Raw genomic sequence first — 57,671 nt, 5'->3', positions numbered from 1 at the left:
TCCCTGGTCTACGTGTCGAGCATCCATGCCTGGCAGACCTCGGCGAGGGTCGGGCCCTACGCCGCCGCCAAGGCCGCGCTGAATTCCCTGGCGCGCACGGCGTCGATCGAGGGCCAGGCCAAGGGATTGCGCGTCAATGGCATTGCACCGGGCGCCATCGATACGCCGATGTTGCGCGAAAGTCCGAACATCAAGGCCGGTCTGGAGGTTCTGGCGCCGGCCGATGTTGGTCTGCCCGAAGATGTCGCGGCGGCGGCTGCCTTCCTGCTCAGCGACGAGGCCCGCTTCATCACCGGCGAAACCTTGCGCGTAGACGGCGGACGGCTCGCCAAGCTTTAGGCGGGATGGCTGGCGATCTGACCACACAGCCATTGCAGCCCGGCCAGGTGCTGCAAATCGTGGCTGCACAGGTAATGCACCAGGCCGCGCAGAGTCGTGGTGCCATAGTCCTCGAAGACCGCCGGCCGCGCCCATTGCGCCTGCGATACCGTACCCAGAACCTCCAGCGTTTCCTCACGCGCGGTGCGGATAGCCCTGAGCACATTCGGCGCGTGGGCCTCGGCATAGGCGCGTTCGATGCGCAGGCGATCACCATCGACACCGGCCAGGTAAGGCGTATCTTCCTTCAGCGTTCGCACCAGCCGTACGTGATAGCCGTCGATTTCGATATCGCGGATATGGCAGAGCTGTTCCAGCGCTGGGAAATGCTCGCTGGGACAGGTCGCCCATGACGGCGGCGTCCACAGCTGATAGCCGTCTGGAACCGCCGCGTAGTGGGCTTCGAGCCGGTCCGGAAACGCGGCCAGGGCTTCGAGTGTGGCCGCGTCCATCAGAGCGTCACGCGATTGAAATCAATCGCGCGCCTTGCTCTGTTTTTTTGCTTGGTCGCGATGTCTTGCGAAAAACCGCTGCACACTTTTTCGCACATTGCTCTTAGTCCCTCAAGAGTTCGTTGATGCCGGTCTTCGAACGCGTGCGGGCATCGACGCGCTTGACGATGACGGCGCAGTAGAGCGACGGGCCGCCCTTCGGATCGGGCAGGGAGCCCGGCACGACGACGCTGTAGGCCGGCACCCGGCCCATGAAGATTTCGCCCGTGGCGCGGTCGACAATCTTGGTCGACTGACCGAGATAGACGCCCATCGAGAGCACCGAACCCTGTTCGACAATGACGCCTTCGGCGACTTCGGAACGCGCGCCGATAAAGCAGTCGTCTTCGATGATGGTCGGGGTCGCCTGCAGCGGCTCCAGGACGCCGCCGATGCCGACGCCGCCGGACAGGTGGACGTTCTTGCCGATCTGGGCGCAACTGCCGACGGTGGTCCAGGTATCGACCATGGTGCCTTCATCGACATAGGCGCCGATATTGACGAAGGACGGCATCAGCACGACGTTCTTGGCGATATAGGCGCCGGCGCGCACGACGGCGCCGGGCACCGAACGGAAGCCGGATTCCTGGTAGTCCTTTTCGCTCCACTTGGCGAACTTGTTGGGCACCTTGTCCCAGTAAGGGCCGATCGGCGCCTGTTCGAACAGGCCGCGGCCGGTGTGCATCAGGTGGTTGCCGTTCAGGCGGAAGCTGAGCAGCACGGCCTTCTTCAGCCATTCATTGGTGTGCCACTTGCCGTCCAGCTTGTCGGCAACGCGGAAGCGGCCGCAATCGAGCAGGTCGAGCGCGCCTTGCACCGCCTCCCGATAGGGGCCGTGATACTGCGGATTGAGTGTGTCGCGCGCCTCCCAGGCAGCTTCAATATCATCCTTGTAGGCGGCGAGGTCGGACATGCGGACGGTTCCTGATTGCATTCTTGATTGTCGCGCATCGACATAGTTTGGTTACGCCGAATGTCAAACAGAAGTGCCCTCACGCCTTCATTTTTTGCCGTGCCAGTCCGAGCGGGTCAGGACATAGCTGGTCTCACTCAAGCGATTTTTCGTCATGAAAGCGCTGATGCTTTCATAGGTCGCGGTTTCGATCTCGCCCTTTTGATCGTCGAGGTTCAGGCGCGGATCGACCATGGGGCCAAAGACGCGCGTGAACAGCCCGGTCCTGACCGGTGTCGCCTGGAAATGCGCCTTCAGGTTGGCCTTGACCTGGGCGTAGGATGTCGTCTGCCAGGCGGAAGCCGCGATGACGTCGAGGACGAATTCGGTGCAGTTCTGACGCGACGGATCGAACGGGCTCGACACCAGCGAATAGTCCGCCACGTGCATGGTCTCATAGGTCGGTGAGGCGATGGTCGCCATCAGCCGGCGCTGCATTTCGGGCGTCGGGATGATGATGGCGACATCGTCTTCGGCGGCGCCCGAGATGAAGTCGATCGGGAAGTCTTGCTTGAGATACGAGCGTGTGATCGGCAGGGACTTGCCGTCACCCTGATACAGGTTGTGGACGGCGTAGCCCTTATAGGCCTTGCCGTCGGCGCCTTTGACTTCGCTGTAGACCCAGAAGGCGCCGTGGGTATAGCGGATGCCTTCGGGCAGTTTGGCGCGTGGCCGGCCGGAGCGGAAGACGATGGCCAGGCGCGCCTGACGCGACGCCAGGTCGCGTTCGATCTGCTTTGCGAAGGCAGCGTTGAGCGCGGCGGGGCGCCAGTCCTTGGTCTTGCCGCCCGAATCCGCCACCGGCTGCGCTTCGGAGTCGCGCGGCGCGTCCCAATTGTTCGCAACCTGCGCGAGGGCGGGCTGGGATGCCAGCACCGCCGCCGCAAGCAGAAAGGCGCGCATTATCGCCTGTCCGTGGTGTCGTAGGGCACCTTGGGCGCAGGCTGTGCCGTGACGGTTTCAGGCGAGATTTCCAGTGGGCCGTTGGCTTCGTCCCAGACGGCCTGGCCAGAGTCGCGAATGGCGGCCCCGCCACTTTCGGCGACCGTGCCGACCGCGACGAAGGGCAGGGCAACGACGCCGACCACGACCTTGACGCCGGCCTCGGCCAGTTGCGCGGTCGCGACGACGGAGTCGCCCGAGGCCTTGGACACATTGCCGAGGCTGTCCTGGGCAAAGGCGGGCGTAGCAGCCATGGCAGCTACGATCGTAAAACAAACCAGACGCTTCATAACCATCTCCTTTGAACGATGTTCAATGAACTTCGTTCAAGATGACGCGGGCGTCAAGTTAAATTTTAACGATTACCGGAGAGAGGTGAGGAAGTCTTTGAGGGAGGGGCTGCGGAAGTCGACGAACATGTCAGTGTTATCGAGCGCCTTGGGGCCGACGAGGACGGTCTTCATGCCCAGGCCGTGGGCGGGTTTGAGGTTGCGCGGGCTGTCTTCGAAAAAGACCGTGTCGGCGCCATTGACGACGTGGGCCTTCATCATCAGCTCGAAGGTGGCGAGCGATGGCTTTGGGATGAAATTAGCGTGTTCGAGGTGGAAGATGCCGTCGAACAGGTCGCCCATTTCCATCTTGGTCAGCAGCCGGCCGGCGTGGAAGCTGTCGCCATTGGTGAAGACGATCTTGCGGCCGGGCAGGGCGGCAATCAGGTCGTTCAGTGCGTAGTCAGGATTAAGGCTGTCGAGCGAGACGTCGTGCACTTCGTCGAGGAAGCGGCGCGGTTCCACGCCGTGATGCGCCATCAGGCCGGCGAGGGTCGTGCCGTGTTCGTTGAGATAACGTTTCTGAAGCGCGTAGGCTTCGTCGTGGCTAAGGCCGGTTTCCCGCGCCACGAAGGCCGACATGCGGCGTTCGACCAGGGCCATGACCTCGCATTCGTGCGGGTAGAGGGTGTTGTCGAGATCGAAAAGCCAGGTGGTGATGTGGGCGAGGGACGGGGGCATGATTTTACCCCCTCTCCCCGTTTACGGGGAGAGGGGCATCGACCAGAGCAACGGTGAAAGTCATAAGTTATTCCAGTACGTAAGAACCACAAATGAGTCTTTGATAGGCGACGGCTTGCCCCTCACCATAACCCTCTCCCCGTAAACGGGGAGAGGGGATTTTAGTCCGCCTTGATCAAGGTTCCCGCACCATGCTCCGTGAAGAGTTCGACCAGCATGGCGTGCGGGCGGCGGCCGTCGAGGATGACCACGGCTTCGACCCCCGATTCGACCGCGGCGATGGCGGTTTCGAGCTTCGGGATCATGCCGCCGACGGCGACGCCGGTTTCGATCAGGTTGCGCGCTTCCGACAGAGTCAACTGGCGGATCAGTTCCTTGTTCTCATCGAGCACGCCGACCACGTCAGTCAGCAACAGCATGCGCTTGGCGTTGAGCTTGCCCGCGACGGCGCCGGCAACGGTGTCGGCATTGATGTTGAAGGTCTGGCCTTCGTCGGAGACACCGATCGGGGCGATGACCGGCACATAGTCATGTTCAGCATCGTTGATGAGCGTGCGGATCAGCTTGTCGTCGATGCGCTTGGGTTCGCCGACAAAGCCCAGGTCGACGATCTGTTCGATCATGCTGTCCGGGTCCTTCTTGAGGCGCGTGGCCTTTTCGACGGTCAGGAGGCCGGCGTCCTTGCCCGACAGGCCGACGCCGCGGACGTCGGCTTCGGCGCCGGCGCGGGTGATCCAGTTGGCGATTTCCTTGTTGACCGCGCCCGACAGCACCATTTCGGCGATTTCCATCGTGGCGTTGTCGGTGACGCGCAGGCCGTCGACGAAGGTCGATTTGACGCCGGCGCGGCCGAGCATGGCCGAGATCTGCGGGCCGCCGCCGTGGACGACGACCGGCTGGATGCCCAGCAGTTTCAGGAGCACGATGTCCGAAGCGAAGAGCCTGGCGGTGGCTTCTTCGCCCATGGCGTGGCCGCCGTATTTGATCACGACGATTTCACGGTCGTAGATCTGGATATAGGGCAGGGCCTCGGCGAGCGTCTTGGCGGTCGCCCAGCCTTTTTCTTCTTCATCGGTGTAGGGGGATGTGCTCATGGGCGCGCCATTAGCGGAGAAGTTCGGCCCTGTCTATCGGGGTGTGGGGCCAAAAACGTTTCTTGGGCCCCCAAACCCCGGATTGTCAGAGCGAAATCCCGCAAACCGTCATGATCTCGGCCCGCAACTCGGCAATCCCAAGGCCCGTCTCCGAGGACGTCGCCAGCACCACCGGGTGCGCGGCGGGACGCTTGCGGATGCCTTCGGACACAGCGGCCTGGACCTTGGCCAATTCCGCCGGTTTGATCTTGTCGGCCTTGGTCAACACGATCTGGTAGCTGACGGCGGCGACGTCCAGAGCGTCCATCGGCTCCTTGTCGACGTCTTTCAATCCATGGCGGGCGTCGATCAGCAGGTAGGCGCGGTGCAGGTTCGGCCGGCCGCGCAGATAGGCCTTGCCGAGGTTCTGGAACTTCTTGACCGTGTCCTTCGACGCCTTGGCCCAACCATAGCCAGGTAGGTCGACCAGGTGCAGGGCGTCATCGACCCGAAAGAAGTTGACCTCACGCGTCCGCCCGGGTTCGTTCGACGCCCGCGCCAGGGCCTTCATGCCGACCAGGGCGTTGATCAGGCTCGACTTGCCGACATTGGACCGGCCAGCGAAGGTGACCTCGGGCAGGGCGCTGTCGGGCAATTGCTCGACCTTGGCGGCGCCCATGATGAAGGTGGCCGGGCGCGCGAACAGCACGCGCGCCCGCTCCAGCGTCTCGGGATCGTACGCGTCTTTTGGGGCGTCCTCGCTCACGCGGCCTTCTTTTCGGACTTGCCGGTGATCTTGGCGATGAAGTCGTCAAGCGGGTTGTCGACCTTCAGGCGCTTGTAAATCGAGTACTGCTGGAGGATCGTGAGGATGTTGCTCCAGAAGTAGTAGATCATCAGCCCGATAGCCAGTTGCGAGAAGAAGAAGATCATGATCAGCGGCATGAAGGACATGATGCGCTTTTGCATCGGGTCGATGCCGGCCATCGGCGTCATTTCCTGGCTGGCCCACATGCTGATGCCGTAAAGGATGGCGACGGGGCCGATGTGCAGCGGACCGGCAAGGATGCCGCCGATCAGCGGCACGGTTGCCGGGTCGAAGGGCAGAAGGCCGAACAGGTTGATGATGCTCAGAGGATCGGGTGCCGACAGGTCCTTGATCCAGCCGAAGAAGGGTGCGTGACGCATGTCGATCGACATCTGCAGGACTTTGAACAGACAGATGAAAACCGGAATCTGCAGCAACATGGGAAGGCAACCGCCCAGGCCGGCCATCGGATTGACCTTCTCCTCCTGGTACAGCTTCATCGTTGCTTCCTGCTGCTTCTGCATGTCATCAGGGAACTTCTTCTTGATGGCATCCAGCTTCGGCTGGAGGCGCTGCTGGACGTGACGCAGCTTGGTCATCTGTTCGTATGAGCGATGCGCCAGCGGGTAGAAGGCGACCTTGACGATGACGGTCAGGGCCAGGATGGCCAGGCCCATATTGCCGACGGCCTTATAAAGCCAGGTCAAAAGCAGGTAGAAGGGGTAGGTGATGAACTGCAGCGAACCCCAGTCGACCGCCCAGTAGAAGCGCGGGATGCCGAGCGTTTTCTCGTAGGCCTTCAACTGGTCGTCGTGCTTGGCGCCGGCGAAGATATGCGACGTGCTGTTCCACATCTGGCCGGCCGGCACGGTAATCGAATTGCTGGCGGCATAGCCGGCGGTAAAGGTCTGGGTCGTGTTAACCGTGTCGGAACGCGTGCGGTAGTTGACGCCCATCTTCTGGTCCGGAATGACGGCCGCCATCCAGTACTCTTCGGTGATGGCGTACCAGCCACCGGTCGTTGAGCCTTCACGGAAGTCCTTGCCCTTGACCAGTTCGTGGAACTTCGACTGGTTGGTGAGGTACTTGCCCTTCGAGCAATCCTCCTGCGTCTTGCAGAAGGTCGCCATCGTGCCCTGGTGGACGTAGTCGCCTGCCGAGGAACGCTTGGGCGCCGTGTTGCGGACGACCATGGCGTAAGGCGCAAAGGTCGCAGCCGCCGCGGTCCGGTTGATGACGCGGTCGGCCTGGGTGATCATATAGTTTTCGTCGATGCTGAGCGTGCGTTCGAAGCGCAGGCCGTTGCCGGCATCATGGACCAGCACGACTGGCTTGCCCACGCTCAAGACAGAGCCCGAACCCACCGTCCAGACCGTGTCCGGCGTGGGCGCGCCCGGCACGTTCTGCATGTTGAAGCCCGAACGGACATATTGCGCATCCTTGGTGCCGGCGGGTTTCAGCAGCGTGACCGTGTCCTTGCTGCCAAGCTTCTGCAGGTATTTCACCAGGTGCAGATCGTCGATCACGGCGCCCTTCAACGCGATCGAGCCTCGGACCGAAGGCGTGTCGATCGGCACGCGCGGCGAACTGGCCAGGGCCTGCGCCGTGGTCAGCGTGGCCGGACCGGAAGCCGGAAGGCCTGCGGCAATATTGGCGGCCGAGGAACTGGAAGCGGCGGCGGCGGCGACTTGCGCTGCGGCCTGCTGCTTTTTCTGCTGGGGACCGAGGACAAAGAACTGATAGCCGAACAGCAGAACCATGCTGGCGATCAGGAAGTAGATCATATTGCGGTTGTCGTCGGTGTTGTTCATCGAACGGTCTTTTCCACTTTTATAGCTCAGGCGCCGCATGGCTCCTCGCATTTAGCTCGGGCGGCCAGTCGGCCTTGCCAAATCCTCGTCGGATTTGGAATGAGGTTTCGGGCGCGCCAGCCTTATCAGGGCCGCTTTGACATCGTCAAGCAAACCCTGCCAGTCGCGATCCACCGTGCCGGCGCGGGCGATGAATACATAGTCATGGCCGGGCAGGGCGTGAAGGGGCAGCAAGGCTTCGGCGGCTTCGCGCAGGCGGCGCTTGGCGCGATTGCGCGTCACGGCATTGCCGATCTTCTTGGTAGCCGTAAAGCCCACCCGTACCTCTTCACTGTCCTGACGCCGGCGCGCCTGGACGACGACCGCGCCACGCGCCTGGTAGGGCGCCTTGGCGGCGGCCAGGAAGTCGGCGCGGACCTTGAGACGGGGAATCATGGGTGCATCACATACAGAAAAAGAGCCCTCAAGCGACTTAAGGGCTCTTTTCAATTCTTCGGTCGCGAGAGCCGCTGTTACGCGGTCAGGCGCTTGCGGCCCTTGGCGCGGCGGCGGGCGACGACCTTCTGGCCGTTCTTGGTCGCCATGCGGGCGCGGTAGCCATGGCGGCGCTTGCGCACAAGGCGGCTCGGCTGGTAGGTACGTTTCGTTCCCATCTGGGGCTCCGATAGTTCAGGCAGCGCTTCACAGCGCGCGAAATCACAAAAGAGGCGCGTGATTAGCCAAGCCGTATCGCCTTGTCAATCTTATTTGCACTGTTATCGCTGTATTTCTGCTATATATAAATAGCTCTCGGTCCCTTCCAACGGAGTCGCGGTGTTCGATCCAGGCAAGCCCGGTGAACGGTCTTCCAGCCCCTTTCCTGCCCGTCCGGGCGGTCGCGCACCCTTGCGTAGCCGCAAGGCAAGTGCGGCCGCCTACCTTCAGCGCCTGACCGAAGTGTCGCGCCGCGTGGCGGCGTGGGCTCTGCGCGCCGGCATACTGGTCTTCGACACTATCCACCGCTTTATCCTCAGCCTGTCCGGCCAGTTGGCGATCATGACGGCGGTCTTCGTGACCCTGGTCGAAATCATGATCCTGATCCCGTCCCTGGCCAATGACCAGGAAGAGTGGCTGATCAACAGCGTGCGCAAGGCCGAAATCGCTTCCCAGGCCGTCGATACCGCCGACGCCATGGCGGTGTCGGCCGAAACCTCGGAACAGCTGCGCAAGAGCGCCGGCGTTCTCTACCTGGCGGTCAGGATAAACGGCCAGACCCTGCGCCTGTTCGATTCCAACGTCACCGTGCCGGAAGAGGTCATGGACCTGCGCCGGCAGCGCAACCCCGTCGAGGACATCGCCTATCTCTGGGCGCCGTGGCAGACGCTTCTGTCCGACGAGGACCGGCTGATCCACGTCCAGACCCAGCCGCGCCTGCGGCCGGGCGACCAGATCGAAATCGTCGTGCGCGGCGAACCGCTCAAGAAGCACCTGCAGGCCAGCCTGCTCAACATGCTGCGCATGTCCTTCTTCATCGCCCTGGCCGCGGGTATCCTGATCTTCGCCGCCCTGTCCTTCGTCATCGTGCGCCCGATCCGCAAGCTGACCGACGCCATCCAGCGTTTCAAGACCAACCCCGAAGACGTGGCCGCCACGCCGGAACTGTCGGGCCGCGCCGATGAAATCGGGGACATCGAACACGAACTGGTGGCGATGCAGGAAGAGGTGCGCAATTCGCTCAGGTCGCGCGCCCGTCTGGCGGCGCTGGGCCAGGCGGTGTCCAAGATCAACCACGACCTGCGCAACATGCTGACCTCGGCCCAGATGGCCTCGGACCGCCTGTCGGCCGCTTCCGCCGATCCGACGGTCGCCAAGGCCCTGCCGCGCCTGGAACGCGCGCTTGACCGCGCTCTGTCGCTCGCGACCAACGTCCTGACCTACGGCAAGAGCGACGAACGCGCCCCAGCCATCCAGATCGTCAGGCTCAAGGACCTGGCCGAAGCCGCCGCCGAAGACGCCGGCCTGTGCCTGCCGGGCCAGGCGGTCGAAGGCGGTGTCCGTTTCGCCCTCAAGGCGCCCAAGGGCTTTCACCTCGAAGCCGACCCGGAACAGCTGCACCGCATGCTGGTCAACCTGATGCGCAACGCCCGCCAGGCGATCGAATTGCAGCCCAACCGGCGGACTCTGGGCCGTGTCACCCTGACCGCCATCAAGACGGCCGACGACGTCATCCTGATCGTGGCCGACAACGGACCGGGCATCCCGGAAAAGGCGCGCGAAAAGCTGTTTCAACCCTTCACGTCGTCCAATACGCCAGGCGGTTCGGGACTTGGCCTTGCCATCTCGCGCGAACTGGCGCAACTGCATGGCGGCGACGTCCGTCTCGTCAACACCGGGCCCGAAGGCACTGCGTTCGAGGTTCGACTGCCCCTAAAAGGCTAAAGTGTAAGGCTAAGCTTTGGAATTCGAAGACCTTATAGAACTGGTGCGGGACAGCTACATTTCGCAGTTTAGCGCCTTTATCGACCGGGTGAGCAAGGAACACGGCGACGGTTCCGGCGAGGTCAAGCTGAAGCTGTCCGGCGATAGCGCGCTTTATCGCAACTATTACTGTGCGGACTACGTGCGCGCCGACGACGGTGGCAATGTCATCGAACTGGCGCCCGACGAGGAGGTGACCTTCGATCCGGTCGACGTCGTGCTGGGCGAGATGGACATGCGCGTCGAGCGCCTGCAGTGGAACGACGTGACGCTGAAGGTCGAGGGCGAACTCGACAGCCGCGACCTCGATGAGTGGTTCGAAACGTGGTTCGATCCGGATGAGACGACCTTCGATCCCGATACGCGTTTTTCCGGCAATATCCACTCGCTGACGGTCGACGGCGAAGGCGTCCATGTCGATTTCGGCACGGCGCCAACGGAGGCCCTGGTCGAGCTGCTGGTGACGATCGAGGACCTGGGCTACCGCAAGGTCACGGTGAACTAAAGAACCCCACCACCACATCTCACTCACTGCGTTCGCTCGTGCGGTCCCCCTCCCCAAATCTATTGGATTTGGGGAGGCAAAAGAATGCACACTCATTTTACGCACCTAAGGCTGCGCCGTCTTACATCCTGCCTCCCCAAATCCAATAGATTTGGGGAGGGGGACCATCTGCGGAGCAGATGGTGGTGGGGCCTCTTACTGGCTCAGCAACTCATCGACATAGCGCGTCACGACGTCGGTCGCGGGGCCATAGCGCTTTTCGGCGAACAGGCTCTGGCCTAAGGACGGTTCGAGATTCAGTTCGACCGTATGCGCGCCGGCGTGACGGGCGGCCGAGACGAAACCTGCCGCCGGATAGACATTGCCCGATGTACCGATCGAGATGAACAGGCTGCACTTTCGCAAGGCCTTTTCGATCGTGCCCATGGCCAGGGGCATTTCACCGAACCATACGATATGCGGTCTTAGCGTGGCTTGGTCGTCGAACGGCGAGACTGTGTCCGGCAGAATATCTTCACCCCAGGCACAAACCCGTTCCGTCGCCGTACAGCGGGCCTTCAGCAGTTCGCCATGCATATGGACCAGGTCAAATCCCTCACGCCCCGGCAGCTCAGCATGGGCGCGGTCGTGCAGGTCATCGACATTCTGCGTCACCAAGAGGACGTCGTGCGGCCATTCCGCCGCCAACCGGGCCAGTGCCCTGTGCGCGGCGTTGGGTTCAACCTCCCGCAACTGCCGGCGGCGCTGATTATAAAAGTCCTGGACCAGGTCGGGATTGGCGCGAAAGCCTTCAGGCGTTGCGACCTCTTCGACACGATGGCCGCACCATAAGCCATCCGAGGCGCGGAAGGTCGGCACCCCTGATTCGGCCGAAATCCCGGCGCCGGTCAGGATGACAATGTTGCCCATTACTGGTCTATCCTCTGATCGCCGATGCGGATGGCGCCATTTCTGCGAGGGTCCGCACCGCCCTTGAAGCTACCGTCAGCCTGGCGCAGCAGCCCGTTCAGGCCCGATTCTTCGCCCTGGACTTCGGTGAGCTTGTAGCCCATGTCGCGCAAGGATGCCTTGATCGCGTCCGGCATGCGAGTGGCTTCGACGCGGATAGTGTCGCCGCGCGCCACGACATTGGGCAGATTGATGGCATCCTGCAGCGAAAGACCAAAGTCGGCGACGCCCATGATGGTCTTGATATTATAGGCGACGATTGACGGGCCGCCGGGCGAGCCGATCAGGCCTATCAGCTTACCGTCCTTGTCGAACAGCATGGCCGGGCTCATGGCCGAACGCGGGCGCTTGCCGCCTGCGACGGCATTGGCGGCCTGGCCGCCGCTTGACGCCACGGGCGACCATGAAAAATCGGTCAACTGGTTATTCAGGAAGAAGCCCCCAACCATGCGGCCAGTGCCGAAGATCGATTCGACCGTCGTCGTCATCGATACCGCGTTGCCAAATGTATCGACCACGACGAAATGCGAGGTGCCTGCGGGCTCCAATGTTTTGTCGGGCGCCAGCTTCGGCGCGCCCGGGGGGATGCCATACTTCGGCGCTGGGCCAGCCTTGCCGACCGTGATCAAAGCGGCGCGGTCCGCGATATAGGCTGGATCGAGCAGTCCGCCGACCGGCACCGTGACGAAATCCGGATCGGCCATATACTGGTCGCGGTCGGCATAGGTCAGGCGCGAGGCCTCGATCATGACCGCCCAGGCGCGGGCATCGTCCTTGCCCCATTCGCCAAGCGGAAAACGCTCCATAACCTTGAGCGCCTGAAGCACCGATGCGCCGCCGGCCGGGGGCGGGGCTTCGCAGACAATATAGACGCGATACGGCAGGCAGATGGGTTCAAGCACCTGTGGCTGGTAGCTGGCCAGGTCGTTCAATGTCATGCCGCCAGGCAGGGGATCGGCATTGACCTTGGCGACGATCTGATCCGCCAGGGCCCCTTTGCGATAGGCGTCCATGCCCTGCTTGGCGATGAGCTTCAGTGTCGCCGCATAGGCCGGGTTCTTCAGCGTATCGCCGGTCTTCAGGTAGCCGCCATCGGTGGTGCCGAAATAGGCCTTGGCATCGGGCACGGATTTCTGGGCGAAATTGCCGGTCTGGAGGTAGCGGCCGAGGCGCCGCGATACGGTAAAGCCCTTCATTGCGAGATGCCCGGGATCGTCGAACAAAGTCGCCCATTTCAGTTTTCCGTGGTCGTGGTGTGCTTTTTCCAGCGCGAACATGGCGCCCGGCACGCCGGTGGCGCGGCCCGAGGTGACGGCTTCCGGATAGCTCATCGGCTTGCCGTCGGCTTTCAGGAAGCGGTCGGCCGTGGCAGAAGCCGGGGCTTTCTCGCGGCCGTTATAGACGGTCGTCTCGCCAGTGGCCGCGTCGTAATAGAGCAGGAAGCCGCCACCGCCGATGCCGGAGCTCTGCGGCTCGACCAGGCTGAGCGTCGCCTGGATGGCTATGGCGGCGTCGATGGCCGTGCCGCCGCGCTTCAGGACCTTCATGCCGGCGTCTGCGGCCTCGGGCTCGGCGGCGACGACGGCGGGTGTAACCGGGCCAAGCTGCGGCTTGGCGCAGGCGGGCGTCGTCAGGAGGACTGCGGCGGAAAGGAAGGCGGAAGCAAACGTGCGGCGGATCATGTGGGGGAGGGCTCCTTGGCAGGGACAATATAGGAATGCCGCTGTCGGGTGGCGAGATGGAAACCGGGCCGGATTAAGAGATCAACAGGATTTTCAAAAAAAGTGTTTTTTAGATGCGTATTCGACTTGCCTTTGCGGGAGGGTTCGACTAATTGTCCGCCCCTGCCGCCGGAACGGGTTTCCGGTGGGCCGCATGGCTTCAAGCACTCGTAGCTCAGCTGGATAGAGCATCAGACTACGAATCTGAGGGTCAGGAGTTCGAATCTCTTCGAGTGCGCCAGCCACGAACAAAAGTGAGAACCGGTGGTGGAGTCTTTTCAAGACCCACCGTCGCTCCTTTTGCCAGCATCGCTTTTGAGCCTGTGATGCGTATTTCTTCCTTAGTTACCGAGACCTCCGTCATAATCAGTTTGGCGTAGGCCTGCCGAATTTCCGGCGGCCCGTTTTCCAGCTTGTCCTTCAACAGTGCTGCCAGACGCTCAACCTTGTCAGGTGAAATCTCGGTCGTATTGGCCTTGAGGCTGTTCTGGAGATCGGCAATGTCTTGGTTCAGTTCATTGCGCCGAAAACGTAGGCCGACCAGTTTGTCCCGTAGGGACGGATCGTCAGCTTCCATGATGCCCCTCTCAACCAGCTCCAACAAGCGATTAAGGCCAGCCTCTGCTTCCTTCACGTCCTGGCGCAGGCGTGAAAGCTTTTCCCTATCCTGGGTGTCCCTGGTAGCGGTAGTATCGAGATAGGCCTTGAGCAACTCTTGGAGGCGGCTGGGGAGCAGGATTTTGTCGTAAAGTTCTGCGAGGACAATCCCGTCAAGGCGATCCATGGGCATTCTCAGTCCTGTGCAGGACGAGCCGCCTTCCTTCAGCTTTTTCGAGCAGCAGTAATAACGATACCTACCACCTTTGCCGGTATTTTGAATAAGCGCCGCTCCGCAATTTCCGCAACGGGCGAGGCCCGCCAGGAAGGTCGGCCCGTTGGCAAATCGCGGGGGCAGCCGTTTGGGGTTCCTGCTCTGCAACAATCCTTGTACGGCGTGGAACCTGTCCTCATCGATAATGGCGGGGACTGAGAGCGCTACCCACTTCGAGGGTGGGCGCAATATGCCAGTGCGGCTGTCCCGGCGATTGAAATAATGAACACCGTAGTATGTTGTCGAGGTCAGGATGTCATAGATGCTGCTGGTCGAAAACTTGTAACCCCGTCTGATCAATCCGCGGTCGTTGAGGTGCACAGCAATTGCTTTGACGCCCATGGGACGTCCACTAACACCCGCTGCCAAGTCAAACACCTGACGCACGATAGGTGCTTCGGTCTCATTGATCGCCAGGATTTTCTTGTCCTTGTTGCCTCGGCGCTCGGCAACTTCGGTGTTGTAGCCGTAGGGCGGTGTCGAACCGTTCCAGAAGCCCTGGCGCGTGTTTTCCAGCATTGAGCGATGGACGTGCTTCGCGTTCTCCCGCGACTGATGTTCATCAAAGACGTTCAGGACCTTGCGGATCAATTCACCTCCGGCATCGTTGCCGATGTCCTGGGTGACAGAAACGAGTTCGACGCCCGCCTTGCGTAGCTGCCGTACGTACAATTCAGAGTGCAGAGCATCGCGGCTAAAGCGGCTCAACGAATGAACGACCACGAAGTTGAAGGGACGCTCGGAGCGGCAGGCCTTGAAGATCATTTCCTGGAAAACGGGACGACCGTCATCCAAGGCCGAGGCGCCGGGCTCTTCGAAAATCTCCGCGACATCCCAGCCCTTCTGTACGCACCAGTTCTGGCATTGGGCGATCTGGTCAGGCAGGGACAGGTCATGCTCCGCCTGGCGGGCAGTTGATACCCGTACATAAATGGCAGCTGTCGGCCTCATGGTTTAGGACTCACTATCCAGGATGTGTTGGATTTCATTACGCAGGAAGGCGCGTAGGAGGGCAACCTCTTCTGCCGTAATCGGAAGAAGGGCTGGCAGGTCACTAATGATTGCCTGTTGGGTGCCGGATTGACCATGCTCTGAGACAGCCTGAGGCGGAGCAACGGAAGCGGATGCTTCGTGTCCCTGCGCTTTCTGAACTGGCTTTCTGAGCGGTTGTCCCATCCCCGATTGTATAGAACCGGGCGAGCGAGACAACCAGAGGGGCGGTGTCTCCCCGGTACACCGGTTGAGCCAGTCAGGGGAGCGGACGTTTCACGAAGCACAGGGGCGAGCCAGGCCGCCTGACGCAAATCGCGTGCAATTAATTTCACGGATGTCCCTTCTGCCTTATTTTTCCCAGAACGGACTGGTAGCGGTTCAGCGCTCCGAAACCCGTCGCTTGGTTGTAATATTTCTGGCTGCTGGCGAGGTTCGCGTGGTCGAGCACCGTTGACGTAATGCCCACATGCTTGGGGTCTAGGGTCGCGATCCCGGTCGCCACGCAGTCCCGGAAGAGATGGGGCGAGACCCTCCGTCCCAGGTATTCGACCGTCCGTCGCCCGGTAGCCTGAGTGATGTCATTTTCAGGCATAGGGCGCCCCCTGCGGCCGATCCAGATATGACCATTGTCATCGCCGCTGGATTTCTCCAGCAGACGCGGGCGGACATGCTCCAGATAAAATACGAACGGCTCTGTGAGCCAGGCTGGATAAGAAAAGCTGATGGAGTTGCGGGTTTTCGTCTCATGGCCAGCGAAATGGACGTGGACGCCCCCTTCATCGATCAAGACTGTTTTCTCCAGCTTCATGGCCGCGATATTCCTGCGACGCAGAGGGTGTGCGATCAGCATCGAGATGAGTAGGCCGTCGCGGAACAGCCAAGCGCCTTGACTCTGACCTTTCGTGAGCAGTTTCTTACCCTCGTCCATGAGCCTGTTTCCCAAGTCCAATAGTTCGGTAAGCGTCGCCATTCGGGGCGCCTTGGGGCGTGAAGGCGTAGCTAAGTTGGTCATGCGGTGGGCCATTTGGGTCAGCCATTCGTGCCCATGCGGAGGGTGGCAGGCTCGAACCATGTAAGCGACATGGCGGATGGTGCTGGCAATCGTCGCCTCGGCCCGGCCAGGGCTATACGCATTGAGAAAGGCGTCAATGCGGGGCTTGGTTGCCCGCGACATCGGCGTCTCATCGGGTAAAAGAGCGTTGGCCTGTGCAAGCCAAGCCACGTAGGTGCCGTACCCCTTTTCCACGCCCGTCACGGTGGCCGGGCGCCAGTCGGCCGCAAATCCCTGTTCATCGAACATGTCGTGACGTTCCCGGGACTTAAGCCAAAGCTTCCGATCTTGGGCCGGCCATTCGTCAAGTCGCAGCCGCTTAAACTCGATCTTGCTCACAGGATATCCTCCTGAGGCATGAGGCCAGGCTTGCGGATGCCTTCGATGACGTCGGCATAGCGCATCAGGTTGCGTTCGGCATCGTGTCCGGAATAGTGCCGGCGCGTCGTCTCGACGCTCGCATGGAACAGCATCTGGCGAACCGTTTCATAGTCGCCGGGGTTTTCTCTCAGATACAGCTCACCCGCCAACGACCGGAAGAGGTGCGAGTTGACGGCCAAACCCGTCTCACGCTTGATGAAGCGCCGGACTTGCTTGGACAAAGCTGATGCACCTTTGCTCGCGCCGTTCTGGGAAACGAACAGGGCATCCGTTGAGGCCTTGATGAGCAACGGGCGGAATTCTTTGACATAGCGGTCTAACAAGGCACTGGCTTCTGCCGGCAGATAGCCGCCAATGATCTGCTTATTCTTCACGTCCTTACGTTCGACCTCGATGCGCCACGGTCCAGCCTGCCCCCCAATGGGGCGCTGGATATGCTTCTCCAAGCTGAGCTCGGCCACGTTCTTGATGCGGAAGTTGAGGTAAAGCAGCACGGTCGTGGCGCAAGCCAATTGCATTTCCCTAGCTTCGCTGACTGTCGGAGTGTCGCCGCGGGGCAGCCGAGCAGCCACCTGGAACGGGAGATTGATCAGAGCGGCGCAGGCGATGTCGGATTTGAACTGCGTCAGTCGCTTACGCGTTCGCTCCCCCGGCCTGTCGGGCCGGTGACGCACCCTCTTGAAGATCATTTTGAGCCGTTTGGACACTCCCTCGGGAACTTTGAGGTACCTGGCGACATTCAGGACGGGGATCATCAATGTCTGCAATTTGAGCAGAACCTTCTCGTCACCATTCGCGTTATCGAGCTGCGGCTTGATGTAGTCCGCAAGGGGGATGGGATCGATCAGGACCGCCAAGGAGCAGAAGGACTCTATCGGCACGCCCGTCTCCACACGGCGGGAGGCATACCAACGCAAATTGTTGAGATAGCCCTTGAGCGTTACAGGCTTGATGGTCTTGCGCCAGAACAGTTCATCGAAGTTATCTGGGTCATCATCAACGATGCCGTTGCCGAGAACGAAGTCGCTGTACTGCTTGATTTCCTCTTGGAGGCTCTCGGGGAAGTCGCTCCAGGGCATGCCCGTCCAGGGCTTTTCAGTAACGTCCTCAATCATCGGGAGATTGGACGGGGCCCTGTCGGCGAGCCGGTTCCAGGCGCGGCGTGCGCAGTGCCAGCGCTCTTTCGGGTTTTTCTGCGTGGTCTGGCCCAGCAGGAAATCGAGGTAGTTGACGAAGGTTTCCTGCGACACCTGATCCGGCGAGATTTGGAATGCGGTGCACCACCCTGCGAAGCGATTGAGGGCGTGGCGATCATTCTTCGAGGTCTTATCGAGAAGTGGCTGCCACGCATCTGCCGGCTTGAAGTTCCGCCGGCGACGGTCGACCGCGATCCCGGATAGCTTCATTGCCTTGGTAACCAGAGAGGTGATGTTTGCCCAGCTCGCTTTGGTGATGCCGACTTCGTTAGGGACGCCGTCATGCTTCTTCCGTCCGGCCAGCTGCCAGTTCGCGGTTTCTTTCAGATCACGGATAACGCCGGGGTCTGCCAGGATCTGCGAGGGCGACAGGCTGGCGATTTCGGCAAAGCGATTGATGGCCGACACCATCGTCGTGCGGTCGGAGCTTTTCAAGTCGTTACGGGTTGAGAGGGCGTCCCGAACCTGTGCGAGCGTCAAGGTGGGATTGTTGGGAGCAGGCATTATGAAGCCTTTCGTGAGGGCTTGAATGGAATGGTGATGACTGGTGATGACGGGGCGACTTTTTGATGAAAGGGTGGGGCTCTAGTTTTGTTAAAAATAGAGCCCTAGGGTTTCATGAGGCGCGGAAAGTCACTGAATTTAAATGACTTGTGAGGACTCTAGCGGCCGGCACGTGCGCTGTGCTCGAAGGCCAGCAGGTCGCCCAGGCTGATGCGCACCGAGCGGCCGAAGCGAGTGGTGGGGAGGTCGCCACGATCGATAAGCCTGCGGATCTGGCGAGGACTGACCTTGTGCCGATCGGCGACTTCGGCGACGGTGAAGTACGCGTCGCAGTTCTGGGCCTTGGTGGCGGCTTGTTTCTTCATAGCTATCTCCTTCAGAGGGCGCGGATGCGCGAAGACCACGCACGTCAATCGCGCGTGGCCATCGGCTCTGCTGAAGGGGATTAGGGAGCGAGGCTGAGGCCTCCCGCCGGAGAAATCAAGCACCCTGTGTGTTCGCGGTTCAAACTAGCATCCAGGCGAACTTTCCAGGTTCAGTCGGCGAGCACGTGCTTCGCCATCCCGACCAAGGCGTCTTCCTTATAGATCAAGCTACCATCGACCAGCCCGGCCCCAAATAGCGTCAGGGCCTTTGCAACGATGTCGTAGTCTTTTACCGGCAGATAAATCTGAAGCACCTTGGAGTCTGGGGCGGGGAACTCACCGTTGAGGAGCAGGCCGACTTCGCGAGCCGTGTGAGTTTCTGCCAACTTAAGAAGCTTCTGATGATTTTCCTGGGTGAGCTTTGGCGCGATCAGGGACAGTTTGGTCCAGCCGATCTCCAACAAACGTTCATCCGAAATGCCAAAGGCTTGTAATTCCGCCTCGACGTTTAGGATGTAATAGGCTTTCCTGGAATGCAGACGTAGCCCTTTGATAACCTCATCAAACAGCTCCGGAGTGTTTTCTTTTACCTTCCTGAGTCCGCGTGCGAGTTCAAGGAAGTTTTCTTTCTTGAAATTCTTTAAGTTGCTGATCAGTTCGGTCGCAGATGTGGTGGATTTACTCAAATTAACCTCCTGTTTGGAGGTTTATTCTTTTATATTTTCAGTTTTTAATCAATTGATTTTCTTCATGTTTTTGAAGTTCTCAGTATTACTTTGCTCTGTGCAAGTAGCGGGAAATTTCAGCTAATTGCGATTTAGAAATGGTCACGGAGGTAATCAAATCGGATCGACCGCGAGCGCCACCGTCCACAACTTCTGGCGCCTCCCTTTTTCATCTTGAATTAGCACCTCCCTTAAATGAGAGCCGAGGTAGTCAATTCCGACGGCCTTAGTGCCTTCCGCCATGAAAACGCAGGAAGTTTCGGGCGCGACTAAGTCAATATTGCCGCTATTCATTAGGTTGATGGCTTTATCTACATCTGACGGGTAGAGGCACGCTGGAACGGTTGCAGAAAATTGAACGTCATAGTGCAATTGCTCGATAGGAGCGGTTACGGCTTTTTCGTGCTCGACTTGCGCAAAATCCGAATTTGACGCCGGGTCAGCTTGCGCTGGACCTATTTGAGCGTCTGTTTCTTCGGCGTGGTGCGTTGTTGGTTGATCTGTGCACGCACTTAAAGAGATTGTGGTGAGAAATAATACGGGCAGCGCCAGCGAAATAATCGGCCGATTACTATGCTTGGTCCTTCCAGAATTTTGAAGTCTAGGCTGTTGCTTATCGCTGTATCCTAAATGAGACGTTCGATTTTTCATCTGGGCTCTGTATGGCAAAATGTAGACGATAGGTGACATTTAGGAGTTGGATGGGCTACTAAGTCAAGTGTGAATGTCACTCATCGTCTGTAGAATGATCGTCGACAAACGTTCCACCATACACCGGTGGATGTCATTGATCGCCTTGCTCAAAATCTTCGCCGGTTGCGCCAGCAAAAAGGCTGGTCGCAGGAGGAGTTTGCTTTTCGGGCAGAGATTCACCGCACATATGTTAGCGATCTGGAGCGCGGCGCCAGGAACCCGACTGTCACTATTGTCGAGAAGCTCTCCAGGGCATTGGGTGTGACGTTAGGTGACTTGCTGGACTGATTTCGGCAAAGACCGCGTGCAATTAATTGCATCTGCCGGTTTTTGAGTTTTATGCTGAGTTCAGTGGCGGCTTTTGGCCCTAAGCGGACTTTGAAACTGGCGAAAAAAAGCGAAAGCGGACGTTGGCGACGACCTTATCCCTAGGCACACTCCAGGCTTGCTGGTGAAACAGGGCTGAATCCGAAGTCGTAGATTTGTGACGCTCCAGCGCAAACATCGAGATCATCGAGGCAGGTAATCGAGCCTGCGATTACATCATATGCCGTTCCACCGTTTAAGCGCCGGAGAAGTTCCGATATAACAAATGCACCCGCGATCAGCCCTACGAACGGAACCCCTACAGTTCTCGACGCAAGTTGTGCAAGTCCGCAGGCGTCAACACCCTTGTCCTTCAGATCTGTGTATGCTGGCATGTGTGACACCTCCGGCGCTTCTGCAGAGATGGTTGTAGGCCAAAGCTCCGTCGCACGTCGCGGACCGGGAAACGTATGCATCGCGAAATTGCGGAAACTCTGCGGTCCGGCGCCCAGCCCAGACTCTATGATGAGGTCGAACCCGGCATCTTCCAGGACGGAACGCGCAAGCGCATTATCTACCCCGCATAGCGCCACAGCCGGCTCGTCGGTTTGCCGCTTCGTGGAAGAGGTAAACCGACGCTCCTCAAGATAAGTTCTGATGCCGCGCGCTTCCAACCATTCTGCGGCCCAACGGGTTTTCATCTGACCCAGCACATCAACGTTCGTCAGGACAGACGTACTGTCATTAGAAAGCGCAAGCCGGTCAAAGTCTTGAAGTACAAGTTCGAGCCCGCCATTTTGATAGGGAAGGCAGGCCAGCAGCCAGGAATACGCCTGGCCCAGATTTCCAAGGCCGATCAGCCAAAGTCGCGAAGGCAAGAACGAAAGGGTAGCCTCCGTATCGTCCGGCGCCATCCAGTCGGAGCCTGGTCGCCAAATTGACAAGCCAGAAGCCCGCCGGCCGGAAAGGGACCGATCACCGGCATGGAAGGAGAATACCTCGGCGGCACAGATCGACGCGGCAAGGGCTGGCGCCAGTGGCATCGATTCGTCGTCGGTCATAGCCCACGCATCGCGGATTGGCACCACGCCGGCTCGCCAGCCCTGCCAAGTCATGCGCCAAGCAGGTAATTCTGTCGGCTGCATGTCGGCTGAACCGATAATCGCGAAAGGCCAAGCGGGGCGGGCCTTCTGTACCGCACGTCCCCCTAGCTTGGAGACTGCCGCAACGAGATCCAATTCCAAGGAAAGCTGCGTTAGGACGGGTACGTCTTCCAATCCGACGATTTCCACACCCGCCAAGAAGGTCCGGCGTGCGAGGTTCACCAAGGTGAGCAAGGCGATCTGGGCGGCTGGGCTCGCCCTGATTTCCGGGCCGCAAACGATGGTGAGGCCAAAGGATTTCAGAAGATCCATGGCTTCTTCAGTTGTACGCACACGGCCGCTGTCCATGAAATATTTAGCGGTGCGGTGCAACGAAGTGTGTAGCGGTTCTGTCATGTCAGCTCCAAAAGCCGGTGTAAAAATAGCCGTGGTGAATGCGTTGCGAGCGTTCGTACCATTCGTGGTCGCCTCGGTACTCATAGATGCCGACCTTGTCCCAATTGATGGGCGCAACTGCAAAATCCGGCAGGATCAAGCCGACATGGCCGGCACGTGCCACCATTGGGTTGGTGCGATCAGCCTCGCTCTGGATGGCCCTGCCACCGTGCGTATGCACATCAGCTACAACTGTCAGCTTACGTTCCCGGCATAACGTCCAGAGCTTGGCGAAGGCCGGTGCGTGCAAGACGCAGACGCCTGTCGAATAGGCCTGCGAGTCGAGGTCGTCATAGAAGACCGCGTCGGTGATTTGGCGCCGTACGCCTTGGACATGACCAAGAAGAAACGCGCCCGCCTCGTGGGTGCGCTCCCCTCGGCGATCCAGCTCGTCGGTCACCGTGTCCCAAAGCCGCCGAGGGCAGCTCAAGCGATGATTAGGCGCCACGAACGCCCTTATAGTCGCCTTGATGGAAAAGGTCATAGAGTTGCTCCAAATAACAAATGATACCGCGGCGCGGCTGCCAGAGCCGACTAGGGTGTTGATTGCGCCAGTCGTCATGGCCTTCGATCGAGAAGCGATCGCAAGGCAGGTACAGGCATTGGCCGCCCTTCCAGTCCGGCCGAAAAATCGACGGAAGGATAGTTTTGCCGGTCGGCCATTGGGCGAACGGAAGAGGCCTGTTGCCCGGGATGTCCCAGGGCTGCGCCGTCACCGGGTTCTGACGATAGCCGCAACATTCAAAGCGGAAGCCGTACTCGTCGGGTGCACCTGAGCGTGCATCTGCGCCAACGGCGATAATTGTGTGCGGCCAGGTGGTCGAGACATGCCTCCAGCGGCCTTCGATCTCGCCGCACCGGAAATCCGGTGCGGCGAGATCTTGTTCGAGGATCAGTCGGTCGGGGGAAACCGCGATGTTCATTTAGCCCTCTACACGCTTCTCAGGGACGAAGTCGAAGCAGACCGAGCAGACAGGAGCCTTGGTCAACTCGTGCAGCGGTGTGTCCGTCGCCGGCCGGTCGGTCGAGCCGCACAATTGCAGGACATGTTCGGCAGCGTCGTGGTGCGTCAGCTTGAACTGCTTCACCGCCCAAGCCTTGACCTTCTTGACCCGCGTGCCGGGGGCGAAAGTGCGGTCTTCGGTCTGGTCGAGGAAGTGCACGACGGCCTTGATCTTGCGGCACTTGCTGACGTGGATGCGGCAGCCGCGCTTGACGGGAGGCAGCGGCTCGTGGTGCTTATGCACCAGGGGCTCTTCCTCCTCATCGATGAAGATGAAGGTGTGCTGGTCGACCTCGATGCCTAGGGCGGTGATCAGGCTGTGCAAGTGCGCGTGGGTCGGGTCCTTTGGCAGCTCCGCCTCGATGAGGTTTTCGCGTTCGTGGACCTGGATGAAAACGATGGTGGTCATGATCGAACCTTTCTGACGCCCAAATGGCGTTCTGAGAAAGGAGCGAAGTCAGCGGGGAAAAACCGGAAGCAGTGAGATTGGAAAGGCTATGCCCCGCAGATGAAATAGCACTGGCAGTTGGGGCATTGGCGCGCATCGGACCGTTCGACCGGAAATTCGCCGCGCTCGATAGCACTTATGGCCTCGGCATATTCCTTGAGCGCCTTTTCGTCGTTCTTGGGAACCATCTGGACCGATTCGTCCGTAGCGGGGTAATAGGCTTCAACGGAAATCGAACGGCCCGGATAGCGCAACAAAGCGCCCCGCCTGATCAGCGCGTATACCCGGTTCTCAGGCTCGGATTTCGTTTTGCGGCCTGTGCGAACCCGCTGGATGCGTACACGCCCGTCAGGCGCGATAACTACCCGATCTGGTGTGTAGGAGATGGTTCTACTACCGACCGGCACCGACCAGGGCTCTCTATCGTAAGTCCCGATATCTGAAGCTATTAGACGTGCGATTGACACGACCATCGCCTCAGCCGCTGACCGGTAATAGGCTTCGAACCCATGGCCCTTAGGGCCATGTTTCTCCCATTGCTCGGCAAGTTCCTGCTTTGCCCTATCTGCAGAAACCACTTTTCCATCCTGTGCCTGTTGTTCGAGCCATCCCATGGTGCGATGGACGCATCGATGGAACCGCAAATATGCAGATGAATCGCGGCCGCCGCGCAACCCGTCCAACACTTCATAGCGATATCGGGCGGGGCACCTCAGATAGACATCGAGTTCACGCTCTTCGTAGACCTCCCTGGGGGGCAGTGCGGTCCACGTGGGCGCCGCCTTGAGCATTGGCGATTGACCGTTAAAGCGCTTCACCTGCACATGCCGAGACACGGTTTCGAGAAATTTCGATGCGCTGGCATTGGTCTGGGTATAACGCTCCGCCCTGGTAAGACAAAGGTGGTCCCGAGCGCGCGAAAGGCCGACGAAGAATAAGCATTCCTCCTCCGCATCATGATCGCCCTTTTGCATCATGAGCTTTCCGAGCGTTGCCGGCGGAGGGCATCGTACCCATTGCCGGTTGGAAGGCATATAGCGAGTCGCAATCGCCGGAAGGTGCACGCCTCGGAATTCCAAGCCCTTGCTGCCATGGATCGTCATCACCCGGACGGCGTCGAAATCCGCGGCCTCGGAGACGACCGCCCGATAGCGACTGTCCTGGTTCAGTGCTTCGATCCGGCGGATACGCTCAAGGAAAGCTTTGCGGCCAGGGTCTCGCAGATCGGCGTGCCCCCCAAGGTCGTAATGTTCGCTGCAAACTTTGAGTAACTGATAGATCGCAATCAGCTTCTGTTGTGACTGTGCGTCATTGGCTTCGAGCAGTGGGCGAAGATAGTTGCTACGTTCGAATAGCCAGGTCGTGAGCAATGCCCATGGTGACGTTGCTGGTCCCATACCTGCAAAGTGTTCTGCCAGCTTTCCGAGCCCAATTTTTCCCTGATCGCTCAGCCCGTCAATTTGACTTAGGCGGCCAAGAGCATCGAAGATGGTGATGTTTTGCTCTTGCGACCAGCGAATTACGACGAGCGCATCGCCTTTCGTGGCGCCGTATTCGGGAAGCTGTGCGACCCGCACAAGTCCGATGCCGCCAAATTCCGCATCGATGGCGACAACGGAGAGAAGATCGCGAACATCATCGCGTTCGAACAGGTCTCCGAGGTAAAGCAGCGGCACTCCCAACTGCTCCAGCACATCGGTAATGCGTGAAAGCGTTAGGTGACTACGGGCTAGTATAACCTGATCACGATAGCTGATCCCGCTCGCGCGCAGGGCCTCAATCTTATCGCGAATCGCGGCAGCCTCTTCCGCGACGGTGCCCGCCACGGTTAAAGTCACCTCTCCAACTTCACCTCGATAAGCGGCCCAGTTTGCGGCGGCGGCGGGGTCCGCAGCCATATGCCGCGAGAATTGCGAAAACGCCCGTACAACGGGCCCGCCAGAACGATAATTGCTGGTTAGGGATAGCTTCGAGCCACTGAAATCGGTCTGGAAGCGCTCAACATTTGCAGGTGATGCTCCTCGAAAACGATAGATGGACTGGCGTTGATCCCCCACCACCCACACGTCCTGACACCCGCCGGCCAGCAGTTGCAGGAGGCGGGCACTGGCGAAGTTCACGTCCTGATATTCATCAACCAATATATGCTGGAAGCGTTCCTGATACTCCGTTCGGATGTCCTCGTGCTCCGCCATCAACTGCATCGGCATCATAACCAAATCGCCAAAATCTACAGCGTCAGCTTGGAGCAATAGGTCTTGGTAGACTTGGTAAATCTCGCCAACCTCGATGGCCCTTTCAGCGGCCTCGACGTCCTCAGATGATCCGGCCCGAGCAAGCGCAGCTCTCGCTTCCGCCAAATATTCTTCGGGCGTGATCGCCTCATCCTTACAACGAGAAATCGCCTGAAGGACGTAGACAAGCTCGTACGCGGGCTCGAAGAGGTTCTGGTAGTAATGCAGAGGTAGCCGGGCGAGATTGGCTTCCAAGAGCGCAAGCTGGCCAGTCTGATCCAAAATTTTTACGTCAGTTGTGCGCCCCAGTCGACCAGGCCATTTCGTCACCATTTCCAGGCCGAAAGCATGGAAAGTCCCGACCCACATCTCGATCGCCGCATCCTCGTGTGAATGCGACAGGCGTTCCCGCATTTCTTCTGCGGCTTTGTTCGAAAAGGTCAACGCTAAGATTGACCCTGATAACGCTCCCTGACTGAGCACATAGCCGATGCGGTGAACCAGTGTACGCGTTTTGCCCGTTCCAGGTCCCGCATCCACTAACAGCGGGCCGCCGCTCCAAGTCGCTGCTTGGTGCTGGCTCTCGTCAAGTTCCACTACCGGCCCGAGCGCTTGAGCATCTGGCGCGCGAAGCGGCGGCAACAAAAGAGCGCGGACGGCTTGGTTGAGAACCAAACCGAAAGGGAGGCCCAACTCTTCTGCAATCTCCGACGGTCGCCGCCTGTTTTCAACTATCTCGGCACGCAACCAGTCCGCTGGGCATAGAAACTCACCCGCGAAGATGTCAGCCTGAACTTCCTTGCGTTCGCGAGGTGAATAACCCTCGACAACGCCAGCCCCGCTGTCGATGGTGTCACCGCCGAGTTGGGCTTGAATGTTCTGGACTTCATTACTCGGATCGTGATGGAGTTCTGAGTGCCCAATTTCGTGCGCAAGCACTACCACTTCGTCTTTAGGGTCCTGACCCGCTACGATGTATACGAGGCCGTCCGCCCGCTCGAAGGAGCCGCGGACACCGGGGCCAAAGACCTCGCCCTGTTGGCAATAACGCAGCTCCCAATCACCATTCGTCAAAGCGGCACTGACGAGTGCGCGACCTCGGCGATCACCTTCGGCGGTCGCAAGGGCTTTCAGATGGCAATCCCGGGCTTTCAAACGGATATTGCGCCAGGCGTCCATGCTTAATCCTCTTCAAGCCAATAGGATTTGCGCTCCGGGGGCATGTTACTTCGCCGAACACTTTCCTCAAAAGTAGATTGAATGACAGTGGGCTGCCGTGAAGAGCTGGCGTGTCCCATTGAAGGATGATTTAGAGCGTAGGCGAGGGCTTTTTCGAACTGATCTTGAGTCGCCTGAAGCTTGTCGAGCAGAGCCGTGACCAATCGCGGTCCAATAGGCCCCCGGGTACGACCGCGAAAAAGGTCAGAAAGCACATCACGGCCGATATCAATGGCGCGGGCCAGTTGCCGAGTGTCCAAACCCACGGCCGATAGCAGTTGATCGAATGTTGTTTCGCCCACGCTTTGGCCGTCGGTTTTTTCAGCCGCTTGGGCACTGTAAATCGCGTTGAGCGCTCGGCTGCGCGCGCGGGTCATCAAGAGTTCATCGACTGTTTCCTCCTCCGCTTCATCATTCGCCGCCCAATCATGCATGATCGCGGCGTGTGCACGGATATCGTCGGCAAACTCGGGATAGCGCTGAGTCCACTCGATGATCTGGTCGATGGTCGGGGTATCGCAGTCCCGGTGGAATGCGAACAGGACCTCGTCCCTCTTGGAGACATTCGATTGGTCCGTCATGGGTTAACTCCAAGGATTATTTTGATTTCTTGTTCTGTCTCTTTGATCCAGGTCTCTGCGGTTTTCGCGCTCACACCTAGTGCCGAAGCAATAGACTCAACTTTCTTAGAATTGCGCGGGACACCATCCATATGAAGACGGAAGGCGAGACGTTTTCGTGGGTCAGCGATCCGGTTCAGCACGCTTTCCACGTGAGCGCGCTCCTCTTCAAGGACCGAAAGTTTACCAGGGCTGCCGGCCACCGGCATTTCTTCTTCTGAAGACTGATACCGATCTGTGTGAAGACTTTCGGATCTGATGGCATCGGCAGCGCGAAACTTCACTGTTGCCACGAACGCAGTCCGCATTGCCATCCCGTCGGCGGAATCAGACCGGAGTACCGCTTCGATCAGCTTTCCATGCGTGTCCTCGATCATGTCACGACCTTCATTGCGATGGTTGCGGCCAATGTACTTGCGCAGAATGCGCATCATTCTGTCGGATATCTCGTTCATAAGCGAGTTGATGATAAGTCGATCCCCGGACGGCCCTATTTTTTGGGCGGCTGCCACGAGGTGGCGGCCTTGAATCCTCGAAAGCATTTTGCTTTCGATGACCCGTAGCCAGCCACTAACATCGCCAGGGTCCGGCCCATCTTCCTTTTTGCCCATAGTCATTCCTCAACGCCCAAACTAACGCGGTTCAAATGTGCAGCGAAACCGGCCTTAAAAAACCGGAAGCTCGTTGAAATTTTTTTTGCATGATTTGTCCGGTCTACCATAGGCTATATTTTCACAATCATAGGGCGCGTTGGAAATATTCGGTTATCGCGAGCAGTTGATGATTTCCCTGAACGATGGAAGAGGCACTTGGACGGGAAACCTCTGCTCATGCCCTATACCCCAGCGCCTATCCATCTCCAGGTAGCCGCGATTATTCAATTACGGGATCAACTTAGTTCATCAGTACGGCAACCATTGCGGTTACCAAATAGCGTGCATAGATTGAGCAAATTATTTTGACAGATCAATCATTTGTAAAATAAGTTTCATCAACAAGCAGGGATATAACAATGCCGCACGCTCCGGGTGCTGAACCTATAGACGTGTTTTTTGCACGCACTGTCGTTGTAGCGCGTCAACAAGCCAACATAGCGCCTGCTGTTTATATCGTGCCGGTGCATAGCACCCATAATGACTTCGGGAACCATACGCTTGCCAAATTGCTCGTAATCGTCGGAAACGAAACTATTTTCGAAGAACATACTCGAGTCATGTTCCAGGAGGCGCCAAGAACAGAAAATATTCTAACCGCTTTGTTCGATGTGCGTGGGAATGTAGTCGAAGCCGCCCAAGTGGAGGCTAATTTTGTGTCGTTGTTCCCTGATGTCTTCAGCTATCGGGATTTTGTTGACGTCCTCGGCTACGCCCAAGCTTTGTTCGCACTTCGCCGTCTAGGCGACGCTGCCCTTCTTGATATCGAGAAAACAGACGAGCTCCGACTTTCTCTTCTCCATTCTGAGGCATTCCATGAAGGGGTTTTGCGACAGGATGAGGCCTACATGTCTTTCCGTAGAGGCGCCCGGTACATTAGGCCAGAGCCCTTCCCTCCCGCAGACCAGACCATTAGCAATTTTACAGTGTCGGCCAAACTGCCATGCGCCGACAACCCGTATGAGGTCGATTTTGACTTCACCTCAGGTCAGCTTTTTAAGGACAGGGCTGCAGTCCTGATCGGCAGGAACGGCGCCGGCAAGACGAAACTTCTGGCCTCAATCGTTCATGCAATCACCGAGAAGGGCAGAGACGATGGCGATAATGTCGTCCTCAATCCATACCCGCCGGTAAGCCGTGTGATGGTTTTCTCATCAGTTGCGTCCGATGCTTACCCCCAATCGATACCTCCATGGGAAGGGATCGATTACCAGTTTTTCGGCTTAACTGCCGCACAACTGGAAAGTGGGAACTCTTTGCTTATGGCACTAGCCGCATGTTACCGAGGCGGCGACCTTTACGTGAACGATGTCGGCCATCGTTTTCATATCTTGGAAGCCGTTTTGGAGCCGCTAGGGCTTTGGGGAGCTATTTATCTTCCGCTAAAGCCACCCGAGCAGGGCAAACCCGAGCTATTGCACAGATCAGTGAACATCAATGGCCACCGCTATTTCCAGTTTGCCCGTCGGTCAAACGAGCAGCGAAACCTGGCCGTAATACGTGAGTTGGATTGGGAACAAGATGTAATTTTCTTGAATCCAGATCTTAGCTCTCGCCAGTTGAGCAGCGGTGAAGTGACTATGCTTCGGTTTGCCGTTCAGGCGTGCTCGGCGATTGAGCTCAACAGCCTGCTGTTGTTCGACGAGCCTGAAACGCATCTGCATCCCAACTTTATATCGGATTTTATGACGCAACTTCAGGAGCTACTGACGCTGACTTCGTCTGTTGCTATAATCGCCACCCATTCGAGTTACGTCGTCCGAGAGGCATCGCGGGAACGGGTCCGACACCTGACATTGGTGGAAAGGGAGGCCGTTGTTGACAGACCGCGTATGCAGACGTTCGGCGCCAGCGTCGATTCAATATCTCAGTTCGTGTTCGGTGATAGCATGAGAACACATCGGTACGAACATGCTATTGCTGCATGGGTAAGGGCATTGCCGGTGGGCACAACGATCGAAAATGTTCTTGAAGAATTTGCCAACGAGCTAAATCCTGAAACCCTCTCCTTCATCGCGGCTTTGCTCGCGGCCGGCGAGGGCTCTGCCCAATGATTTTCATTGGTTTGCCACCTGAAGCCGACGGGGATGATCATAGGCTTGACGTTCTGACTAGCCACCCAAAATGGTCGCCGCACAAAGATGTTTGGGTCACCGCCTACAAGGCATATCGCTACAACAACGGCGACCCTTGGAAAATCGCACCTGCAGTGTTCGATCCGGCGATCACGGACGATCAGGCCAAACTTTACAAGGCCCGCGCTCAGCGGGAACCAATTGCGAATATCCGCCGCATGGAGGATTTACCATGCTGTCCCGTATGCGGGTCAAAAACGACTAGTACTGTCGATCACTACCTGCCCAAGGACGCCTACGGTGAGTTCTGCATAATGATCGCAAACCTCGTGCCAGCTTGCTCGCACTGCAACACGGGCGCGAAGGGGAGTGTGGTGAAGGGCGTCACAGAAGGTGAGCGCTTTATACACCCTTACTACGACGAATTTGCTAACGACGTATTGTGGCAGGTCGAAGTTCAGCCACCTTTTGCAGCAGCGACTTTTCGCGCCGTGCCAGCTGCGGCTTTGGCAGATGACGTGTTGTCGATAGTTACGTTTCATCTTGCCAATACTCTGAAAGAGCCGTTTCACATCGAAATGCGAACTCAATGGAAAGCGCTGCCTCGTCTTATCCGAAAGGCGAACCCTGCGGTGACAGCAGTAACATCCGAGATGGCGAGCGCCTGGCTCGGCACACTTCTGACTTTTTGTGAGGATACCGAAGGTTGTAATGGCTGGCGGACGGCACTATACAGGGGTATTCATAGTAATGAAGTAGCAATAGGTTACATTGCGGCGATGGCGACTGTAACAGAGTTGCCGCCGACGTGAGCGCAAGCTGAGCCTACCGCATCTGAGGCGAAATAATGGGCTCCAAGGGTTAATAATTTTAAACTTGATAGGTTAAGCAGCAGGTTGAGTTCCTCAAGTCCGATTAGCGTGATCCATTTTTGCTCGCAACAGAAACTCTGCCAATGGAATAAATCAGTCCTAGCCTTTATGTAGCGAGCGCCCCAATTGTAATTCATATTCGCGGCTCCTCTTTGATAGTTGTATGGCTGCCTGCGTGACGCGGTCTGATACAATTTGCCAGCTCGGATGCCTTACGTCTATGTTTCGAGAAAAGGACCCCATTGATCGCGCGAGCTGACTAAGCTTGTTTAATGTGGACCGATCAAATTGTTGCCGCCGAAAAAGCGCTGAAGACCAGTCCAATGCGGCCTGCACACCCAACATCACAGTGCTGCGGTGATGGACTTCAAATTGCCAGGCTTTCTCTGATGCATCCCAAATTTCTATTTTATCGTCATCGCGTTGAATTTTGTGCGATGCGGCCTCAACGAACGCAACGGTGAGATCAATTTTTAACGCCTTCAATAATTCAACAGCGCCGTGAGCTCGGTGATTTACGAAGGCGTCCTGAATTAGGGTTGCTCCGCGAAGATAGTAGCTCTCAGCATCAGCCCAACTTCTAGATTTTGCCTGATCATCGCCAAGTGCTTGATAGGCACGGCCCAAGGCCAACGTATTACGGGCATCTAGCTTGGTTTCGCCTTCTAGAAGGTGCACCACCCCCATCCAATCGCCGATCAATTCCTTTGCTTGCAACCGTAGTGGGATCAGTTCGGGACGCTCTGATCCTAACTCCTGCGCCTTACGGAGCGCCGCGTCAGCCTTACGTGCCGACGGACTGGGGCCCATCAGCAATGCGCGACCGAGCAGGCACCATACGTCTGGGTTTGTAGGAACTTTCTTTGACGCATACTCAGCTGCTTCAACAGCTAGTGCGAAATCCTCGTCCGCCCAATATTGTACCACCCTTTGAAACATCTTCGAGGTATCATGGTCTCCATTCTCGGCGGCACGATTCATCTTGGCGCAATTGGTTTCGATCCTATTAGGATCGGAAATCTTCTTCCGAATAATATCGGTCATTGACGCTATTTCAGCTGGAACCGAGATGCTAGGCTCATCCCGAACGAACCCTTCTGTCGGAGCACCTAGTGACATTAGATGGTAGTTTCGCAGCACGGCGATATCGTCGCGAACCAGCGTTCTGTTGCCGTGTGTGGCTTCGACGAGTTGTGCGATAGAGCAATGCCGCAATTGCGTAGACGCAAACAGTAACCGAAGCTGATTGTCAGTTAAGCTGTCTAGCTCGCGTTCAAACGCGAACCTACGGACTTCTTCGCCTTCCGCGCCTCTATACTGATTGATGGCGCGCGACAGCGATTCTCCCCGGGCGACGAGGCGAAGAATTGCTGCGGCAAAGAGTGGCGAGCCGTTACTAGCCTCGTGCAAACGCTTAATTTCTCTCTGCTTCGCCGCTCCAGACGGCAAAGGTGCATTAATCGCATCAGCAGACCTTAGTGCGTACTCGCTGAAGTCCTCGAGCGGCAAACCATTTATTTGCATCAACTGACCTGGCGCAGCTCCAAGGTTTAGACGCGCAGTGAGCAACGCACGGGCGCGCGTGACGCCTCCAGCAATCACTCGGTCAAAAATCATCGAGATCGTACGAAATACGTCGTACTGTTCCTCTGTTGGCAGGGAGTCAACGTCGTCAACTACTAATAGGCAAGGCAACATTTTGACCGTATCGATGCATTCTTCTATTAATTCTTCTCTTGAAGCATCTTCTTGAATTTGTTCATCCGGTACGCCAAGCTCGCCAAGAAAAACTTTTAACAGACTGGTAAGATCTGAGAAATGGGTGTGGCCTATATCAATGTATTGTCCAAGTAACGCGGCATAAGTCTTTTTCTTGGCTGTTAGCCAAACTACCTTTTCTAAACCACTGGGAGGGTTGCGCGAAACTGCGTCGCAGAAAGTCCAAGCAATAGACGTCTTGCCGACTCCCCCTGATCCAGATAGAAGCTTGACCGCCGTGTAACGATCTGTAAACCATCGCCAAAGATCGTCTAATTGGCGATCTCTGCCAACAAATTCGATAAGATTAGGATCTTTTGCTGGTAAATTGTTCTCGATATAACTGCTTTCAATCGCAACAGATGCGAGGCCAAAGCGGTCCCGATTGAAAAGGAACGCGAAGTCTGCGGACGTAGTGGCCGAGCGACACTCCTCCCGAGATCGCATATAAATGTCGTTTGCGAAGTAAGCGCGTCGACTATGAGCATTAGCGGGAGCATCTTTGAGAAACTGGACTGGATCTCTGTCCCTAGGCCTCTCCGGTATATACAGTATGCCGATACGCCTTCCGTAGGCTTGGCCAGAGCCATCCACTATTCGAAACTTTGCATCAATTGTTTCGCGAGTTGCCCCTTGAATTTTCTTGCAGAGATCATTTACATCGAATTCATCGTTGAACCCACAAATTGAATAGTCGTTGTCGCGAATTCCAACTACTAAATATCCGCCGTAACTGTTGTAAAACGCAACTACATCTTTCGCAATTTCTCCCATCTTATATGCATAATCCAACTTTTCTTCTTGGGTCGGATTTGCTTTTTGGACAGGTAAAGTTTCTTTGTAGTCCCACAGTACATCTTCATCAGCAACAGGTACGCCATTGGGAAGTAACTCTTCCGTTACCCTTTCATCAACACAGCCCAACTTTATCAAGGTGGCCAGACTGCGTCGCCGGCCCAGCACACTATCCCCACTCACCTTATCGCCGATCATGTTTTCGCGTTCCCCGAAGCCTTAGTGGCAGGTTTATTAAACCTAGGGACGATTTCCTTGCAAGGCTGTCTTTTTGAAAGTTGAACTACTTCACTCGCGCCGTCGTGCGCGATGCGGCTAGCTTTTAGGCGGCCGTCTAGTAACCTGCCGCCCCCAACAACTCAGCATGCTTAGCATAACTTCCACCACATATTCCAAGGTTCTGATTTTCAAATTGAATACAATAGTCTCAAGTGTCAGGGGTTTGGCTCATAGCGTGAAGCTCGTCGCTTCAAAACTGCCCCTCAGCAGAACAAATAATCTCAGCGGACGCCGACCTTCTTTCTAGATGTACAATAAGCCGGAAATGATTATGGCTCGTGACCGGCGGCGTATGTCAATTTCCGCTTTCGGGAACAGTTATGCAAACCGCTACGATGGCAGTTCTATTTCCGCTTGTGGCGCGGCTCCGCCCTATCATCTCATCGAAAGTTTATCAGGCCTGACGTTTCGGGTCGTTGGGCTTCTTTGAAGTCCGACAACGACCAGACCAGATCGCCGACCTGACGGACATCGACCGGTTGAGAGGCTGGAGATGCTTTTGCGGCGATCGAAGCGGACAGATCTCTGACCTTCACCAATCCTGCAAAATAACTCGTATCGAAGTAAATTGTCTCCGCCTCGGCGGGCGGGGCCTCGTAATATAAGCCAGATGCCTTGTCTTGCAGCGAAACATACAATAGCGAATTCGTGGGCCCAGCTGCCAAGGTGCAAGACACTTCCATCTTATATCGTTTGGTCTCGCGCTCCTTGAGCAGGAAGCGAAGTTTGTCGCCATGCGCTTTCACTGTCCTGGCGCCCCTGTCGAAAGTCTCTGCCAGCGCTGGCGCGGCCGCCTTCAACCCGGCGACGATACCTTCTTCAATTTGAGTTCCAGCATCAATGCCAGGAAAGCTCGCGTTGACGCCGATCTTCGCATATCTAAACCACCAATCGCACCACCTGTCGGTCGGGTCGACACGGCCGACAGATATGTCGTCTGCAAACCAGACGTATAGGGCGGTATGGGCGCCGATGCTTACGCCTTCGCCGTTGAGCCACCAAGCGAGCCGTCTCCCAAAAGCGACCTGTTCTTCAAAGCCTTTTAAGTCGTTTGCCGCAGAACCGGCGAAAAGGCGAATATCGTTGATACGTGACGGCCGGCCATCCTTGGTCATTTCAGTAGGCTCCCCAAGCAATCGGCAGTACCCGAGTGTCCGCTTTAGGCAAGTTTTGGCCAAGCCACGTGGTCTCAGTCAATATCCGGTTCTGGCGCAAGTTCGCTTTCAAAAATACGAGCATCTTGCCGGCGCTAAGATGATATTCGGTTTGCACTTAGCACGTTAGGCGCATTGTCTGAGATCAGAATTGTCCCTTGGCTTTAGCAGGCACGCTTTTGGTTATTCGCGTTATTACGCCCGAATACATGCCAAGGTGACCCGCAGGTCCTTTGAAGAACACCCCTTCCGCGTTTAACCACCCGGTGTCCTTGCGCTCGAGGTCAGCCGGATTGGCGAAGGTCGAAAAACTGCCGAACCAGATACAGAGATCGGATTTTTTCGATCTATCGTGGCACAGACTCCGGCCTTCGAATTCATTCGTAAAATAACCGGAAACTGAGATTCGCTTGCCGTTATACGACTCAGGTGCGCGTATCAGCTCGGTAAGGGTGACCGTGACGGCTGGCTGCCGGTCGCCCTCAGAGGTTATGGTCACAGAGGTCAGGTCGTCCGGAGGCGCGACCTTCATTTTGCGAGCGAACTCCATAATGACCTGATGCACCGCTTGCCGCGCTCCGGAAGTGGGCCGGGTATAAAAATGGAAGCGTTTATCCTTTTCGCCGGCACGGACATCCAGCCAGGCGCTGTAACCGGCGGCCTCGTTCATTGGTTCATCCGTTAATTCGAAAACGCCGGCTTCGGAAAGTGCGCGAACAAGGTCATCCTGTTCAACCTCACTGGCTGAAACCTGGTACCGGTTCGAATAATCTATCTGCCGGACGACGGGGGTCACGGCGCCTTTGACGGTCTCCCGATAGTCGAAGCCCACCCATCCAGAACCGTCCATGAAAATATCGATCCTGGTTTCGCGGCTGTCCGAGGGAGTCAAGGTAACTTCGGCAATATCGTAGCTCATGTACGGCCGAAGCGATGCCGCCAACGTCGCCGTTGGCAAAGCAAGGCCAATAACGGCAAGGATCGAAACAAAGCACTTCACAAATTTAGTCCCCCCTCCGGGTCCTGAGCGGCTAAGACAAAAACTAGTCATTTCAAATTCGACCGTCGACCAATCCTTCGCACTCAACTAGCAGAAAATGGCGCTGCGCACACATCACCTATTCAAAGACAGTCGAGCCCACCTTCCGCTTCTGGGAACTGTTCGGCGGTAAGCGTTCGACGACCGCTTCTGGCGCGCACTTGCCCGTTATCAGCAACGCCTTTGGCTCGAGTCAGGCTGCGAGATGCTTGTCACATTCGTCGATGCCGTCTTGTACGCCCGCCAGTCGGTAAAGCTCCCGGGCTTCTGTCCATGTCGGTATACTGTTCGCCCCTGTCGTCTCTTCCAAAAGCGCTATTGGCCGAAGGGCATTGGCTAACACAAGGGGTGGCGTTTCTCTATGACGCCGGTAAATGTGGAGTGCCTCCTCAAGAAAAGGCCTCGCCTTTGCTGCCTCACCCGCATCAAGCCAGATCTCTCCAAGGTGTCTAAGTGCAGATGCAAGGGCTTGTTCGTCCTTCAAATTACGAAGCAGGATAACAGCCCGAGCATACAGTTCCGTAGCAGCAACAGTATTGCCTGAATCCCGGAGAATCTGACCAAGTCCTATCGACGCGCGGACTTGGAGCGACGGATCGCCTTCAGCATCGGCGAGGACCAGTGCGGATGAAAAAGCAGTTGCCGCCCCGTTTGGATTACTGAAGCGCAATGTCCGTCCCTCAGCAACAAGAGCCTCGAATTTATGATCCATCACCGTTGCTGCCGCTCTGCTCACTATAGTTGGGACTGATATAGCCTGGTTGACCTGGCGATGCCTGTCAGGGTCCGATTTCGGGATCAAATCGTATACGCAAACGCCATAGCAGTTCTCCTTATGGCGCGACCTGTGACGTCGTTATGGCATATCAGATGTTCCTAATGGACTGAAATAAGCCTCAAGCCGCCGCATCGCTTTCTCCGGTTGGTGTGGCAGTACTTCAATCGCGTGGCCCCCGTCTTCGAATGTTACCATGTCCGTTGGGCAGCCGGCGGCGGTCAGCATGTCGGCGAAGGATTCCGCCTTATCGTAACTCGCCAGGAAGTCGTCGCGTGCGTGAATTATTCGAAACCTCAATGCCGGACAGGCTAGAGATTTCGTTCGCTCAAGGACCGGCGCCAAATCCTCGTCATCGGAGAAATAACGATAGCCGTTGTTCGCCAACGGATCACCTTCAAGCAGATACACACCTGAATATCCGATCGCGCCGGAAAACAGATCGGGCCGCGCCAGCGCCGAACGGACCGCCAGCCAACCGCCGGCGCTCTGGCCTCGAACGGTGGGTTTGGTTTTGAGCCTCGGAAATTGCTTCACGATTGCCGCAGCCACTGCGATCGTGTCATCGACGGCGCGATCGCGGTTGGGCGATCGGGACGCCAGGGCATAATCGTAGCCGAGGTCGCCATCGCCGCGAACGATGGCAAAGACGATTGCCGTGTTGAGCGCTTTCATCTGGTTGATCGTCATGTCCTGGTAGGCTTCGAAGGCATGCTTCGCGCCATATGCTCCATAAACATCCATGATGACGTGATCAGGCTTTCCGCCTGCTGGCAAAACTGCGACCCAGGGCACCTTGGTGCCATCACCTGAGACCGCCTCGCCGCGAAGCGTTTCCACATCGTTCCTCTTTGCCACCGCGATACCCGCAGGCGATATCCGGTACTTCGTTGCGCCACAATCACGGTCACGCCAGCCGCCGGCCGACGGCGACAGATCAAGGGTTGCAAACTCCGGCGTATGATTCAGCCCTGTCGTACGCAGGACGAAGCCGCGACCCGCCTGGCTCGCAATGATCGAGGTCCGCTGGTCGCGTGGGATGTCGGCAATCGCTTTGAAACCATATCCGCCGCCGCTTCGGCAAAGAATGGCGATTTGATTGACGCCGCCGCCCAGCAATTCGACGGCGACATCGTCGTTGGCATCGGCGCCGCCGTTACGCTGATCGAACAGCGGCCCCGATACCGGCCAAGCGCCGACCGTGGCGATCTCGTGATCCACGAATCGCTTTCCATCGCGGGCGATCGTCTTGAAGCGGACGTGTCCGACGGCGCGACGACCAGCGGTCACCGGTGGCTCGGCCGACCAGGCCTCGCGCAACAGAACGCCATCACTCAGCAAAATGAGGTTCTCTGCAAGCTGAAAAGAAACAGGGGTATTGTCGGCGACGAGGCGCATATTCCCACGGACGGTGAAGGCGGCCGGTGCCAGCTTGCCTGCGATTGGAAAGAAAATAACCTGCTCGTCCATGCCGATCTGGCCGACTGGTGTCTCCACGCCAGATTTGAGCGAACGGTGAACAAGCTGCGCCACATCGCCTTCTACGCGTCGCAGGTAGGCTGTTTCGCGGTCGGGCATCGCCATGATCGCAGCCGTGCCGGTGTCGATCTCGGTCACCGCGCCTGCCCCGATATCGAGCAAGGCCGTCCGCTCTGTGCCCGGCGTCCCCGTCCGGATGATACACATGCCTGAAGCGTCGGAGGCGCAGGTCACGTTCGTCGTTTTCAAGCTCTCAGGCAGGCTTATGGCTTGCCAGATAGCGCCGTCCTCAGGGCCGCGCCGCCAAAGGCTCTGATCTTTAGCGAAGAGGACCAAATGATCACCCACACGCATGACAGCCAACGGGTCCGCATCGGCTTCCGTGCGAGTCTGGCCCCGGACCGTGCCCGCGAGTGCCAATGCCGCCCATGCGACCAGAATTGTTCGCTGAAGTTTTTGCATATCCGTTCCTAAGTAGACTTCAGGCCGTCGTCGCAGCTGTATCGATGTCGCCGAAGCAAAGTAATGATCGCATGAGTGGGGCAGGCCCGGTGTCGTCACGCTCAGGTGATATAGCCGGGCAGGGGCAGCCCGAGAAACATTGCCGTCAGCGATAGGCTGTCCATAATGCCATGAGCGAGGATCGGCGCCCATAGATTGCGACCAGAGGCGTAATAGGCGACCGCGAGCACTATCCCGACATAGGCTGTGATGATTACTCCGGTCGGCCCCTGTATGGCGTGAAGCGCCCCGAAGATCGCCGCTTGTCCGGCAATCGCCAGCGCCGTCCCAGCCAGTCCTTGGCCGAATACCGACTGCAGGCGGTTCATGATGAATCCGCGGGCGAGCAATTCCTCCCCGAACGCCGCGCTTCCCCAGACCACCAGGACGATCCAGGCCGCATAGGCCGCCGGGTTGCCTGCGATCGAGGTGCGAATGTAGCTGACATCCAGCGGCGGCCAATCCGTCAGGCTTTTTATGGCTACACCAATTAAAAGCGCGCCCCCCTGACAGATGACGACGGCCAGAACCGTCCATAACAGGCAACGGCTCCAGTGTGGCGCCGAGAAACCGATCTGGTTATATCCGCGCTTCGACAGGCCAAGCATAAGGCCGCCAGCGATCACGCCACCCCACAAGGCCAGCGCAAGGACCGGAGTCCGCAGGTACTCGGGCACAAGAGGCGTAACAAAGGTGCCAATCAGTCCTGAGGCTGTGAACATGGCAGCGATTGCCGTGATGATCTGAACACCTGCGACGAGGCGTGCGCCCGCGCTTCCCATGCGTGTTGTCATGAGACTATCTCCCTGGAATTTTTTAGTTTGATTAAAGTTCGCGAGCCGCGACCCGGCGGCGCTCGGCCATGCGGTAGGCGCGAAGCACGAAGAGAAGAGATACGCCGTATCCCACGGACATAACCAGGCCTGTCGCCAAAAGCGGCGTGACGACATATCCGGGCTGATGGCCGATCAGGGCGAGGCCCCCGAGACCCAGCAGCCCCAGACCAAGGGCGATGACTGCGCCCCAGATCCCGACGATGAGCGTCCGGCGACGGCCTTTCGCGATTGTGGGCGCGGCGAGTGCAGTCAGGCACAACAGGCTGGCGCTGGCGAAGTAGTAGGCTCCGTCAGGCGGAAACCAGGCTTCCATCATGTATCCACTCCCTCCGATTCTATTTGCCTGCGATGCAGGTCCAACAACTCACGCGCCAGACGCGGTTCTATTTCCCCGCCGGCAACCAGGTCCTTCAACTTCGCGCGAAAAGGATCAATCTTCTCGGTCTCTGCCGTTCTGACTCGCTCTATTACCTGGTCAAGACGCGCACGGATCGTTGGGTAAGAGACACCATATTTCGCTGCGAGCGCCTTTAAAGAGCCCGATGCCAGCAAGAAACTGCGCAGAAAAGCGAGGTCCTCTGCCGTGACATTAGTCACCCATGCTGGCAGCTGTGTCCGACCCATGCCTTCACTTTAATATTGTTGAATTCACTTTAACAAAATTAAAGTGGTTCGCAAGTGAAAAATAACGCGGTGATCTCACTTGGCGATCCTTGGTCCGGTTTGGCTTCCGCAGCCTGCGCAAATGAAGTACTCCCATAGAGGAGATCGTGGTGAGTACGATATCCGCACAGATGGCCAATTACCATACGATGCAATTCCACGGAGTCCGCTTTTAGTCAAAAACTACTGTCGTAACGGAAACTGTTCCACTTCCGCAAATTGGCGCGAGCCTGCACTGTAGGCGCGCTACCTGTCCAGCACTTCACGAACGCGAGCGGCCAACTCATCAATTGAGAATGGCTTGGTGATCAGATTTAGGTGCGCATCCAGTGCTCGCCCCCTGACAATAGAATTGCGCGTGTAGCCGCTTGAATGAAGAATTTTCAGCTCCGGGCGGATTTTCAAGCTCTGTTCGACAAGCTCGAAACCATTGGTTTCCGGCATGACGATGTCCGAAAACAACAGGGCGACGTCCGAACGCTCTTTCAACATCTGGATGGCCGCCGAGGGTGTGGCGACTTCGATAACGCCATATCCCAATTCTATAAGGGCCTCGCAGGTGAAACGGCGAACGGCGGGTTCGTCGTCGACGACCATGATCAATTCTCCTGCCTCACCCTGAATACCACTCCGCTGCGTCTCCTTGACTGGCTCAATCGCCGGCTTGGTGTCACGAGGCAGGTAGATTTTTATCGTCGTCCCTTGGCCTGGCTCTGAATAAATTTTCACATGCCCGCCAGACTGCTTGACGAAACCATAAACCTGACTGAGGCCAAGGCCGGTGCCCTTGCCAACATCCTTGGTGGTGAAGAATGGATCGAAAGCCTTTTCGATGATTTCAGGCGGCATGCCCGTGCCCGTGTCCGACACGGCGACAAGTACGTATTGACCAGCCGTAATTCCCAGTTCGCTACTGGCGTAGCCGCTATCGAGGTGCGCGTTCTGGGTTTCGATCGTGAGATGCCCCCCGGTGTCCATCGCGTCGCGCGCGTTCACCGCCAGATTGAGGATGACATTTTCTAACTGGTTGGGATCAACGTGGGTATGCCATAAACCACCAGCCAGGACGGTTTCTAGCTGAACGTCGGCGCCAATCGAATGCCGCAGCAATTCGGACATGTTGGCGACAAGTTTATTCACATCCAGCGTCTTAGGTGACAGGTTCTGCTGGCGTGAGAACGCCAGGAGGCGCTGGGTCAGGTTGGCGGAGCGTTTGCAACCTTCCAAAGCAGATTCGATATAGCGATGTGTACGGGCGTCTTCTGCAGGAATGCGGCGCTTCATCAATTCCAGAGAACCCATGGTCACGGCCAGCATATTGTTGAAATCGTGAGCGATACCGCCCGTGAGTTGACCCACGGCTTCCATCTTCTGGGCCTGACGGAGCGTCTGCTCGACAGCCTCACGTTCGGCAATAGCCGACTGGACCCGCTCTTCAAGACGATCGTTCGATTCGCGAAGAAGTTCCTCCGTCCGGCGACGCTCCGTCAGATCGAGCATGGCGCCGATCATCCGCAGCGCCTTCCCTTGGCCATCCCGGATAACGTAGCCACGATCCAGGACAGGAACGGCACGGCCATCAGCATTGAGGAAGCAATATTCCGCCGTCCAATGGTCGTCTTCGCCATCAATGGCGGCATGGATGCTTTCCGAGATACGGTCCCGATCACCTTGCGCGATATGGTCCAGCCACCAGTCTCCGGTCGGCAGCACATCGTCCGCCGAAAAGCCGAAGACGTCAAAAAGCGCATCGTTCCAGAGCACATGGTTGGTCTGAAGGTCCCAGTCCCATATCGGGTCGTTGGTCGCTTTCGCCGCCAATCGATAGCGCTCGGCCGTGCTTCTGATCGCAGCGTCGGCATCCGCGCGTTCGATCAACTGGCAAATGCGCTGTGCAACCGTCTCCATGAAGGTGACTTCACTGGCTGTCCAGTTCCGTGGCAACCGCGTGTTCAGGTAGACGATTGTCCGCAGCCGGCCGCTTCGCAAGAAGGGAACAACCAGTATGGCGCGTGTATCGACCTCGGCGGCGGTATCCAGCGTCCTGGCCTGGTTGCTGATAGCGTCGGCAAAGAGGTCCGCGACCACAACTGTCTCGCCTGCATTTAGACGCGCAACGATCTGGTCACCGAAAGCCTGCGCCGGATATTCGCCAAGCAAGGGGGGAACCGAGCCATCTGTCCAGCATACCGTGTAACGGAAGACATCGGCGGCAGAGTCCAAAATGCCATACCCAACACGCTGGACGCCGAAATGCTCGCCCATGAGTTTGGAGGCGACATCCAGCGCACCTTCGGGATCCTCGCTGCGGAGCAGGTCGGTAAGCTCCGCCATCAGGCTTTGCCGAACCTGAGCACGCTTGGCGCCGGTAATATCTATCGCCGTGCCTATAGCGCGGACACAATTTCCCGCAGAATCGAACAGCCCCTTGCCCTTCGCCGCAACCCATCTGACGACCCCGTCCTCCTTGCCGACGGTTCGGTATTCGACGTCATAGGTTGCGCGAACCTCTGGATCGAGTGCGCTGGCAAACGCCTGGCTTGTCGTTTCGAGGTCGTCCGGGTGCAGGCCATTGTAAAAGTCGGTCATGCTGGAGGATGCATCCGGCGATATACCGAACGCCGCCTTGGTACGCACCGACCAGGTCAGGGTGTTTGTCGCAATGTCGAGATCCCAGGTGCCGATCTCGGCCGCATCGGTCGCGAGCCGAAGCTGTTCCTCGCGCCGCTCCAGGGTCTCGATTGTCCGCGAGAGGGATTGATTGCTGCGCTCAAGCAGGCCTTCCGCAATCCGTCGGGCTTCCCGTTCACCAACCTCATTGAGCGCACGCTGGACGGCGTCGGGCAGTCTGTTCAGCCGCTGCTTGACGACAAAGTCGCTGGCGCCGTTGCGCATAGCCTCGATCGCGGCCTCTTCGGTCAGCGTTCCACTGACCAGAATAAACGGTGTTGTTGGGGCCTTTTTTGCGGCGATCTTGAGCGCCGAAAGACCGTCAAAACCCGGAAGATTGTAGTCTGCCAGAACAAGCTGAAACTGCGAATGCTCGATTGCAGCGACGAACTCATTGCGACTGGACACGCGCTGGATGTCTACCGCTATGCCGCCCCGGTGCAAATGCTCTTCGATCAGTTCCGCATCAAGCGGACTGTCTTCAAGCATAAGCACATGCAGGGGCGGCGCAGTTGTCATGCCTCGGTAACCTTCATCGGCTGATTGCGCGGTCGTGGCGGGACGGGCTCGTTAACGACAGCCCAGAAAACGCCAAGGCCGCGCACGGCGTCGAAAAACTCCTGAAAGCCGACCGGCTTCACGACGAAGGCATTGACACCCAGCTGGTAGCTCTTGACCAGATCGCTTTCTTCACGGGATGCCGTCAGCATGACGACCGGCAGGTGCCGCATGTCTTCGTCGTTCTTGATCTGCTCAAGAACCTGCAGACCGTCGACACGCGGCAGCTTCAAGTCGAGCAGGATAACCGCCGGGTCGTTGCTTTCCCGGCCTTCGTGGCTGTTGCGGCGAAAGAGCCAGTCGAGCGCCTCGACGCCGTCGCGCGCCGTAACGACCTCGTTGGCCAGCTGGCTTCTCTCCAGGGCTTCGAGCGTCAGCTCAAGGTCCTTGGGATTATCCTCGACCAGCAGAATTGGCCGGAGTCCTTTCATAGTCATGCCCCTTGATTGCGTGGAAGGGCGATATGGAATGCCGCGCCCTTATTGAGTTCACCTTCAGCCCAGGCCCGACCGCCGTGGCGCTCCATGATGCGCCGGACATTCGCCAGACCTATGCCCGTACCTTCATAATCCTCGACACGATGCAGGCGCTGAAACACACCGAAAAGCTTGTCGACATATGCCATGTCGAATCCGACGCCGTTGTCTTTGATGGAAATGATCGTCTCCGTCGGCGTTTCCTCGCTGTCAATGCTGATCTGCGCCGTGTCCCGTCCGCGTGTATATTTTATGGCGTTCGAGACCAGATTCTGCATGACCTGGCGCATCATCCCAGGATCGCCATGAACGGAATGCAGATCGCCTATGTGCCATTGGATGTCGCGACCGTTGGTTTCCGTATCGAGGACGTCACGAACCTCCTTGACCAGGCGATTCATATCGACCCGGATCGGCACGACCGTCATCCGCCCCATCTGCGAGAAGCCCAGCAGGTCGTCAACTAGTTTGCCCGCTGATCCAGCAGACTCGACAATAACGTTGATATAACGCGTGGCCTTGGCGTCCAGTTGGTCGCCATACTTGTCCTTGAGCATCTCGGCATAGCCGACGATATGGCGAAAGGGGGCACGCAGGTCATGACTAACCGAGTAGGAGAAGGCCTCGAGCTCCTTGTTGCTTCGGGTCAATTCCTGGTTCAAGGCCGCCAGTTCCTCTGCCTTTCGCATGACGATGCTGACAATCGTGCTGCGAAAAGCGCTGGCGACGTCGCGCTGCACGTTGGTCCATTTCAGCGACCGTAACCGAACGGTTTCCTTCCATTGTTCGAAGGACTTACGCGGGTGCAGACGTTGCGGATCACTGCCGTGCCGAACTTTTTCCGACGGGTCCCCGCCCCAGGTCACGGTCTGGATGACTTCCGGTCGGAACCAGAGGATGTAGCTGGCATGAAGTTGCGAAATGGAAACCGCCAGGAGGCCGCTAGCCATTTCTGCAAACGACTCCGCACCTTCCATGTGATCCGACAAACAGTCCGTCGCGTAGACCTCGGCATCGTCTGCTTTGGATGACAGCCATGCAACGATCCGCTGTATGTCCTTCTCATCCGGGCAGGCGCCGATACGGGAGACCGTACCCCCGAAGACGATCGCAGCGCCGGACGCCTCGGTCAGGCGCAGAAGGCCGTCTCGATTTTTCTTGAGCCCATCGATAAAAAAGGGCTCGCCGGCCATGGAAGCAAGAAGGTCACTTTGGATAGCCTGATAGCCGACGCGCTGAACCGCCTCCTCGTTGCGAAACCTTGCCGACAATTGCATGGCCAGCATCTGGCCGACGAAGTCGCAGGCGGTGCGCACATGCGCGGGCACGACCTTGGGCTGGCTGTGGTGACAGGAGATCAGCCCCCATAGCCGGCCATTGTCGATAATCGAAATCGACATCGACGACGGCGTACCCATGTTGCGCATATATTCAAGATGAACAGGCGAGACGCTACGGAGCAAGGACAGGCTGAGATCGACAGGGGCGCCTGTCGCCGGGTTCATTTCAGGGACGATAGCGACGGGCTCATAGGTCGCGTCCGGTATAAGTCGCAGGCGATTGAGACGGTAAAGCTCCCGGGCCTGGGCCGGGATGTCCGACGCTGGGAAGCGCAGATCGAGATAGGAGGGGAGGGCCTCGTTGCGATTTTCGGCCACGACAGTGCCATTCCACTGATCATCAAACTGATAGATCATGACGCGATCAAACCCGGTAATGTCGCGGACGTGCCGGGCAGCACGCGCATTGAGCTCTGCGATACTCGAACTTGCCTGCAAGCTGTTGAGAAAGGCGCGGACCTGCGGATAGACCTGATCCAGCGATCCAGCGTCCCCAATTCCCAATTGTTCAAACTCGAGGATCAGAGACGGGCCAGACACATGCGCCAGAACATTATATGTGCCTGCTTCTAAGGCGACGGCTCCCAGCACAACTGGCCCCTCTCTAAACGAAGGGTCGTCGAACCGGCCGATGAGACGCGCGAGGTCAGGAAGCAATACGTCTGATAAAGCGTTTCCTACACATTCTCCGATCGGGCGGGCCAAAACCGGCTGGGCATTCATACTGGCCTGTTGAAGATGCAGGCTTCGCGCATCTGCGACGAGCAGAAGGCCGTGCGGCTGTATGCTTCCAGGAATGCGGATGGGTTCTCGCTCGCACGCCGTTATATCAAGAGAATCGGCGGGAGCCACTAATTCGTAGGACATTCAATAACTGAGACGCGCATTGCGCAAATGGAGTTGACCCCGCTGTCGCCGAAGCGACCGCGTAAACAGCCTGACGAGAATAATAAAAAGATAGTAAGGGATCGATTGGGATCGGTTTTCGGTTACCTACCTTAACGGCGGAACACACGTTCTCCTGCACTCGCGATTTCAGGCACCGATTGATAATTTAGCGGCTGACGCGTCCGCTTTCGGGCTTACCTGCGACAACCGCTACACACATTGTTCCAATTCCGCTTCTGGCGCCTGCCAGTCGCTTTGCCCACCTAAAGGTCGACCAGTTCAGACAGTTGAAGCGCGTCATCGACCTCAACCCCCAAATACCGAACGGTACTTTCAAGCTTCGTGTGACCGAGTGGGATTTGGACGGCTCGAAGGTTTCCAGTCTGCTTGTAAATTTGCGCCGCCTTCGTTCGTCGCATCGAGTGCGTGCTGTATTCCAAGGGCGGTGAGATGGGATTACGCACAGCTCATTCGACATGGCGGATCTCCGTCGTCCGCCCGCCCGTGCTCGATTACCGGCAGATAATTATAGCACTTTCAGGACGAGATATGCCGGAGTGGACGCAGGTTCACCTGGATTTGATATTCTAGAAGAAGGCGATAGTCGTTGAGCAAATAGTATCCGCTTCAATTCTGAATGTGCCGGATGCGATAACGGGCGCCATATCTGACTTTGGCAGGGGGGGAGGATATACAATTTCATTATTTAGTTTATTTCACCGGTCGGTGAAAATGCCTGTTTCATTGAAAAACTAACAACCGTTGGATTCGCATCATCGAATTGCCGTTATCAGCCGTATTGCAGACGTAGCTGACCATTGGCCTGTATATGCCGTTTTCGATTTATCGCCATTCTGCCATCCCGCCGCGCCTGAAAGAGCGCGCTGGCGTGTGGGCGGCTGTTATCACTGGGCATGCATTGGTCGGGGCCGCGTTGTGTTGGCAATTAAGCCCGCCGCCGCGGCCGCCTGTGGGTAACGACGGGCAGATGGTGACGGTTGCTTTGGTGGCCGCAATGGCTGAGGCGGGACCTGTCGCCGACAACGAGCCGGTGCCAATCAAAACCAAAGCGTCGCAACCGCCGCCCACGGATCCGGTGGATGATGTGGGGCTTGAGCCTGTTACGGCTGAGGCCATGTTGTCGCAGGAGTCGTCGCTGACGGACGCCGAAATGGAGCTTGTCAGCGCGTTCCAGCCTTCAGCGATGGGCGAACCCGGCGCAGCCTGCGACGTGACGCAGCAACTGGCTCAAGCCTTCGGCGCCAGTCCCGAGGTGCGTCAGGGCATTGCAGCCATTCCGGCAAACGGCCGGTCGGTCGCCAATGCCGTCATGCTTTGGGATGGACACTGGGCGGAAGGCACCCAAGCCGGTGGTATGGCGGTCCTGCGTGCGCTGCTGGTCAAGGCGGTGGTGTCGTCGCGGCCGGAGTGCCTCCAAGCTCAGAATCAGGGGCCGGTCTTGTTCCTGATACCCGACAATCAGACGACCGTCGTCCTTGCTATTGGCTCGGGGCAATGGCGTTGGGCCGACGTGCTGGCGCCATCATCACCAACTGATGTTGTCGCCGGCCTGTTCTAGGTTTTCATTTATTTTTTGAGCGAACATCAAAATTCCGGAGCCCGCCGTAAGTGATTCAGGTCGATCGTTCAAGCGATCGCGGGTCACGTCCAGGAGGGTTTCGTGAGGAATTTGAAGCGCGGCAGTCTTGCCATTCTTACTACAGTCAGCGTCCTTAGCCTCGCGGCTTTCGCGCCCGCCGTCATGGCGTCCAGCCACCGCGAAGCGCCCGGGATCACCAAATCCCCGAAGGTCGACTCGACCGACTTCTACATGTTCCGTAGCTATGAGACCGGCCGCGACGGGTTCGTGACCTTCATCGCCAACTACATGCCGCTGCAAGATCCGGGCGGCGGTCCGAACTATTTCACCATGGACCCGGACGCCGTCTATGAAATCCACATCGACAATACCGGCGACGCCAAGGAAGACCTGACTTTCCAGTTCAAGTTCAGCAATGCCCTGGCCGGCAATACGGGCGTCACGCTGAATGTCGGCGGCACGACCAATGCCATCCCGCTGCGCCATGCCGGTGCCATCAGCGCCAGCAGCAGCGCAGCCCTTGGCGAAACTGAAAGCTACACCCTGACCGTCATCAGCGGTGATCGCCGCTCGGGCACCAAGGCGATGGCGACCAATGCCAGCGGTGGCGGCACGTCCTTCACCAAGCCGTTCGACTACAGCGGCAAAAAGACCTTCGCCGACTACAACGCCTACGCCAACCAGTACATCTACAACGTCACCCTGCCGGGCTGCTCGACGGCCGGCAAGGTGTTCGTCGGCCAGCGCGCCGAAGCCTTCGCCGTCAATCTCGGTTCGATCTTCGACCTGGTCAACTTCGTGCCAGTCGAAGGCGACAGCGCCCCTGGCGCCGGCGATGGCGGCGGCTTCCCCGGCGGCATCAAGCAGAACCGCGCCAACGACGAACTGGTCGGCAAGAAGAACGTAACCTCGATCGCCATCGAAGTGCCGATTGCCTGCGTGACCGGTTCAGGCAACGGCGTCATCGGTGGCTGGCAGACGGCCAGCCTGCCGCAGGCCCGTCTGCTGGCGCCCAACGCGACTTACGCCAAGCCTTCCGTTTCGGGCGGCGCCTATACTCAGGTGTCGCGCCTCGGCATGCCGCTGGTCAACGAGATCGTCATCGGCCTGCCGGACAAGGACAAGTTCAACGCCTCCAAGCCTGCTGACGACGCCCAGTTCGGCGCATACGTCACCAACCCGACGCTACCGGCCATCCTGAACCTGTTGTTCAATGATGCCGTCAATACGACGCTGGGGACAAACATTGCGAACCTGGCGCCGACCAACTTCCCACGCAACGACCTGGTCGCGGCCTTCCTGACCGGCGTGCCGACGCTGAACCAGCTCAAGACCGTCACGCCGTCGGAAATGATCCGCCTGAATACGGCCGTTGCCGTTACGCCGCGCGCCTCGCAGAGCAATCTCGGCGTTGCCGGCGACGATCTGGCGGGCTTCCCGAACGGTCGCCGTCCGGGCGACGATACGGTCGACATCGAACTGCGCGTTGCGATGGGCGCCCTGTGCCACCCCATCCCGATCAACCACGTGCCGACCAACCTTGGCGTCTGTACGCCTGCACAGGCTTCGGTCGGCAATGTGCCCTTCACCGACGGTGCGCCGATCAAGGCGACCGATCTGCTTGGCACCTTCCCGTACCTCAATCCCCCGCTGGCCGGCGCTCCGCTGGCTGAGCACCGCTAAGGAGCGCAGATCATGAAAAAGCTGATCACCTTGTCGCTGTTAAGCGGAATAGCCCTTAGCCTTGCGGCCTGCGGTGGTGGCAGTGGAGGCGGCGGTTCAACCGTCGTCGTCACGCCGCCCGCGCCGGAACCCAACGCCAAGTACGGCGCTGCCTTTGCTGCAGCCGCCAAGGCAGACGCCAATTCCGAACCTGCCTCGGTTTCGGCTGGCGACGTCGTGGCTGTCGACCCTAGCGCCGAGCCGGCGCCGCTTTAGGCATGTGAGCGCAGGTACAAAAAGCCCGGTCGCTTTACCAGCGGCCGGGCTTTTTTTTGCATTTTGTGGGAGTGTTCAGTAGCCGAGTGTCAGGCTGGAAAAGACCGTGTCGAAATCGGCCTTGCCCTGGCTGACAGGACGCGTCCAGATGACATTGAACTGCCAGGTGCCTGTCTTCGGCAGGTCGAACACCGCCAGGCCCTGCCCGTCGCTGAGGATCTTTTCGAGCGGCCGGCTGTCGAAGTCGAGATTGTTCAGCATGACCGTCGCACCGGCCAGCGGCTTGCCCATGTAGAGGATGCGGACCGGCAGCTTGCCCTTGAAGCCGGGGGCGTAGGGATTGGCCTGAGGCACGATCTCAAGCGTCAGGCCGACGGGTTTTGTCACGACAGCATCATCGGCGGGCTTATAGGCGCCAACCTGGACCAGCGCCTTGGCGCGACGGCTATAGGTCTCGCGGCCCGGCTTATCCGTCGCCTTGGTGTTGGCGCGCTGAGTAATGGCAGGCGTCAGGCCCTCGGCCTTGAGATAGTCGTTGAAGCGGATGGCAGGCAGTTCGCTATAGGTGCCATTGGTCTCAAACGACAGAACGTGCAGGCCTGGTGTTTTGAATGTCAGCACAGAATTGGCATTGGCGTCACCCATCCGCAACTCACCCTTGCGGTCCAGTTTGCCGGCATGGCTGATCGAATCGAAACGCACGACGCGGTCGCGCTCCATGAGTGATTTCTGCCTGTCCTTGCCGTGGCCGACCTGAAGGCTCATCGCCGTCGTGCCGCCGGGTGCGACACGGTAATTCTGCGGTTGCAGCCAGAAATCGTGCGCCGAGGCGGGAAGCGCGATGAAAAGCATGGCAACACACAGGGGGCGATAAAATAGCTTGTGGGCAGTCATCACTTAAGCGGCTTTCGTCGTAAGAGTTGTGAACGTCAACAGGAACCTCCGATGTCAGCAACACGCCTTGACCGCTTCCTATCTCATATACGTCGCAACCCGGCTTTCGGGCGAAGCGCAGGGCAATATATTCAGCCGCGTTATATATTGACCGCCCTGGCCATGCTGTCGTCGCTGGCGGCCTTTGCCAGCCCGGCGTCGGCCCACAGCGGCACCGGTCTGGTCGGTGGCTTTATCTCCGGCTTCCTGCATCCGCTGACCGGCTGGGATCACCTGCTGGCCATGGTGTCGGTCGGACTGTGGGGGGCGGTGCTGGGTCGACCGCTGATTATCACCCTGCCGGTCATCTTTCCGGTCCTGATGGTCGTCGGTGCATTTCTGGGTATGATCAATGTGCCGCTGCCGCCTGTCGAAATCGGTATAGCCTTGTCGGTTCTGGTTCTGGGCGGTGTTATTACCGCCGGCTATAAGGCGCCGGTCTGGCTGGCCTGTTTGGTCGTCGCCATCTTTGCCCTGTTCCACGGCTATGCCCACGGCAAGGAACTGCCGTCGGCGGCCGACCCCGCCGGCTATTCCACCGGCTTTGTCCTCAGCACTGGCCTGCTGCATGTCGGCGGCATCGTCATCGGCCTGCTGAACGGAACGGAAAAGGGTAAGTGGATCGTGCGCGGCATCGGCGCGGCCATCGCGGCTGCGGGCTGTGTCTTCCTGGCGCAGGCAGCAGCGGGTGCGTGACACAATCCTGCCCGTCGCCTTGCTGGCGGCCGCACTCGGCATGGCCTTAAGCTTTTCTGACCGCATGACAGCCAGGAATGCCGCGATCGTAACGCTTGTCACGGCCGTGCTGGTGACCGTAATGCCCTTCGGCGCCGTGCCTAAACCCGTCGCATTCACGGCGATGTGGCTAAGCATCATCGTCGTCGCGGCCAGCGTCCATTTCGCTGGGCTGCACCGGCCTGTCGTCTTTTACATCCTGGCAGTCAATGCCGGCCTGTGGTCCGGAGTCATCACCCATGTTTCCGGCAACAGCGAAGCGCTGATGGCGCTGCCGCTGGTCTGCCTGTTTCTGCCCGGCCTCTATGTCGTCGGTCGGGGCTGGGGTGTCGGGATCAAGGTCGTGTGCAGTTGGCTGATCGCGATCGCGGCACTGGAAATCGGACTGATGTCCGTGCCGACGCCCGGCTACGCGCCGGACCACATGGATTGATTGGCCGGAGCGATATGGCAAAAAGTGTCAGCGGTTTTTGCCGAAATATCGCGACAAAGCAAAAAACCTAAAGCTGGATTTCGAGATCGCCGCGCAGATAGACCGTCGCGCCTTTTGGGCTGCGGAGGATGTGCCGCGATCCCGGCGGAGCCAGGTGGACCTCGCCGGCGCGAACCACCACGCCGTCGGCTTCGATTTCCCCCTCGACCACTAGGCATTCCTCGATCAGCAGATGGGTGTGACTGATGACTTCCGCGCCCGGCTCCAGCCGGTAGAAGGCGGTATGCACGCCTGCCACGGCATCGAGATGAACGATCTTGCGCGTAATGAGCGGGGCGTACGGCTCCCAGCCCATGGCCTCAGGGCGAACCGTGCGTGTGTCGGGCGATTTCTCCTGGTCGTCGATCGCGCGCTCAATCCGGTCCCAGATGGCGTCCGGGCGTTCAACCGGCTCCGGCTCCTGGTGCAGAGCGTGGAATATACCTTCGAAATAGGCGATTTTAGCAGCGAATGCCGGATCGGCCTCGGCGCGTGCTGCAAGCGTGACGTTTCTGGCCATTCCCAATACGCCCAAGGCGTACTGTGCCGCCAGAATGTCGTCAGGTTCGTCCATAATCCTGTAAGCAATCCTTCAGATGCATCACGCCCTTGCGGACCCAGCTCTTGGCGGTGCCGACGGGCACCTGCATCACTTCAGCCAGTTCTTCGTGCGTCAATCCAAATGTATAACACAATTGCATCGCCTTTTTGACCTCGGGTGTCAAATCTGAGATGCAACGTTTTACCGCCAAGGTCGTTTCAATATCGGTGCCAGTAAAGTGGATATCCGAGTAGGGCTCCAGCATAGCGACATCGTCTTCGAGCCCCAGAACTTCACGGCGACTGATCCTCAACCGGTCGATCGCCTTACGACGCGCGACCGAAAACAGCCAGACCTCGGCGCTGCCGCGGCGGACATCGAACTGGCTTGCCTTGCTCCAGACCGTCACGAAGACGTCCTGAAGCAGCTCGTCGGCAACCTCCTGTCGTCTTACCATACGTACGAGAACGGCAGACAGACGTGGCATGGTGAGTTTGTAGAGCGTTTTCAGCGCATTTTTGTCGCCCTCGGCGATGCGCTCCATCAGGAAGTTCAGGTTTACGGGTTCATTCACGACGGATCTCGCCCTGACCGGCACCGCCATAGCCTTTTGCATTACCGCAACCATACCCGTGCTCCCGAACGTCCCGCGTCATTACCCTTGCCGGAACGTAAGGATTCAATGTGCGGGGGCGATCGCTCGGGCGCTGCAACAATGGACTGCCTTCCGTTTTCGGCAAAACAACCGATTTATCAACGCTTTACTGCCGCTGGGCACGGGCGGGCAAAACAGCATTGATTTGCGCCTGTGCCGGTAGGGACACAGGCGTGAAAGACATTTATGTCGTCCCGCCGCAGCGATAGGGGGAATCGCGTGCGGCCGCCTGTGTCCACCCGGCCATGAAGGTCAGGTGCGACAGATACGCCGGCGGGGGCGCGGAGGATTACTTTTGCGCCAAGATTCTGCGACGTTTACGTCAACGGAACCCGGATCGACAGGCGGACAGTGCGGGGCTCAAAGGCGTGGAAGTGGTAGTCATCCACCCCTTCGTCGGGTTCACCGGGAAGCCGTGAGGTATAGTAGTAGCGGATTTCATCTCCCTTGCTGTCGAGGAGGTTGAGAACTTCGAGTTTTACCTGAAAGCGGTCGAAGTCGTAGTCGAGCAGGCCATTGACGAAGGTCGTGGTATCGGATCTGGCCGAATTGTCTTCGTTAAGTGGCGCCGGCCCCAGCACGCGTCCGGTCAGGGTCATGCTCAGACGTGGCGTCAGGCGCGCCGTCACGCCGCCGGTCAGGACGTATTCAAGCGCATTGGGGATACGGTCACCTTCAGGAGGGCTGCCTTCATAGCGGGCGTGTGAGGCTGCGGCGGAAAAATTGACGTTGAAGCCGGGGGCAGGGTTGTAGTCGATCAGGAACTCGACGCCCGTCCGGTCGGTGCCGCCGGTGCTGGCCGTATCGCCGCCGTCGCCGATATAGACCAGCTCCGAATCGAGGTGTAGCGCCCATAGTGCTGCCGTGGCATTCCACCCGCCACGCGCCCAACGTGCGCCCAGCTCTGCGCCCGATGATGGCGCGAACAGGTCGACGCGGTCGGCCGGATCGTCAGTCTCCGGAATGACCGTGATGGTGCCACCGCGTATGTCGTTGGAGTGAAAGCCACCGCCGGCATCGGCATATAACTCGACCGCTTCGGACACGCGCCAGGCGGCGGTGAACTTGGGGCTGAGCAGGGTGTCGCTGGCTTCGCCATCATTGCGCGGATCGTCCGAGCGGACTTCGCCGCCGATGGTATCGAGCCGCAGTCCGCCGGTGATGCGGACTGAACCGAAGGCGCGCGTCGCATCGGCGAAAACGGCGGCGGAATATTCCTTCACGCGGTCCTCGCGCACGGTCGACAGAACTTGGCGTTTCTCGGTGAAGTACAGGCCAACCTTGTCGATATCGTCATAACGCGCTTCGGCGCCGGTGCGGATTTTCCATCCCCAGACCGGATCGTTCCATGTCTTTATGACCGATCCGCCATAGACCGAACGCTCATCCGCCTGCTCGAACTGGTCGCCATGGACCGGATCGCGCAGGAAGTAGGTAAAGTTGGAATAGAGCGCCATGGTGTAGCGCTGGATGTAAAGCGTGGCGTCGAGGCCGTCATCGCCATGGCGCTGCAATGAGGCGATGTAGCGCGAGGTTTCGCCGTAATCGCTGGTGTCGATCGCACCCAGGCGTGTGATAAGGCCTTGATCGACAGCGCGCTGCGGGATCTGGTCATTGGCATTGGTGTGGGCGTCGTAGGCCATGCCTGTCAGCGACCAGTTGGCAAGACCGATGGCGTCCAGTCCGAAGCGGCCGATGACGCTGATCTTGCGCTGATTGTCGGCATTGTCGTAGGGGCCGCGATAGCTGCCAAGCTCGACGGCGACGAAGCTGCGGTCGCCGAAGCCCTTGACGCCCAGCAGGCGGCCATAGCCGTTTTCTCCCAGCGTCGTCTGGACGTAGGACGGCGTGCTGTTACGGAAGGTCTCAAACGACGCGCCGCCGGCATTGGAGAAATCGCCCATGTCGGCATAGTAGGGGCCCTTGCGGTAGCGGATCGTCTCGACGACTTCGGGGATGATGCCGTTGAGGTCGAGATAGCCCTGACCATGGCCGTGCGTGCGCATGTTCAGCGGCACGCCATCCAGCGACACGGTAAAGTCCGTGCCGTGGTCGAGATTGAAGCCGCGCAGAAAATACTGGTTGGCCTTGGTGTTGCCGGAGTGCTGGGTCGCCGCCATGCCGGGGATGGCCTCCACCAGTTCGCCCGGCCGGGTCAAAGGCCGGTCGGCGAACCTGGCAAAGGAGACGGTGCCTTCGCTGGCCGACGTTGCGATGCCGATATCTTCACGGCGCTTGCCGAAGACGTAGACTTCCGGCGTTTCGGCTTCGGTCGCGGCCGGCGCTTCCTCAGCCACGGCATGACCTGCCAAGCCGGAAATCAACGCCGCTACCGCCGCCATTCCCAGCAATATCTGCTTGTTCACGTCCGCCCCGCTCTCAGTATGAATTTCTCTTCAAAACTTCTTACGGGCAGGTCGGGGATTTTGATGTCGGGTGACGAAGATAATTTGCATCGGCTCGGAAGACGGCTCTAAACTTCAGTGACAACAAGGAGATGCCATGCAGCGAGTGACCATATCGATCGACGAAGAGCTGAGCGCCGAGTACGATCAGCTCATTGCCGAGCAGGGCTACCAGTCAAAGTCAGAGGCGATCCGCGATCTGGTGCGCCAGGCGGTGGAAGCGCGGCGAGCCAACGCGCCTGAAGGTGGCTTCTGCGTCGCCAGCCTGTCCTATGTTTATGATCATCATACGCGCGCCCTGGCGCAAAGACTGGTTGAGCTTCAGCACAACCACCACGACGTCGTGGTCGCGACCATGCACGTCCATCTCGACCACGACTCGTGCCTGGAGACGGCCATCCTGAAAGGGCCGACAGCGGACGTGCGGGCGCTGGCCGATCGCATTCAGGCCGAACGTGGTGTGCGCTTCGCCAGCAATAACCTGATCACGGTCGAGCCCAACGGCGAACACGCTCATGACCACAGCCACGATCACGACCACCCTCATACCCATAGCCATGGACATGAGGGGCATTTTTCGCCGAAGCGCGGCTGATCGCGGTTACATACCGCCGAAGCGGTAGGTGACGGTCAGATGGATGGTGTCGATATCGATCGTGTCGCTGCTGCGGCGCATGTCGGTCCCCATCGTATTGACGATCAGGAACGGGTTCGACGCAAAGGTGTTGGCACTGGGGCCGGCGCGGACGATCGGGGCTTCGTCGTCGAGCGACGTGTGCAGATATTCGACGCCGACCTTCCAGCGGTCATTGATGTGCTTTTCAAAGCCGAGGCCATATTGCGCGCCTGAGCCATCGTCGCCATCAGTGGCGGTAAAGCTGTTCAGGGCGTTGGTCGTGGCAAAGGTGCGGTCGATTTCCGCCGATGCATAACCTGCCGTGGCATAGATCAGCCAGTCACTGACGACGTAGCCGACACGACCGCGCACGGCGGCCAGCGTATCGACCTGCCGCGTGAAGACATAGGCCGCCGGTGTCGTCGAAAAGCCTGTGACGCTGTCGCGAATATCGACGCCCGATGCGTCCAGCACGACGCCATAGACGAAGTTACCGGCTTGCCAGTCATAGCCGACGCGCACGCCGAACCCACCGTCTTCCTTATCTCCATTACATCCGTCGCTGGGCGTGCGGGCAATCGCCGCTCCGTCACAGAAGCCAGGCGAAAACGCATCGGCGCCGCCCGCCGTCTTCACCGTGTCGCTGAAATCGCCATCGAGATTGGTGTCGAAGACGAGCGTCTCATCGTCTCCGCTCAATTCCGAACTGCCGAAACTGGCGCCGACATAAGGGCCGCTCCAGTCCTGCGCGAAGGCCAGGCAGGGGACGGCGAGGGCACCGACGGCAGCCATCGGTACGAGCGTTTTCAAGAGGATTTTCATGGAACAGCCTGTGCGAGATTGAGTTCACCGGTTCTCTTACGCACGACCCTGGGATTTCGATGAAACATTCCTCAACGTCTAGGCCGGCTTCCGGACAGGCATTTTGCGAACCGCAACTAAGCCGGTTCTGTTTCTGGAGTGGCGTTTTTGGGGAAGCTGCCCTTGTAGATGGTGGCTGCAAGGTGTGTTATAACTTATAGGGTTATGGTGAGGCAAAAGTTCTCATTTTCACTGTCCCCGGTGCGCCATCGCGATTTAATAATGAGATCAGCGCCTTAGGGCGCTTTTTTCTTGTCTGACAGGCGTCCTGGACTTTGATGTCGTAGATTCAGGCGACGAGGTGCCAACTGTATCTGTGGCGCCTCGCGAGTCATCGTTACATCTGTTGCAAGATTCCGGAATGCGCCGTGCAACTGTGGCAAGGCCGGATGCTATGGGTTCATTGCCCGATATGGCATCCGGCAGGCGCTGCGGGCGCTATCCTCCTCCGCGGGGCCGCCGGCTCTCAATCCTATATCTTACTTCAGCGCCAGCGCCCGCCTTGTGCGGGCGTTTTTTCTTGTGCCGGCAAGGACGAGAAAAAGCGGCTGTCCGAAGACAGCCGCTCAGACTGCTGACAAACCCCGTCTTTTTGGCGGGGTTTGTTTTTTGTCCGTTACTTGGGTTTGGGTATTTTTGGATGCCGGGGTTATGCGGCCGTGAGGGTGGGCTTTTGGTTCAGAGCGAGGGCGATTTTCTTGATATTCTGTGCGGTAGCGGCCATTAGGCACTGCCACTGGACACGGATCAGACTTCGGAACCTGGCGTATCGATGGCCGTGGAGTTGCTTTGCATCGGCGAAGGAACGTTCGACGGTTTCCTGCCTTCGTTTATAGATGGCCTTGCCCCAGTCGGTCAGACG

General features: G+C 58.3%; 55 protein-coding genes and 1 tRNA gene (1 of these 56 running past the window's edge). 13 read left to right on the top strand and 43 right to left on the bottom strand.

The features are described 5' to 3' along the window. Positions 1-339, top strand: the 3' end of a protein-coding gene (locus J2X24_RS00280; RefSeq protein WP_209714915.1) for an SDR family NAD(P)-dependent oxidoreductase. 384 nt of this gene lie to the left of the window's left edge; only the last 339 of its 723 coding nucleotides appear in the window; the start codon falls outside the window, past its left edge; the stop codon is at positions 337-339. On the opposite strand, the gene J2X24_RS00275 is transcribed toward J2X24_RS00280, so the two are convergent. The 10 genes from J2X24_RS00275 to rpmH all read right to left on the bottom strand — a co-directional run bounded on the left by J2X24_RS00275 (position 336) and on the right by rpmH (position 8,118). Then, positions 336-830, bottom strand: a complete 495-nt coding sequence (locus J2X24_RS00275; protein ID WP_209714912.1) for a DinB family protein — start codon at positions 828-830, stop codon at positions 336-338. The genes J2X24_RS00280 and J2X24_RS00275 overlap by 4 nt on opposite strands. A 103-nt stretch (positions 831-933) precedes the next feature. Next, positions 934-1,782, bottom strand: coding sequence for a 2,3,4,5-tetrahydropyridine-2,6-dicarboxylate N-succinyltransferase (gene dapD, locus J2X24_RS00270; RefSeq protein ID WP_209714909.1), 849 nt, complete (start codon positions 1,780-1,782; stop codon positions 934-936). A gap of 87 nt (positions 1,783-1,869) precedes the next feature. After that, positions 1,870-2,724 (bottom strand): DUF2145 domain-containing protein, encoded by an 855-nt coding sequence (locus J2X24_RS00265; protein WP_209714906.1) that lies wholly within the window; start codon positions 2,722-2,724, stop codon positions 1,870-1,872. Beyond that, positions 2,724-3,053, bottom strand: a complete 330-nt coding sequence (locus tag J2X24_RS00260) for a hypothetical protein (RefSeq protein WP_209714903.1) — start codon at positions 3,051-3,053, stop codon at positions 2,724-2,726. The genes J2X24_RS00265 and J2X24_RS00260 overlap by 1 nt, the downstream gene beginning before the upstream one ends. A 72-nt stretch (positions 3,054-3,125) precedes the next feature. Beyond that, entirely contained in the window at positions 3,126-3,773 is a 648-nt protein-coding gene (locus tag J2X24_RS00255; RefSeq protein WP_209714899.1) for a pyrimidine 5'-nucleotidase, read from the bottom strand. A 161-nt stretch (positions 3,774-3,934) separates the two neighbouring features. Then, on the bottom strand, positions 3,935-4,867 hold the full coding sequence (argB, locus tag J2X24_RS00250) for an acetylglutamate kinase (protein ID WP_209714896.1): 933 nt from the start codon (positions 4,865-4,867) through the stop codon (positions 3,935-3,937). 85 nt (positions 4,868-4,952) lie between these two features. Continuing rightward, the gene (gene yihA, locus J2X24_RS00245; protein ID WP_209714894.1) at positions 4,953-5,612 is read right to left on the bottom strand and encodes a ribosome biogenesis GTP-binding protein YihA/YsxC; all 660 of its coding nucleotides are present in this window, start codon (positions 5,610-5,612) and stop codon (positions 4,953-4,955) included. Then, entirely contained in the window at positions 5,609-7,465 is a 1,857-nt protein-coding gene (gene yidC, locus J2X24_RS00240) for a membrane protein insertase YidC (RefSeq protein WP_209714891.1), read from the bottom strand. The genes yihA and yidC overlap by 4 nt, the downstream gene beginning before the upstream one ends. Before the next feature lie 51 nt (positions 7,466-7,516). Continuing rightward, positions 7,517-7,900 carry a ribonuclease P protein component gene (rnpA, locus tag J2X24_RS00235; RefSeq protein WP_209714888.1) on the bottom strand — a complete coding sequence of 128 codons (384 nt, stop codon included), beginning with the start codon at positions 7,898-7,900 and terminating at the stop codon, positions 7,517-7,519. 77 nt (positions 7,901-7,977) lie between these two features. Continuing rightward, complete coding sequence (rpmH, locus tag J2X24_RS00230) at positions 7,978-8,118, bottom strand: 50S ribosomal protein L34 (RefSeq protein WP_192621029.1); 141 nt, start codon at positions 8,116-8,118, stop codon at positions 7,978-7,980. Positions 8,119-8,278: 160 nt separating this feature from the next. On the opposite strand from rpmH, the gene J2X24_RS00225 reads away from it, so the two are divergent. Together J2X24_RS00225 and J2X24_RS00220 are read left to right on the top strand one after the other, a co-directional pair. Further along, complete coding sequence (locus J2X24_RS00225) at positions 8,279-9,883, top strand: sensor histidine kinase (protein WP_310002268.1); 1,605 nt, start codon at positions 8,279-8,281, stop codon at positions 9,881-9,883. A gap of 16 nt (positions 9,884-9,899) precedes the next feature. Further along, positions 9,900-10,427: a hypothetical protein gene (locus tag J2X24_RS00220; RefSeq protein ID WP_209714885.1), complete on the top strand. Its 528-nt coding sequence runs from the start codon at positions 9,900-9,902 to the stop codon at positions 10,425-10,427. A 195-nt stretch (positions 10,428-10,622) separates the two neighbouring features. Here J2X24_RS00220 and J2X24_RS00215 read toward each other — a convergent pair whose 3' ends face one another. Both J2X24_RS00215 and ggt read right to left on the bottom strand, forming a co-directional pair. Beyond that, a complete protein-coding gene (locus J2X24_RS00215) occupies positions 10,623-11,336 on the bottom strand; it encodes an NAD-dependent deacylase (protein WP_209714882.1) in 714 nt (237 codons plus the stop codon). After that, positions 11,336-13,057 (bottom strand): gamma-glutamyltransferase, encoded by a 1,722-nt coding sequence (ggt, locus tag J2X24_RS00210; RefSeq protein WP_209714879.1) that lies wholly within the window; start codon positions 13,055-13,057, stop codon positions 11,336-11,338. The genes J2X24_RS00215 and ggt overlap by 1 nt, the downstream gene beginning before the upstream one ends. A gap of 203 nt (positions 13,058-13,260) precedes the next feature. On the opposite strand from ggt, the gene J2X24_RS00205 reads away from it, so the two are divergent. Further along, positions 13,261-13,337: transfer RNA gene (locus tag J2X24_RS00205), tRNA-Arg, on the top strand. Here J2X24_RS00205 and J2X24_RS00200 read toward each other — a convergent pair. The 6 genes from J2X24_RS00200 to J2X24_RS00175 all read right to left on the bottom strand — a co-directional run bounded on the left by J2X24_RS00200 (position 13,308) and on the right by J2X24_RS00175 (position 19,833). Further along, a complete protein-coding gene (locus tag J2X24_RS00200) occupies positions 13,308-14,918 on the bottom strand; it encodes a recombinase family protein (RefSeq protein ID WP_209714876.1) in 1,611 nt (536 codons plus the stop codon). The genes J2X24_RS00205 and J2X24_RS00200 overlap by 30 nt on opposite strands. 370 nt (positions 14,919-15,288) lie before the next feature. Beyond that, complete coding sequence (locus J2X24_RS00195) at positions 15,289-16,350, bottom strand: hypothetical protein (protein ID WP_209714873.1); 1,062 nt, start codon at positions 16,348-16,350, stop codon at positions 15,289-15,291. Continuing rightward, positions 16,347-18,092 (bottom strand): site-specific integrase, encoded by a 1,746-nt coding sequence (locus J2X24_RS00190; RefSeq protein ID WP_209714870.1) that lies wholly within the window; start codon positions 18,090-18,092, stop codon positions 16,347-16,349. The genes J2X24_RS00195 and J2X24_RS00190 overlap by 4 nt, the downstream gene beginning before the upstream one ends. Before the next feature lie 158 nt (positions 18,093-18,250). After that, a complete protein-coding gene (locus J2X24_RS00185; RefSeq protein ID WP_209714866.1) occupies positions 18,251-18,457 on the bottom strand; it encodes a helix-turn-helix domain-containing protein in 207 nt (68 codons plus the stop codon). Positions 18,458-18,627: 170 nt separating this feature from the next. After that, complete coding sequence (locus J2X24_RS00180) at positions 18,628-19,143, bottom strand: hypothetical protein (protein WP_209714863.1); 516 nt, start codon at positions 19,141-19,143, stop codon at positions 18,628-18,630. A 153-nt stretch (positions 19,144-19,296) separates the two neighbouring features. Then, positions 19,297-19,833: a hypothetical protein gene (locus J2X24_RS00175; protein ID WP_209714859.1), complete on the bottom strand. Its 537-nt coding sequence runs from the start codon at positions 19,831-19,833 to the stop codon at positions 19,297-19,299. Between the two features lie 126 nt (positions 19,834-19,959). On the opposite strand from J2X24_RS00175, the gene J2X24_RS00170 reads away from it, so the two are divergent. After that, a complete protein-coding gene (locus J2X24_RS00170) occupies positions 19,960-20,163 on the top strand; it encodes a helix-turn-helix domain-containing protein (RefSeq protein WP_209714857.1) in 204 nt (67 codons plus the stop codon). Between the two features lie 140 nt (positions 20,164-20,303). Here the strand turns inward: J2X24_RS00170 and J2X24_RS00165 are convergent, their stop codons facing one another. The 7 genes from J2X24_RS00165 to J2X24_RS00135 all read right to left on the bottom strand — a co-directional run bounded on the left by J2X24_RS00165 (position 20,304) and on the right by J2X24_RS00135 (position 27,853). Next, the gene (locus J2X24_RS00165; protein WP_209714854.1) at positions 20,304-21,680 is read right to left on the bottom strand and encodes a ubiquitin-activating E1 family protein; all 1,377 of its coding nucleotides are present in this window, start codon (positions 21,678-21,680) and stop codon (positions 20,304-20,306) included. 1 nt (position 21,681) lies between these two features. Next, positions 21,682-22,203: an MPN domain-containing protein gene (locus tag J2X24_RS00160; RefSeq protein WP_209714851.1), complete on the bottom strand. Its 522-nt coding sequence runs from the start codon at positions 22,201-22,203 to the stop codon at positions 21,682-21,684. Next, complete coding sequence (locus J2X24_RS00155; protein ID WP_209714848.1) at positions 22,157-22,642, bottom strand: DUF7665 family protein; 486 nt, start codon at positions 22,640-22,642, stop codon at positions 22,157-22,159. Before J2X24_RS00155 ends, J2X24_RS00160 begins: the two co-directional genes overlap by 47 nt. Further along, entirely contained in the window at positions 22,643-23,131 is a 489-nt protein-coding gene (locus J2X24_RS00150; RefSeq protein ID WP_209714845.1) for a hypothetical protein, read from the bottom strand. It lies immediately after the preceding gene. An 86-nt stretch (positions 23,132-23,217) separates the two neighbouring features. After that, a complete protein-coding gene (locus tag J2X24_RS00145; protein WP_209714842.1) occupies positions 23,218-26,583 on the bottom strand; it encodes an ATP-dependent helicase in 3,366 nt (1,121 codons plus the stop codon). Positions 26,584-26,585: 2 nt separating this feature from the next. Next, positions 26,586-27,203 carry a hypothetical protein gene (locus J2X24_RS00140; RefSeq protein WP_209714839.1) on the bottom strand — a complete coding sequence of 206 codons (618 nt, stop codon included), beginning with the start codon at positions 27,201-27,203 and terminating at the stop codon, positions 26,586-26,588. After that, entirely contained in the window at positions 27,200-27,853 is a 654-nt protein-coding gene (locus tag J2X24_RS00135; RefSeq protein ID WP_209714836.1) for an RNA polymerase sigma factor, read from the bottom strand. The genes J2X24_RS00140 and J2X24_RS00135 overlap by 4 nt, the downstream gene beginning before the upstream one ends. Positions 27,854-28,254: 401 nt before the next feature. On the opposite strand from J2X24_RS00135, the gene J2X24_RS00130 reads away from it, so the two are divergent. Both J2X24_RS00130 and J2X24_RS00125 read left to right on the top strand, forming a co-directional pair. Then, positions 28,255-29,949, top strand: coding sequence for an AAA family ATPase (locus tag J2X24_RS00130; RefSeq protein WP_209714834.1), 1,695 nt, complete (start codon positions 28,255-28,257; stop codon positions 29,947-29,949). Further along, positions 29,946-30,782, top strand: a complete 837-nt coding sequence (locus tag J2X24_RS00125; RefSeq protein WP_209714832.1) for an HNH endonuclease — start codon at positions 29,946-29,948, stop codon at positions 30,780-30,782. The genes J2X24_RS00130 and J2X24_RS00125 overlap by 4 nt, the downstream gene beginning before the upstream one ends. A gap of 159 nt (positions 30,783-30,941) precedes the next feature. Here the strand turns inward: J2X24_RS00125 and J2X24_RS00120 are convergent, their stop codons facing one another. The 12 genes from J2X24_RS00120 to J2X24_RS00065 form a co-directional block, all read right to left on the bottom strand. Continuing rightward, positions 30,942-33,593: an RNA-binding domain-containing protein gene (locus J2X24_RS00120; protein ID WP_209714830.1), complete on the bottom strand. Its 2,652-nt coding sequence runs from the start codon at positions 33,591-33,593 to the stop codon at positions 30,942-30,944. Between the two features lie 461 nt (positions 33,594-34,054). Further along, complete coding sequence (locus tag J2X24_RS00115; RefSeq protein ID WP_209714829.1) at positions 34,055-34,789, bottom strand: hypothetical protein; 735 nt, start codon at positions 34,787-34,789, stop codon at positions 34,055-34,057. Positions 34,790-34,973: 184 nt separating this feature from the next. Next, entirely contained in the window at positions 34,974-35,747 is a 774-nt protein-coding gene (locus J2X24_RS00110; protein WP_209714827.1) for a hypothetical protein, read from the bottom strand. A gap of 313 nt (positions 35,748-36,060) precedes the next feature. Further along, positions 36,061-36,579, bottom strand: a complete 519-nt coding sequence (locus J2X24_RS00105; RefSeq protein WP_209714826.1) for a tetratricopeptide repeat protein — start codon at positions 36,577-36,579, stop codon at positions 36,061-36,063. A 144-nt stretch (positions 36,580-36,723) separates the two neighbouring features. Then, positions 36,724-38,583 carry an alpha/beta hydrolase family protein gene (locus J2X24_RS00100; protein ID WP_209714824.1) on the bottom strand — a complete coding sequence of 620 codons (1,860 nt, stop codon included), beginning with the start codon at positions 38,581-38,583 and terminating at the stop codon, positions 36,724-36,726. 101 nt (positions 38,584-38,684) lie between these two features. Beyond that, entirely contained in the window at positions 38,685-39,416 is a 732-nt protein-coding gene (locus J2X24_RS00095) for a CPBP family intramembrane glutamic endopeptidase (protein WP_209714822.1), read from the bottom strand. Positions 39,417-39,447: 31 nt separating this feature from the next. Beyond that, positions 39,448-39,774, bottom strand: coding sequence for a hypothetical protein (locus J2X24_RS00090; RefSeq protein ID WP_209714820.1), 327 nt, complete (start codon positions 39,772-39,774; stop codon positions 39,448-39,450). Next, entirely contained in the window at positions 39,771-40,082 is a 312-nt protein-coding gene (locus J2X24_RS22895; RefSeq protein WP_209714818.1) for a DUF2089 family protein, read from the bottom strand. Before J2X24_RS22895 ends, J2X24_RS00090 begins: the two co-directional genes overlap by 4 nt. A gap of 285 nt (positions 40,083-40,367) precedes the next feature. Next, the gene (locus J2X24_RS00080) at positions 40,368-43,310 is read right to left on the bottom strand and encodes a PAS domain-containing protein (protein ID WP_209714816.1); all 2,943 of its coding nucleotides are present in this window, start codon (positions 43,308-43,310) and stop codon (positions 40,368-40,370) included. Then, a complete protein-coding gene (locus tag J2X24_RS00075; RefSeq protein ID WP_209714814.1) occupies positions 43,307-43,780 on the bottom strand; it encodes a response regulator in 474 nt (157 codons plus the stop codon). Before J2X24_RS00075 ends, J2X24_RS00080 begins: the two co-directional genes overlap by 4 nt. 2 nt (positions 43,781-43,782) lie before the next feature. Next, a complete protein-coding gene (locus tag J2X24_RS00070; RefSeq protein WP_209714811.1) occupies positions 43,783-46,032 on the bottom strand; it encodes an ATP-binding protein in 2,250 nt (749 codons plus the stop codon). Positions 46,033-46,316: 284 nt separating this feature from the next. Further along, complete coding sequence (locus tag J2X24_RS00065; protein ID WP_425353174.1) at positions 46,317-46,517, bottom strand: tyrosine-type recombinase/integrase; 201 nt, start codon at positions 46,515-46,517, stop codon at positions 46,317-46,319. Between the two features lie 365 nt (positions 46,518-46,882). Here J2X24_RS00065 and J2X24_RS00060 point away from each other — a divergent pair, with 365 nt between their 5' ends. The 3 genes from J2X24_RS00060 (at position 46,883) to J2X24_RS00050 (ending at position 49,591) form a co-directional block, all read left to right on the top strand. Further along, positions 46,883-47,632: a hypothetical protein gene (locus J2X24_RS00060; RefSeq protein ID WP_209714810.1), complete on the top strand. Its 750-nt coding sequence runs from the start codon at positions 46,883-46,885 to the stop codon at positions 47,630-47,632. A 102-nt stretch (positions 47,633-47,734) separates the two neighbouring features. Next, the gene (locus tag J2X24_RS00055) at positions 47,735-49,336 is read left to right on the top strand and encodes a DUF4331 domain-containing protein (protein WP_209714808.1); all 1,602 of its coding nucleotides are present in this window, start codon (positions 47,735-47,737) and stop codon (positions 49,334-49,336) included. A 12-nt stretch (positions 49,337-49,348) separates the two neighbouring features. After that, positions 49,349-49,591, top strand: coding sequence for a hypothetical protein (locus tag J2X24_RS00050; protein ID WP_209714806.1), 243 nt, complete (start codon positions 49,349-49,351; stop codon positions 49,589-49,591). 75 nt (positions 49,592-49,666) lie between these two features. Here J2X24_RS00050 and J2X24_RS00045 read toward each other — a convergent pair whose 3' ends face one another. Further along, positions 49,667-50,443, bottom strand: coding sequence for a DUF4198 domain-containing protein (locus tag J2X24_RS00045; RefSeq protein ID WP_245344336.1), 777 nt, complete (start codon positions 50,441-50,443; stop codon positions 49,667-49,669). Between the two features lie 93 nt (positions 50,444-50,536). Between J2X24_RS00045 and J2X24_RS00040 the strand changes: the two genes are divergently transcribed. Beyond that, entirely contained in the window at positions 50,537-51,220 is a 684-nt protein-coding gene (locus tag J2X24_RS00040) for a HupE/UreJ family protein (RefSeq protein WP_209714804.1), read from the top strand. Next, positions 51,213-51,692 carry a hypothetical protein gene (locus J2X24_RS00035; RefSeq protein ID WP_209714802.1) on the top strand — a complete coding sequence of 160 codons (480 nt, stop codon included), beginning with the start codon at positions 51,213-51,215 and terminating at the stop codon, positions 51,690-51,692. Before J2X24_RS00040 ends, J2X24_RS00035 begins: the two co-directional genes overlap by 8 nt. 67 nt (positions 51,693-51,759) lie before the next feature. Here the strand turns inward: J2X24_RS00035 and J2X24_RS00030 are convergent, their stop codons facing one another. The 3 genes from J2X24_RS00030 to J2X24_RS00020 all read right to left on the bottom strand — a co-directional run bounded on the left by J2X24_RS00030 (position 51,760) and on the right by J2X24_RS00020 (position 55,293). After that, positions 51,760-52,251, bottom strand: coding sequence for a cupin domain-containing protein (locus J2X24_RS00030; RefSeq protein ID WP_209714799.1), 492 nt, complete (start codon positions 52,249-52,251; stop codon positions 51,760-51,762). Between the two features lie 40 nt (positions 52,252-52,291). After that, complete coding sequence (locus tag J2X24_RS00025; RefSeq protein ID WP_209714796.1) at positions 52,292-52,900, bottom strand: RNA polymerase sigma factor; 609 nt, start codon at positions 52,898-52,900, stop codon at positions 52,292-52,294. A gap of 344 nt (positions 52,901-53,244) precedes the next feature. Next, the gene (locus J2X24_RS00020) at positions 53,245-55,293 is read right to left on the bottom strand and encodes a TonB-dependent receptor (protein ID WP_310002241.1); all 2,049 of its coding nucleotides are present in this window, start codon (positions 55,291-55,293) and stop codon (positions 53,245-53,247) included. Between the two features lie 136 nt (positions 55,294-55,429). Between J2X24_RS00020 and nikR the strand changes: the two genes are divergently transcribed. Beyond that, positions 55,430-55,927: a nickel-responsive transcriptional regulator NikR gene (gene nikR / locus J2X24_RS00015; RefSeq protein WP_209714793.1), complete on the top strand. Its 498-nt coding sequence runs from the start codon at positions 55,430-55,432 to the stop codon at positions 55,925-55,927. Between the two features lie 6 nt (positions 55,928-55,933). Here nikR and J2X24_RS00010 read toward each other — a convergent pair whose 3' ends face one another. Continuing rightward, entirely contained in the window at positions 55,934-56,758 is an 825-nt protein-coding gene (locus tag J2X24_RS00010; RefSeq protein ID WP_245344335.1) for an outer membrane protein, read from the bottom strand. 700 nt (positions 56,759-57,458) lie between these two features. Further along, positions 57,459-57,671, bottom strand: a 213-nt coding sequence (locus J2X24_RS00005) for a transposase (protein ID WP_209714788.1), incomplete at its 5' end; no start/stop codon positions are given.

It is taken from the genome of Asticcacaulis solisilvae (assembly GCF_017875235.1).
GTDB lineage: Bacteria > Pseudomonadota > Alphaproteobacteria > Caulobacterales > Caulobacteraceae > Asticcacaulis > Asticcacaulis solisilvae_A.
This window is presented reverse-complemented; position numbering and strand designations above follow the sequence as displayed.

Coding starts and splice junctions, on each gene's coding strand:
- J2X24_RS00275 (WP_209714912.1), bottom strand. CDS start 830: ATGGACGCGGCCACACTCGAAGCCCTGGCCGCGTTTCCGGACCGGCTC.
- dapD (WP_209714909.1), bottom strand. CDS start 1,782: ATGTCCGACCTCGCCGCCTACAAGGATGATATTGAAGCTGCCTGGGAG.
- J2X24_RS00265 (WP_209714906.1), bottom strand. CDS start 2,724: ATGCGCGCCTTTCTGCTTGCGGCGGCGGTGCTGGCATCCCAGCCCGCC.
- J2X24_RS00260 (WP_209714903.1), bottom strand. CDS start 3,053: ATGAAGCGTCTGGTTTGTTTTACGATCGTAGCTGCCATGGCTGCTACG.
- J2X24_RS00255 (WP_209714899.1), bottom strand. CDS start 3,773: ATGCCCCCGTCCCTCGCCCACATCACCACCTGGCTTTTCGATCTCGAC.
- argB (WP_209714896.1), bottom strand. CDS start 4,867: ATGAGCACATCCCCCTACACCGATGAAGAAGAAAAAGGCTGGGCGACC.
- yidC (WP_209714891.1), bottom strand. CDS start 7,465: ATGAACAACACCGACGACAACCGCAATATGATCTACTTCCTGATCGCC.
- rnpA (WP_209714888.1), bottom strand. CDS start 7,900: ATGATTCCCCGTCTCAAGGTCCGCGCCGACTTCCTGGCCGCCGCCAAG.
- rpmH (WP_192621029.1), bottom strand. CDS start 8,118: ATGGGAACGAAACGTACCTACCAGCCGAGCCGCCTTGTGCGCAAGCGC.
- J2X24_RS00215 (WP_209714882.1), bottom strand. CDS start 11,336: ATGGGCAACATTGTCATCCTGACCGGCGCCGGGATTTCGGCCGAATCA.
- ggt (WP_209714879.1), bottom strand. CDS start 13,057: ATGATCCGCCGCACGTTTGCTTCCGCCTTCCTTTCCGCCGCAGTCCTC.
- J2X24_RS00200 (WP_209714876.1), bottom strand. CDS start 14,918: ATGAGGCCGACAGCTGCCATTTATGTACGGGTATCAACTGCCCGCCAG.
- J2X24_RS00190 (WP_209714870.1), bottom strand. CDS start 18,092: ATGCCTGCTCCCAACAATCCCACCTTGACGCTCGCACAGGTTCGGGAC.
- J2X24_RS00185 (WP_209714866.1), bottom strand. CDS start 18,457: ATGAAGAAACAAGCCGCCACCAAGGCCCAGAACTGCGACGCGTACTTC.
- J2X24_RS00175 (WP_209714859.1), bottom strand. CDS start 19,833: ATGAAAAATCGAACGTCTCATTTAGGATACAGCGATAAGCAACAGCCT.
- J2X24_RS00165 (WP_209714854.1), bottom strand. CDS start 21,680: ATGACAGAACCGCTACACACTTCGTTGCACCGCACCGCTAAATATTTC.
- J2X24_RS00160 (WP_209714851.1), bottom strand. CDS start 22,203: ATGACCTTTTCCATCAAGGCGACTATAAGGGCGTTCGTGGCGCCTAAT.
- J2X24_RS00155 (WP_209714848.1), bottom strand. CDS start 22,642: ATGAACATCGCGGTTTCCCCCGACCGACTGATCCTCGAACAAGATCTC.
- J2X24_RS00150 (WP_209714845.1), bottom strand. CDS start 23,131: ATGACCACCATCGTTTTCATCCAGGTCCACGAACGCGAAAACCTCATC.
- J2X24_RS00145 (WP_209714842.1), bottom strand. CDS start 26,583: ATGGACGCCTGGCGCAATATCCGTTTGAAAGCCCGGGATTGCCATCTG.
- J2X24_RS00140 (WP_209714839.1), bottom strand. CDS start 27,203: ATGACGGACCAATCGAATGTCTCCAAGAGGGACGAGGTCCTGTTCGCA.
- J2X24_RS00135 (WP_209714836.1), bottom strand. CDS start 27,853: ATGGGCAAAAAGGAAGATGGGCCGGACCCTGGCGATGTTAGTGGCTGG.
- J2X24_RS00130 (WP_209714834.1), top strand. CDS start 28,255: ATGCCGCACGCTCCGGGTGCTGAACCTATAGACGTGTTTTTTGCACGC.
- J2X24_RS00125 (WP_209714832.1), top strand. CDS start 29,946: ATGATTTTCATTGGTTTGCCACCTGAAGCCGACGGGGATGATCATAGG.
- J2X24_RS00120 (WP_209714830.1), bottom strand. CDS start 33,593: ATGATCGGCGATAAGGTGAGTGGGGATAGTGTGCTGGGCCGGCGACGC.
- J2X24_RS00115 (WP_209714829.1), bottom strand. CDS start 34,789: ATGACCAAGGATGGCCGGCCGTCACGTATCAACGATATTCGCCTTTTC.
- J2X24_RS00110 (WP_209714827.1), bottom strand. CDS start 35,747: ATGAGCTACGATATTGCCGAAGTTACCTTGACTCCCTCGGACAGCCGC.
- J2X24_RS00105 (WP_209714826.1), bottom strand. CDS start 36,579: ATGGATCATAAATTCGAGGCTCTTGTTGCTGAGGGACGGACATTGCGC.
- J2X24_RS00100 (WP_209714824.1), bottom strand. CDS start 38,583: ATGCAAAAACTTCAGCGAACAATTCTGGTCGCATGGGCGGCATTGGCA.
- J2X24_RS00095 (WP_209714822.1), bottom strand. CDS start 39,416: ATGACAACACGCATGGGAAGCGCGGGCGCACGCCTCGTCGCAGGTGTT.
- J2X24_RS00090 (WP_209714820.1), bottom strand. CDS start 39,774: ATGATGGAAGCCTGGTTTCCGCCTGACGGAGCCTACTACTTCGCCAGC.
- J2X24_RS22895 (WP_209714818.1), bottom strand. CDS start 40,082: ATGGGTCGGACACAGCTGCCAGCATGGGTGACTAATGTCACGGCAGAG.
- J2X24_RS00080 (WP_209714816.1), bottom strand. CDS start 43,310: ATGACAACTGCGCCGCCCCTGCATGTGCTTATGCTTGAAGACAGTCCG.
- J2X24_RS00075 (WP_209714814.1), bottom strand. CDS start 43,780: ATGAAAGGACTCCGGCCAATTCTGCTGGTCGAGGATAATCCCAAGGAC.
- J2X24_RS00070 (WP_209714811.1), bottom strand. CDS start 46,032: ATGTCCTACGAATTAGTGGCTCCCGCCGATTCTCTTGATATAACGGCG.
- J2X24_RS00060 (WP_209714810.1), top strand. CDS start 46,883: ATGCCGTTTTCGATTTATCGCCATTCTGCCATCCCGCCGCGCCTGAAA.
- J2X24_RS00050 (WP_209714806.1), top strand. CDS start 49,349: ATGAAAAAGCTGATCACCTTGTCGCTGTTAAGCGGAATAGCCCTTAGC.
- J2X24_RS00045 (WP_245344336.1), bottom strand. CDS start 50,443: ATGCTTTTCATCGCGCTTCCCGCCTCGGCGCACGATTTCTGGCTGCAA.
- J2X24_RS00040 (WP_209714804.1), top strand. CDS start 50,537: ATGTCAGCAACACGCCTTGACCGCTTCCTATCTCATATACGTCGCAAC.
- J2X24_RS00030 (WP_209714799.1), bottom strand. CDS start 52,251: ATGGCCAGAAACGTCACGCTTGCAGCACGCGCCGAGGCCGATCCGGCA.
- J2X24_RS00025 (WP_209714796.1), bottom strand. CDS start 52,900: ATGGTTGCGGTAATGCAAAAGGCTATGGCGGTGCCGGTCAGGGCGAGA.
- nikR (WP_209714793.1), top strand. CDS start 55,430: ATGCAGCGAGTGACCATATCGATCGACGAAGAGCTGAGCGCCGAGTAC.